Below are 50,790 nucleotides of genomic sequence, written 5' to 3'. Positions count from 1 at the left end.
TGCTGCCCCATCGCTGGCAGCCTGCGGACTGACTCTTCTCTAACCCGCAGCATATTTCGGCAAGCCTGGTCAAGGTGCCATGACGAGCCGCTTACGCGTCGTCTTCATTCTGGGAGGGGATTGACGTGCCCGGCGAAGCGCTTCAATTGCTCATTATTGACAAAATTCCCTTTCCACCCCCAAACGATCCCTTGGCGGAAGCGCGTTCAAAGCTTCTGGAATCCCAAGGGCGCACCGCTTTTACCGATTACTTTCTGCCCGAAGCTGCCGTCGCGCTCAGGCAGGGCGCTGGCCGGTTGATACGCAGGGAAAGCGGTCAAGGCGTTCTGGTGGTTTGTGACAGCCGTCTGGTTTCCATGAATTATGGGCGGCGGTTGATGAATGCGCTACCTCCGATGCACAGGCTGGCATCAGAGCAGGCTTTGATGCAAAGGCTGGAGAATTTTACCAGAATTTGTACCACGGGTTCTCCGCAGACTTGAAACCTTTGCTCATGTATTGGCTTTGCGGATAACTCTTTTCCATGATGCGGCGTGTGTCATCACGCAACTCATTCATTCCCAGCGCATCGTAGGATTTGTAGAGAATGTACGTAGCTTCTTCAAGAGCGGGAACATCCCGATAGTCGGCAATCGCTACCTGAGCCCGATTGATGGCAGCAACGTAAGCGCCGCGCGAATAGTAATAGCGGGCTACATGCACTTCAGATTGCGCCAATGAGTTGACGATGTAGTTCATGCGCAAGCGTGAGTCGGGCGCATAGCGCGACTCCGGGAAACGGCTTACCAGTTCCTTGAAGGCTTCAAACGATTCCTTGGCTGCATTTTGATCGCGCTCCGACAAATCCTGGCGTGAAATAAATCCAAAAATTCCCAAGTTGTCGTTGAAGTTCACCAACCCTTTAAGGTAAAGGGCGTAGTCCATTGCTGGACTCGCCGGATGAAGTTTCATAAACCGGTTCAGGGTAGCGAGAGCTTGGGCTTGTTCGCCCCCTTTATACTGAGCATATGCCTTGTCGAGTTGCGCCTGCTGCGCCAGAGGCGTTCCGGCGGCACGGCCTTCTAGCTTTTCGTAAAGAGGAATTGCCTTGTCGTAGGCGCCCGAACTCGCTTCGTCCTTGGCTTCGGCGTAAATTTTGTTCGGACTCCAGGTGGCCGTTTTATCGGCTGCTGGCGTAGTTGAACAACCAGAAATAACTAAAGCTGCCAATGTGCAAACGACTGCTATAAGCGGCGATGCTTTCGGGGAAACCGATAATTTGGTGGAAAACATAGCAATCGACCTTCTTGATGACTGATTCAGAACTGAGCAAATTGATTATATCGGGCAGCGTTGGCACCGATGCGCTGGCTGACGATGCACAGGACGAGGCTGAAACCACGGCTGAAGTGGAATTGCGGCATGTCAATGTTCCCATCGAAAGTCACGGCAGTCGGCTTGACAAGGCGCTTGCTGCTTGCGTACCCGAATTCTCGCGCAGTTATCTTCAGCAATTGATCGAAGCCGGAGGTGTCCTGGTCAAGGGCCGTGAAGTGCTGAAAACGTCGGCCAAGGTCAAGGCTGGCGACGAACTCACCATCGAATTGCGTCCAACGCCTCAAAGCCAAGCCTTCAAACCTGAAACGATGGTGCTGGACATCGTGTACGAGGACAGCTATCTGCTCGTCATCAACAAGCCCGCGGGGCTGGTCGTGCATCCTGCGCCTGGCAACTGGAGTGGAACTTTACTCAATGGGCTGCTGGCGCATGACCCGCAGGCCTGTTTTTTGCCACGTGCTGGAATCGTGCATCGTCTTGACAAAGACACCAGTGGCTTGATGGTGGTGGCGCGCCAGCGGCAGACAATGGATCAACTCGTCAGCATGATTGCGGCGCGTAGCGTCAGCAGGGAGTACATCGCACTGGCTCATGGCGCTTGGGACGGTGCCAAAACGCGTCAGGTTGAAGCGCCAATTGGCCGTGATCCGCGTAACCGGTTGCGCATGGCTGTGGTTGATCTTGATAAAAACTCGGGCAAGACAGCCTCTACGGTGATCTCGCTGCTGGATAACGCGGAAAAGCATTGCCTTGTAAAGTGCAAGTTGCACACCGGACGCACTCATCAAATTCGGGTTCACATGGCGTTTTTGGGGCACCCTCTGTTATCCGATACGTTGTATGGAGGTGCCATTGGCGGCAGTTTGCAGCGTCAGGGCTTGCATGCCTGCCGGTTGGCGTTTGCGCATCCTGTAACTGGCGCGATGATGGAATTCAAATCTCTGCCGCCTTCTGATCTGCAGGCTGCTATTGCAGGTTTTGGCCTCAGATACAATCCAGCCGTGTAGTTTTCTGCTACCAGCAACATGGCGGCCCCAATCCGGGAATTCCACATGAATGCAACGCGCTGACAAATGCGCATTTCCCGTTTTTTTCGGAACCACCCATAATGAATACGACGGATGCGAAGCGCGTCCTCGAAACAGCCCTTATTTGCGCGCAGCAACCGCTTACATTGCGTGAATTAGGCGTTTTGTTTAACGGGGTACTTGCCGCTGACAGTCTGAAGCTGGTACTTGCGGAGTTGCAACACGACTGGGCGGGTCGTGGCGTGGAATTGGTTCATGTGGCAAGTGGCTGGCGTTTTCAAAGTCGGCCGCACATGCGTGAATACCTTGACCGGCTCCATCCCGAAAAGCCGCCTCGCTACAGCAGGGCGACTCTTGAAACGCTGGCTATTATTGCTTACAGGCAACCCGTAACAAGGGGCGATATGGAAGATATTCGCGGTGTCACTATCAACAGCCTGCTTTTGAAACAACTGGAAGATCGCGGCTGGGTAGAGGTAATTGGCCACCGCGAAACTGTGGGCAGGCCGGCGCTTTATGCGACCACGCGCCAGTTTCTCGATGATCTGGGCGTTGATTGCTTGGCTGATCTGCCTGCAATGAACGATATGCCTGCGCAAGTTGCCAAGCTTGAACAATTTGAATTAAGCATGATTGATGCAGTCAATAGTGAGCCCGCTGCAATGCAGTCAGAGTTGTAAGCTTCAAAAATCCCGAAGGACATGGCGCCCCATGCCGGCAAGAGTCCTGAACATGAATCCCGGTAATCCGTATACCAGCTATCCACACGAACGAATGTAAAAGCATGAACTCTCAAGACACCTCCGCTACAGAAACTCCGGCTGCATCAAATAATGAGGAAAGTAAGCCTCTGGCGCAAGATACACAAGCGGTTTCTGCTCCCGATTTGATAGTGGCTAATAAAGCTGCGGATGTTGTTCGATCCGGTGTCAATCGGGGGGGGGCGAAACCTGCAGAAACCACCCTGCGCTTTGAAGACGTGGTGACCGGCAAGTTTGATGCCGACGAAGAAAATGTCGCGCTGGATCTGCCAAAACGGGTGTTGTCGCCGCAGCCTGAAACCCCCAAACTTCACAAAGTGCTGGCGCAAGCTGGACTGGGTTCCCGGCTTGAAATGGAGCAACTCATTCTGGAAGGGCGTATTTCTGTCAATGCCGAGCCCGCGCATATCGGTCAACGCATCCAGTTCGGCGATACCGTCAAGGTTAACGGCAAGCCCATCCGAGTCCGGATTGATCCGCCACCTCCACGCGTGATTGCCTACCATAAACCGGCCGGAGAGGTTGTTACGCATGATGATCCGCAGAACCGGCCAACAGTGTTCCGTCGCCTGCCCAAGTTATTTCAAGGAAAATGGCAGTCTGTTGGTCGGCTTGATTTGAATACCGAAGGTTTGCTGTTGTTAACGAGTTCTGGCGAGTTGGCCAATAAACTGATGCATCCGCGCTTTGGCCTGGAGCGTGAATATGCCGTGCGGGTGCTGGGCGCGCTGAACAATGAAGAGAAGAAACGCCTGCTCGAAGGGGTGACGCTTGAGGATGGCGTTGCCCAGTTTGGCTCCATAGAAGCCGGTGGTGGCGAAGGCGCTAACTGCTGGTACAAAGTTACGATTTCCGAGGGACGCAACCGCGAAGTCCGCCGCATGTTTGAGGCCGTCGGCCATGCAGTCAGTCGCCTCATTCGCATCCGTTATGGTGCCGTGGTGTTGCCACGGGGACTCAAGCGGGGTGCATTTGTAGAGCTTGACGAGAACGATATCTGGGCGTTGACGAGTGCGGTGAGTCGATCTGAGTCCCGGGCTGCTTCCCGAGACGCGCCTGCAAGTCAAGGGCATCCTGAGGCAGAAGGTGGCGCAGAACAGCGCCGTGGAACTACTCGTAACGATCGCCCTCGCAGTGGCGCCGGACGACCGCGCAATCAAGATTCAGGTCAGCGCGGTATCGCACAGCCTGCAGATGATTCACAACCGCCTGCAAACCGGCCAGCCTCACCCACCAGAGGTAACAGGCGCGACGGCGGTAGCACCGCTGGCGCAAGAGGCCGAAACCAAGGCGGTAACGCCGGTCCGGGGGCGCGTTTTGGGTCGCCTAATGCAGGGGGGGCCCAAGTGCAAAAACGGCGTGATGATCGTGGTCCGCGCGTTGAAAAATCAGCCGGAGGCGCGCAACCTGATCCGATGAAAACTTCGTTTGGATATATTGGCGCAGACACCTTCACGCGGCAGCGGCAAGACCCTGGCCAGGGGCAGCAACGTCGCGGCGGCGGAAGCGGCGGCAATACGGGCGGATTTGGCGGCACTAGCAGCGGCCCGCGCCGCAATGGAGGCAATGCTGGCGGTAATCGCAGCGGTGGCAATCGGGGTGGAAATCGCTAGGCTTCTTATAAGTACGCCATTTCGCAGGGCTGCCATCGAAACGACAAGGCCTGCGGGTTAAACTCATGGGCTTTATTCAACTTTTGAATAATTTAAAACTCCTAATAACGCTAACTTTCAAGGAATATTCATGGCCATCGAACGCACACTCTCCATCATCAAGCCAGACGCAGTTGCCAAAAATGTGATCGGTCAAATCTACGCACGTTTTGAAGCCGCTGGCCTGAAGGTTGTTGCCGCCAAAATGGCTCATCTGTCGCAAGGCGAGGCTGAGGCTTTTTATGCTGTGCACAAAGAGCGTCCTTTCTTCAAGGATCTGGTCTCATTCATGATCTCTGGTCCCGTGATGATCCAGGCACTTGAAGGCGAAGGCGCTGTGCTGAAGAATCGTGATCTGATGGGCGCTACCGACCCTAAGAAGGCCGACGCTGGCACCATTCGCGCCGATTTCGCTGACAGCATCGACGCCAATGCTGTTCATGGCTCTGACGCCGTTGAAACCGCCAAAGAAGAAATCGCTTTCTTCTTTGCGGGCATGAACGTTTACCCACGTTAATGAAGTCCGTCCCCATGCTTTGCTACCCCTTGCCCGGGTCGTCGCTTGTGTGGGGCGACTCCGGCTATCGCAAGCCACGATGACGGCCAACCTTCTTGACTACGACCTGGAGGGCTTGGCTGCTTTTTGCGAGCAGCTTGGCCAAAAGCGCTTTCGTGCGACCCAGTTGTTTCGCTGGATTCACCAGAAAGGTGCGTCAGATTTTGAACAGATGACGGATCTGGCAAAAGCCCTGCGTGAGAAACTTGCGGGTGCTGCCCATATTCAGGGACTCAAGGTGGTGTCTCGCTACGATTCGGCGGACGGCACCATCAAATGGCTGTTTGACGTCGGTGCAGGCGATGTAATCGAAACAGTTTTTATTCCAGAAGCGGATCGCGGAACGCTTTGTATTTCTTCCCAGGCGGGTTGTGCTGTGGGCTGCCGCTTTTGTTCAACCGGTCATCAGGGCTTCAGCCGCAATTTGACAACAGGCGAAATCATTTCGCAGCTGTGGTTTGCCGAGCATTTCCTGCGCAAACACCTGTGCCGTGATGAACGCGTGATCTCCAACGTGGTCATGATGGGCATGGGCGAGCCTCTGCAAAATTATGCGCAACTGTTGCCTGCGCTTAAGGTCATGCTTGATGATCACGGATATGGACTTTCCCGCCGCCGTGTCACGGTATCGACTTCTGGTGTCGTGCCCATGATCGACCGGCTGGCCAGAGATTGTCCTGTGGCGCTTGCCGTTTCATTGCATGCACCTCACGATGCGCTGCGAGACAACTTGGTCCCGTTGAATAAAAAATACCCGATTGCTGAATTGCTGGAAGCCTGCACGCGTTACCAGTCGGCGGCCCCGAGAGATTTCATTACCTTTGAATATTGCATGCTGGCAGGCGTCAATGACCAGCCTGAACATGCACGTCAACTGGTAGCCCTGATGAAAACCCATTCGGCCAACGGCTTATCGTGCAAATTCAATTTGATTCCTTTCAACCCTTTTCCTGCTTCCGGGCTGATTCGCTCAGAAATGCCACAGGTCATGGCATTTGCCAAAATTTTGATGGATGCAGGCATCATCACTACCGTGCGTAAAACCCGGGGAGATGACATTGATGCAGCGTGCGGACAGCTGGCTGGCGATGTGCAGGATCGTACCGGTGTGGATCAGCGCATGGCGGCGCAACGTCAGGGCATGCTGGGTGGAATCAAGGTGGTTGTTGTGAAGGACGTAGCGGTATGAGGGCTATTTCCCGTCTGTTTTGGATGTCTGCCTGTTGGGGTGCTGTGCTGCTCGCAGGCTGCGCCAACCAGCAGAGCCTGACTCAAGCTTCAAGTAACAGATCTGACCTGATCACCGAGTCTGATGAAACCGATCAGCAACGTCGCGCGCGCTTGCGGGTAGAACTCGCAACTGGTTATTTCGAGCAGGGACAGACCAAAGTGGCTCTTGATGAGATCAAGCAAGCATTGGCGACTGACCCGAGTTTTGTAAATGCCTACAACCTGCGCGGGCTGGTTTATATGCGGCTTAACGACATTCCCTTGGCGGAAGACAGTTTTCGCCGCGCACTGGCCTTGAACTCACGTGATGCCAACGTGGCGCACAATTATGGCTGGCTACTTTGTCAACAGGCACGCTACGCTGAGTCATTCAAGCTATTTTCCCAAGCCGCAGCCACTCCCACCTACACAGACAAAGCCAAAACCTTGATGGCCTTGGGTGTGTGTCAGGTACGCGCAGGGCAAACGTCTGAGGCTGAACAAAGCCTGATGCATTCGTATGAGCTTGATGCCGGGAATCCGGTGACATCGTATAACCTTGCCCAGCTACTGTATACGCGCGGTGATCTGACGCGCGCCCAGTTTTATATTCGCCGTTTGAACAACACCGAATTGGCCAATGCGCAAACTCTTTGGCTCGGTATAAAAACCGAGCGAAAACTCAATAATCAAGAAGCTGTGGTGCAACTGGGCGGACAGCTGAAAAAACGATTTGCCCAGTCGCCAGAGGCCGCTGCCTATGAAAAAGGGGCTTTTAATGAGTGATGATGGCATTTTGCGTTCTGAGCAAACGGCGATAGATGGGTTGATGGCTGGTAATGCTACTGACCTCAGCGCGGCAAACCAGCCACCAACCGCCGGAGCCTTGCTTTGTGAAGCCATGCAAGCACAAGGACAGGATATTGTCGGGCGTTTGGCTTGGGCGGCGTCCCCCATAATAATGTCGCTCGATTTGAGGTGAAATAGTGAAAACCTGTATCCCTATTGAGTCTGCTTTTCCGAAAGCGCATCGTTCCATTCAGTCGCAAGTCGTCTGGGGTTCCCGTGTGGTTACTGTGGGCGGTGACGCGCCCGTAAGAATCCAGTCCATGACCAATACGGATACCGTGGATGTCATTGGCACTGCTATTCAGGTCAAGGAGTTGGCTCAAGCAGGCTCCGAGATGGTTCGCATTACCGTCAATACACCCGAGGCCGCAGCTGCCGTTCCGCATGTGCGCGATCAACTTGATCGCATGCGCATTGATGTTCCGCTGATTGGCGACTTTCATTACAACGGCCATCGCTTGCTGACTGATTACCCAGCCTGTGCCCAGGCCTTGTCCAAATACCGCATCAATCCTGGAAATGTGGGAAAAGGCAACAAGCGTGATGTGCAATTCGGCCAGATGATTGAAGCGGCCATGCGCTGGAACAAAGCGGTGCGTATCGGTGTGAACTGGGGAAGTCTTGACCAGGAACTGCTTGCTGGCTTGATGGACGAAAATAATGCACGTGCTACGCCTTGGGATGCGCGGCAGGTTATGTACGAAGCACTGATCACCTCGGCCATTGATTCCGCGCAGCGGGCCGAAGAAATGGGGCTACGCCGTGAACAGATCATCCTGTCTTGCAAGGTGAGTGGCGTTCAGGATCTGGTGTCCGTTTACCGTGAGTTGTCCAGACGGACCGACCATGCACTTCACCTTGGCTTGACTGAAGCCGGTATGGGCACCAAAGGCACGGTGGCTTCAGCTACCGCGCTCTCTATCTTGCTGCAGGAAGGTATTGGCGACACGATTCGTGTGTCTTTGACACCTCAGCCCGGCGAGGCTCGCACGCAGGAAGTAGTCATTGCTTCTGAAATTCTTCAGGCCCTGGGTTTGCGTAATTTTGTTCCTAGTGTGACGGCTTGTCCGGGTTGTGGGCGTACCACCAGCACTACTTTCCAAGAGCTAGCCAAACAAATTGATGATTTCCTGCGCGCGCAAATGCCCGTCTGGCGCGAGCAATACCCCGGTGTGGAAGGGCTTCGTGTTGCTGTCATGGGGTGCATTGTCAACGGGCCGGGTGAAAGCAAGCATGCCGATATTGGCATCAGCTTGCCAGGCTCTGGCGAAGCACCTGCTGCCCCGGTATTTATCGATGGTGAAAAAAGACTGACTTTGCGTGGCGACAACATCGCGCAGGAGTTTCAGGTGATTGTTGAAAACTATATTGAAAAGCGGTTCGGTACCCATGCCGTTACCTAAGCCTTCTGAATAAATGCCTGAAAAAGTGACCGCCGAACGGACGGGAAAATCCGTTTTCCAAAAAGTAGAAAAACTTGTTGCCGTCAAGGGCATGAACGATATTCTTCCGCCAGATTCGGCGCGCTGGGAATGGCTCGAAGACAAGGTTCGGACCCTGATGGGCCGCTACGCTTACCGCAACATCCGAACACCCATACTGGAACATACCCAGCTATTTGTACGCGGTATCGGCGAAGTGACCGATATTGTCGAAAAGGAAATGTATTCCTTCGAAGACCGCTCTGACAAGCATGGCGACCATGACCATCTGACCATGCGACCTGAAAATACGGCCAGCGTGGTTCGAGCCGTTACCGAACACAACCTTTTGTATGACGGTGGAAAACGACTGTATTACATGGGTCCGATGTTCCGCCGTGAGCGGCCGCAACGTGGACGTTATCGTCAGTTTCACCAGATCGGTGCGGAAGCTCTGGGTTTCGCAGGGCCTGAAGTGGATGCAGAGCTGATCCTATTGGCCGCTGCACTGTGGAAAGAGCTCGGCCTGACGGACTGGCGGCTAGAAATCAACAGCCTTGGCCAACCAGAAGAGCGTGCGCAGCATCGGGCCCAGCTCATTGCTCATTTGGAGCTTCATGCTGATACGTTGGATGAAGAGGCAAAAAGACGTTTACACAGTAACCCCCTGCGTATTCTGGACACTAAAAATCCTGCTATGAAGGCAGTGGTTGAAAGTGCGCCGCGTCTTATTGACTTTCTGGGTGCCGAGTCCTTGGCGCATTTTGAAGGGCTCAAAGCTATTTTGGACGCCAACAGCATTCCCTGGACTCTTAATCACCGGCTGGTACGCGGCCTGGATTATTACAACCTCACTGTGTTTGAGTTTGTGACAGATCGATTGGGCGCGCAGGGAACTATTTGCGCTGGCGGCCGCTATGACTACCTGATTGAGCAGATGGGTGGCAAAGCTGCACCAGCCGTTGGGTGGGCATTAGGCGTTGAGCGTGTACTTGAGCTCATTAAGGAGCAGGGCAACAGTGTTCCAAATCCAGAACCGGACGCTTATGCAGTGATTCCCGAAGCGTCTGCTTTGCCAGTTGTGTTGCAAACACTGCAGGCTTTGCGCGCTGCGGGTGTCAGCGTACAAATGCACGCCGGCGCTACGGCGGAGGGCATGGGCAGCATGAAGTCACAGTTCAAGCGCGCAGATGGCAGCGGAGCCCGATTTGCACTGATTTTTGGTGCTGCCGAATTACTTCAAGGTTGTGTAGCCGTGAAACCCTTGCGCGGTGAAAAAACTGCCGCACCTCAGGCACAAACCCTTCAGCCGCTGGATAACGTAGCGGCCTGGGTCGAAATGCTGCGTAGCTAAACGGCGATCTGAGCGCCAGTTGAGGCACTCTACAATCATCCAATTCAATACTCCCCGTGACGGGGTAGCACTACCCGAAATTTATGGCAAAACACCTTGACTTGGAAGAACAGGAACAACTTGACGAACTCAAGCATTTCTGGAAACAGTATGGCAACCTGATTACTTGGTTGCTGATTGTTGTTTTGGGGGCGTTTTCTGCCTGGAATGGCTACCATTACTGGCAGCGTACGCAGGCGGCCCAGGCATCGGTGCTGTATGACGAGATTGAGCGTGCAGTGAAATCAGGCGAAACTGCACGAATAGACCGCTCGCTGGCCGATATGAAGGATCGTTTTGGCGGTACGGCTTATGCACAGCAAGCAGGTCTTCTGGCGGCCAAAGCTTATTACGACAAAGGCAATATCGATGCCGCACGCACCGCCCTGACTTGGGTTGCCAATAAATCGTCCGATCCAGGTTACCAAGCGATTGCGAAATTGCGGCTTGCAGGCATCTTGCTGGAAAAAAAATCCTTTGACGAAGCCTTGCAGCAGCTATCAGGTACTTTTCCAAAAGATTTTTCGGGCCTGGTTGCCGACCGCCGGGGCGATATCTTGATGGCCCAAGGCAAAAAAGTCGAAGCCAAGGCTGAATACGAGAAGGCTTACAAAGATCTTGATACAAGCGTTGAATACCGCCGCATGGTTGAGGTGAAGCTCAATGCGCTCGGTATTGACCCCACTGTCGGACAGGTGAAAACTGCAGCCGCTGAATCCACCGGAGTAAACAAGTGAATAAGCAATCTTTTCGATCACTTGCGCAAGCAATACGGCCACCTATAGCTATCATTACTATAGCGCTCCTTGCGGGCTGCTTTGGTGGACTTAAAAAGCCTCAGCCTGCAGAACTCCAGCCCGTAACGCCATTAGTATCCGCACGCCAAAGCTGGAATAGCCGTATGGGTGCTGTTAATTTCCCTCTGGATGTCTCTGTATCCGGACAAGGTGCCGCTATTGCCAGTGACGACGGCACAGTGGTGCTTCTCGATGCACAAACGGGTCGTGATATCTGGCGTGTGGCACTGAAAGCACCCATTTCTGCGGGTGTTGGTAGCGATGGAAAAGTGCTTGCAGTTGTCACCAAAGCCAATGAAGTTGTTGCGCTTCAGGACGGTCGGGAATTGTGGCGTCAAAAGTTGAATGCCCAGGTTTTTACGGCTCCTTTTGTTGCCGGTGAGCGGGTTTTTGTGCTTGCTGCAGACCGTTCGGTCAATGCCTTTGATGGTCAGACCGGGCGCAAACTATGGGGCCAGCAGCGTTCCAACGAACCTCTGATTTTGCGTCAGTCGGGTGTAATGCTGGCAGTTGGCAATACTTTGGTGGTTGGTTTGTCTGGCCGCTTGGTGGGTCTTGATCCTTCGAATGGAAATATCCAATGGGAGGCCCCAATTGCCACATCACGCGGTATTAATGACATAGAGCGCCTGGTAGATCTGGTGGGGCGTTTCAGCCGGGTCGGTGACACTGTTTGCGTACGGGCATTCCAGACGGGTATCGGATGCGTCAATGCTGCGCGCGGCAGCCTGCTTTGGACTAAACCCGCCAATGGTGTGCAGGGTATTCATGGCGATAACAGCTTGCTGTTCGGCACCGAGGTTGATGGCACTGTCATCGCCTGGAAACGTGCTGACGGCGAGCGTGTCTGGTCAAGCGAAAAGTTGCGTTACAGGGGTCTGAGTGCGCCGCTGGTTGCTGGTCGCTCTGTGGTCATAGGCGATGACACCGGTTTTGTTCATTTGCTGTCCCGCGAAGACGGCTCCTTGCTCAATCGCCTCACGACGGATGGCTCGGCAATTGTTGCGGCCCCGGTGCTTGCAGGCAACACGCTTATCGCAGTCACGCGTAACGGCGGAATTTACGGCTTTCAGCCCGAATAACGGCATTCTTGCCAGAAACTGATTTAATCTTTTGATGAAACCTGTCATTGCGTTAGTTGGACGCCCAAATGTGGGCAAGTCAACACTTTTTAACCGGCTGACCAAGACGCGCGATGCGATCGTGGCCGACTATGCCGGACTGACGCGTGATCGTCATTACGGCAACGGCAAGCTTGGGCCGCATGAATACATCGTCATTGATACCGGTGGATTCGAACCCGATGCCATCACAGGCATTTACAAGGAAATGGCCAAGCAGACACGTCAGGCCGTAGCCGAGTCTGATGTGGTGATTTTTGTAGTTGATGCGCGTGCAGGCATCAGCGCGCAAGACTATGACATTGCAAAGTACTTGCGCAAATTGGGCAAGCCAACCGTGCTTGCAGCCAACAAGGCCGAAGGCCTGCCGGAAGGCACGCAAGTAGCCGAGTTTTTTGAACTGGGTCTGGGTGAAATGCTGGCGGTTTCAGCGTCGCACGGTCAAGGCATGCGGATGCTGGTTGATCTTGCGCTGGCTCCTCTTAATCTGCCCGACCCGGAAACTGACGTCGAGCCGGAAGATCCAGCCGTCATCAAGCTGGCCGTGGCAGGGCGTCCTAATGTTGGTAAATCTACACTGATCAACACCTGGCTTGGCGAAGAGCGGCTGGTAGCTTTCGACTTACCTGGGACGACCCGGGATGCCATTTCTGTGCCCTTCGAGCATGCCGGGCAGAAGTTCGAGTTGATTGATACTGCGGGCCTTCGTCGTAAAGGCAAGGTATTTGAGGCAATCGAGAAATTTTCAGTCGTAAAGACCTTGCAAGCTATTGAAAACGCCCATGTCGTGTTGCTCCTGCTGGATGCCACGCAAGGCGTGACCGACCAGGATGCGCATATTGCTGGCTATATTCTTGAGAGTGGTCGTGCTGTAGTGTTGGCGGTGAATAAGTGGGATGCGGTAGATGCTTATCAGCGAGAGCTGCTGCAACGCTCGATTGAAACCCGCCTGGGTTTTCTGAAATTCGCGTCGATTCACCACATCTCTGCTATCAAACGCCAAGGACTGGGCCCGGTCTGGAAATCCATTGTTCACGCCCATGCGTCGGCTAATCGCAAGATGTCGACGCCTGTGCTGACGCGTCTGCTAATGGAAGCCGTTCAGTTTCAGCAGCCACAGCGATCGGGTGTGTTTCGTCCCAAGCTGCGCTATGCGCATCAGGGTGGCATGAATCCACCGATCGTCATTGTTCACGGCAATTCGCTGGAGCATGTCACTGAATCTTACAAGCGTTATCTTGAAGGGCGCATTCGCAAGGAGTTTGATCTGGTTGGAACTCCTCTGCGAATTCAGTTGAAAAGCTCTGTTAATCCTTTTAAGGATAAGGAATAAGATTTATCCTACTGGTCCACCGAAATCGGTGTGTTATGGTCAAGTTCTATCAACTTTTTTAACACGGAAAATATCGTGAGCAATAATAAAGGTCAACTTTTGCAGGATCCATTTCTCAATACATTACGTCGCGAGCATGTTCCTGTTTCTATTTATCTGGTCAATGGAATCAAGTTGCAAGGGCAGATTGAATCTTTCGATCAGTATGTCGTTCTGCTTCGCAATACCGTAACCCAAATGGTTTACAAGCATGCGATTTCTACCATCGTCCCCGGACGTGCAGTGAATTTTTCAACTGCTGAGTCCGAAGAAGCGCCAGTCAACTGAGCACCCACGACGATCCGGTGAAAACACAAACACTCGCCCTTCTGGTAGGGGTCGATTTAGGCCTCCCCAATTTTGATTCAGATTTGCAGGAACTCGGCTTGCTTGCACAGACTGCAGGCTTGCTGCCTGTAGCGCGAATCACTTGCAAGCGTAAAGCGCCTGACGCGGCGCTGTTCATCGGTTCAGGCAAAGCTGACGAAATAAAGATGATGGCGCTAGAAACTGGCGCTACCGAAATTTTGTTCGATCAGTCATTAAGTCCTGCACAGCAGCGTAATCTTGAGCGTCATCTTGAAATGCCGGTTAACGACAGGACATTGTTGATTCTGGAAATTTTTGCACAGCGTGCCCGGAGTCACGAGGGCAAACTGCAAGTCGAACTGGCCAGGCTGCAATATGTATCAACCCGTCTGGTACGGCGCTGGTCTCACTTGGAGCGGCAAACTGGTGGTGCTGGTGTTCGTGGCGGGCCGGGGGAGAAACAGATTGAACTTGACAAGCGCATGATTGGCGATGCCATCAAGCGTACCAAAGAGCGTCTAAGCAAAGTCAAGAAGCAGCGCCAGACGCAAAGAAAGCAGCGCGACAGGCGCAACTCCTTCGCGATTTCGCTAGTGGGTTATACCAACGCCGGAAAATCGACCTTGTTTAATGCATTGGTCAAAGCCAGTGCGTATACCGCCGATCAGCTTTTTGCAACCCTTGACACGACAACTCGCCAACTCTATCTGGGCGAAGCGGGGCGCTCGGCATCACTGTCTGATACGGTTGGTTTTATCCGGGATTTGCCACACGGATTGATTGATGCATTTGCCGCAACGCTTCAGGAAGCAGCTGATGCCGATTTGCTGTTGCATGTGGTTGATGGTGCTAATCCTGATTATCTCGAGCAGATTGAGCAAGTGCAACGAGTGCTGTCCGAGATTGGCGCCGCTGACGTTCCTCAAATACTGGTATTCAACAAGCTTGACGCTATTGAAAAAAACAGTTTACCCCTGCATCTCAAAGACAAGTTTGAACTTAGGGATGCCTTCGAGGGTTCATGCCGCAGTGTCGAGCGTGTGTTCGTCAGTGCGAAAACAGGCGAAAGTCTTGCCTTGCTTCGCGAGTTGCTGGCTTCACTGGCTGTAAATGTTCCCTCAGACGAAATCCCCCAAGCATCCGATGACCCTGCCTGAGTTGGTAATTTCGTTCGACACAATGTTGGTGTTATAAAAAAGTGAGTTTCATTCCATGAATTTGAATCCCGTGCTGCAGACGTTGACGAACCTTCCGGGTCGGCTCAAACAACGCGCCCAAGGCATGTTCAATCTCAATGATCCGCGTTGGGGTCGAGATGACGACAAGTCCTCGTCTGATGGGGTCAAACCTGAAAATTCGCCCGAAGACAGGCAGCCACCCAAGCAAGTTAACCGTCCTCAAGGCCAGGGTCCAAATTCAGGCCCGCCCGATCTTGACGAACTCTGGCGCGACTTCAATCGCAAGCTGGGAGGCCTGTTTGGCGGTGCCAAAAATGGTGGTAATCGAGGTGGCTTTGGGGGTGGTGACAATAGCAATGGCGGTAATGGGGGTGGATTCAAGCCTGATATGAAAAATGCAGGTATCGGAGTCGGTTTGATTGCTGCCGTGGTTGCACTGATCTGGTTGGGAACCGGCTTTTTTATTGTTCAAGAGGGGCAGCAAGCCGTCATCACCCAATTTGGTAAGTACAACTCAACAGTAGGCGCTGGTTTCAACTGGCGTTTGCCGTATCCGATACAGCGTCACGAAATCGTGGTGGTCACCCAGATTCGCTCGGTCGACGTGGGTCGGGACACGATAATTAAGGCCACTGGACTGCGGGACTCGGCCATGCTGACTGAAGACGAGAACATCGTCGAAATAAAGTTCGCTGTGCAATATCGTTTGAACGATGCCCGCGCTTATCTTTTCGAGAGCAAGGATCCTGCTGCTGCAGTGGTTCAGGCGGCTGAAACTGCGGTGCGCGAAGTGGTTGGAAAGATGAAAATGGACATGGCGTTGGCTGAAGAGCGCGACCAGATCGGCCCCCGCGTTCGGGTGCTGATGCAAACCATTCTGGATCGTTACAAAGTGGGCGTGGAAATCGTTGCCATCAATTTACAGCAAAGCGGCGTGCGCCCACCCGAGCAGGTACAGGCCGCATTTGATGACGTGCTAAAAGCCGGACAGGAGCGTGAACGCGCCAAGAACGAAGCACAGGCTTATGCCAATGACGTGGTTCCACGTGCTGTAGGTTCAGCTTCGCGGCTCAAGGAAGAGGCAGATGCCTACAAGGCGCGCATCATTGCACAGGCTGAAGGTGACGCGCAGCGTTTCAGCTCCGTCCTGACCGAATACCAAAAAGCCCCCCAAGTGACTCGCGACCGGATGTACACCGACGCAATGCAGCAGGTCTACACCAACGTGACTAAAGTGCTGGTGGAGTCGCGCAACGGATCTAATCTGCTGTATTTGCCGATTGACAAAATCATGCAGATGACTTCGCAAAATGGCGCGGCTGCAAGTGCTGACAGTACAGCACTGCCGGGTGGCGGCACAGCGGCTGCCGCAACGCAGCCTCCTGTCACCAGCATCCCTCTTGATTCCCGTGCGCGCGATACTTCCCGCACGCGCGAACGTGAAACCCGCTAAGGAAAACAAAAAGTGAATAGAGTCGGACTTGTCGTTTCTTCGTTGCTGGTGCTTCTGGCGCTGCTCAGTTCTACACTGTTTGTTGTTGACCAGCGCCAGTTTGGCGTGGTCTACGCACTGGGTCAGATCAAGGAGGTGGTTCTGGAGCCGGGCCTCAATTTCAAGCTGCCTCCGCCATTCCAGAATGTTTCTTACATTGACCGGCGCTTGCTGACGCTCGACAGTACCGATTCAGAACCCATGCTCACTGCTGAAAAGCAACGCGTGGTGATTGACTGGTATGTTCGCTGGCGCATCACCAATCCTTCCGAGTACATCCGTAACGTGGGGCTTGACGAAAAGGCGGGTGCCAACCAACTCAATCGAGTGGTTCGTAATGCTTTCCAGGAAGAAATTAATCGCCGCACTGTCAAAGACCTGCTATCGCTCAAACGTGAGGAGTTGATGGCCGACGTTAAGAAAGAAGTGCTGAGCGTCGTGCGGGGTGCCAAGCCTTGGGGCGTTGACGTGGTCGATGTGCGCATTACGCGTGTCGATTATGTTGAAGCCATCACGGAATCGGTTTATCGCCGCATGGAAGCCGAGCGCAAGCGGGTTGCCAACGAGTTGCGTTCGACCGGTGCCGCTGAAGGTGAAAAAATTCGTGCTGATGCAGACAAGCAGCGTGAAATCACGATTGCCAATGCTTACCGCGAAGCACAAAAGATCAAGGGTGAAGGCGACGCTGATGCAGCGCGCACCTTCGCTGAATCGTTTGGCAAGGACGCACAGTTTGCCCAGTTCTATCGCAGTCTTGATGCCTACAAGGCCAGCTTCAATAAGAAAAGCGATGTCATGGTGGTCGATCCTTCGTCCGATTTCTTCAAGGCCATGCGTGGATCAGGCAGTAATACTGCTGCACCAGCAAAAAAATAACCAGTCTTGACCACCAGCATGCTCTGGCAAGCGCTGGCGCTGCTGCTGGTGATGGAAGGGTTGTTGCCTCTTATCTCACCTTCGATATGGCGGCGTATGTTTGAAAAGATTCTTGCCCTGAGCGATGGGCAGATTCGCTTTTTCGGACTCGGCAGTATTGCGATGGGCCTGGTTTGTCTGGCATTGCTGAATTGAATCCAGCGCTCAATATCTGCTGGTTTTTCATCTTGCTGCCTGGTTGCTGACTTCACTATTTAAGCCAGAGTTTCTCGCGCCTGCAGCGGTCTTGGTTAAACCCGTGCTAAGCCCGGTAAAATCCCTTTTTTAACAGCTTACGAAAAATACAATGCCCGCCTGGTCGTCATCTTGGCAATTGCCCGATCAAATTGCCGATGTCTTGCCCTCCGAGGCCCGCCACATCGAAGAGTTGCGCCGTCTATTTCTGGATACAGCGCGCAGCTATGGTTACGAGTTGGTCATGCCGCCGCTGCTGGAACACCTGGAATCGTTGCTGACCGGAACCGGTGAAGCGCTGGATTTGCAGACTTTCAAGCTGGTTGACCAGCTGTCAGGCCGCACTCTGGGTTTGCGTGCCGACACCACACCGCAGGTTGCACGCATTGATGCGCATTTGTTGAACCGCAGCGGCGTAGCGCGTCTTTGCTACTGTGGTCCGGTGCTTCATACCCGCGCCGACAAGCCTCATGCCACCCGTGAGCCTTTGCAGTTTGGTGCGGAAATTTATGGCCATGCCGGCCTAGAAGCCGACCTTGAAGCCCAGCGACTGGCACTGGACTGCCTGCAAGCTGCTGGTGTCGCCGACTTGATGGTTGACATGGCCGATGTACGCATTGTTTCGAGCTTGCTGGAAGGCGCCACGATCAGCGCAGCCAGCTTGTCGCGAATCCATGCGGCGCTGGCAGCGAAGGATGCCAGCGAAATGAGCATTCTTCTGGCTGGGCTGGAAGGCGGTATTTCTGCGCAAGCGCGCGAAGGCATGATGGCGTTGATGCAACTCTACGGCGATGAACAAGTCCTGCTTGAAGCTGAAAAAGTGCTTCCGTCCTTGCCAGGTATCCGCGAGGCGCTACAAAATTTGAAGTGGCTGGCATCCCGTGCCGGTGATGTAAAAGTCAGCATTGACCTGGCCGACCTGCGCGGTTATGCCTATTACAGCGGTACCCGTTTTGCCATTTATGGCCAGGGTGCCGAACTGGCGCGAGGCGGCCGGTATGACGAGGTTGGCGCGGTGTTTGGCCGCAACCGGCCTGCTGCTGGATTCAGCCTTGACTTGAAGGAACTTGTCAGCGTTTTGCCACCCCGACCTCTGAGGGCCGCGGTTTGTGCGCCTTGGCGCGACGATGCCAGTCTTAATGCCGCCATTGGCCGGCTGCGGGCCAGCGGTGAAACCGTGACCTGTGTGCTGCCTGGCCATGAAAATGAAGTCAATGAATTTGATTGCGACCGCGAACTGGCTTTGAAAGCCGGCGAATGGGTCGTCCAGACACGAAATTAAGCCGCATCAAAAAAAGCGGTGCGACAAGCCGGACGACGGGCCAGACTCTTGGCCGGCTTTATCCATTTGATCCTTAACGAGAACTGAAGATGACAAACAAATCAAGCGCCGCCACGGGCCGTAACGTCGTAGTCGTGGGCACCCAGTGGGGTGATGAAGGCAAGGGCAAGCTGGTGGACTGGCTGACCGAAATGGCACAGGGCGTGGTGCGCTTTCAGGGCGGCCACAATGCCGGCCATACGCTGGTCATCAATGGCGTGAAAACGGCTTTGCACCTGATTCCGAGCGGCATCATGCGCCCGGGCGTCAAGTGCTACATCGGCAATGGCGTGGTGCTGTCGGCCGCCAAGCTGTTTGAGGAAATCGAAGGGCTTGAAAAAGCCGGGGTGGAAGTGCGCTCCCGCCTGCGCATCAGCGAAGCCTGCCCGCTGATCTTGCCGTTCCATGCGGCGCTCGACATTGCGCGTGAGAATTTTCGCGAAAAGGGCGGCACCGAGAAGATCGGTACAACCGGTCGCGGCATTGGCCCGGCTTACGAAGACAAGATTGCCCGCCGCGCTTTGCGTGTACAGGACTTGAAGCACCCCGAGCGCTTTGCCGCCAAGCTGCGCGAGTTGCTCGACCTACACAACTTTGTGCTGACCGGCTTCCTGAACGCGCCGGCTGTCGACTTTGACACGGTTTACAACGAAGCCATGAAGCACGCCGAGCTGCTCAAGCCGATGATGGCAGACGTTTCGCGTGAACTCAACGATGCGCACCGTGATGGCGCGAACCTGCTGTTTGAAGGCGCACAGGGCACCTTGCTCGACGTGGACCACGGCACCTACCCGTACGTTACGTCCAGCAATTGCGTGGCCGGCAATGCTTCGGCCGGCGCTGGCGTCGGGCCGGGCATGTTGCATTACATACTGGGTATCACCAAGGCGTATTGCACCCGCGTCGGCGGTGGCCCATTCCCGACCGAACTTGACTGGGAAGTCGAAGGCACGCCGGGCTACCACATGAGCACCGTGGGCTTTGAGAAAGGTGTTACTACTGGGCGTAGTCGCCGCTGCGGCTGGTTTGACGCGGCCCTGCTCAAGCGTTCGGCACAGGTCAACGGCCTGTCGGGCTTGTGCATCACCAAGCTTGATGTGCTTGACGGCATTGAAGAGCTCAAGCTGTGTACCGGCTATACGCTTGACGGCCAGACCATCGACATTTTGCCGATGGGTGCCGATGACATCGCCAGCTGTGTGCCGATTTACGAAACCATGCCCGGCTGGACGCAAAGCACCGTCGGCGTGACCGACTACGACAAGCTGCCAGCGGCAGCGCAGCGTTACCTGCAGCGCATTGAAGAAGTCACCGGCGTGCCGGTTCACATGATCTCGACCAGTCCAGACCGGGATCACACCATCTTGCTACGTAACCCGTACGCCCTCTGAAACCTTAAATATTAGCGAAATAGGCTGCCGGCGCAATCAGTACGGGCGCAGGCGGCTATTAATTCAGGAGTAATTTCATGTTGACCGAAGACGGCAAGCATCTCTATGTCAGCTATGACGAATACCACAACCTGATTGAAAAACTGGCCATCAAGATTCACCAGTCTGGCTGGCAGTTCGACACCATCTTGTGCCTGGCGCGTGGCGGCATGCGGCCAGGCGATATTTTGTCGCGCATTTTTGACAAGCCGCTGGCGATCATGTCCACCAGTTCCTACCGCGCCGATGCGGGGACGGTGCAGGGCAAACTGGACATTGCCCACTACATTACCACTCCCAAAGGTGAGATTGCCGGCAAGGTCTTGCTGGTCGATGATCTGGCCGATTCTGGTCTGACGCTCAATTCGGTCATTCACCAGCTGCGCCACAACTACCAGCCGATCACCGAGCTGCGCAGCGCGGTGATCTGGACCAAAGGGGTTTCGACTTTCCAGGCCGACTATTCGGTAGAAATTCTTCCCACCAATCCGTGGATTCACCAGCCATTCGAAAGCTACGATTCGCTCACGCCTGAGCAGTTGATGGACAAGTGGAAAATATAGCCCTTACGCTCGTTCGCTTCGCGTAACTCCCGGCGGCTCAGAGCCTTCTCCGCCTGCGGGCTGGCGGAGAAGGCTCTACGGGTCTGGGTGACGTAAAGAGGGCTTCGGTTTGCCGCTACCATGACGGCATGAGCGAACTATCCACCACACTGATTCATCACCCCTACACGCCGCCTGCTGGCTTTAAGGCCATTTCCCCGCCGGTTTACAAAGCCTCGACGATCATTTTTCCCAGTATGGCGGCCCTGCGCAGCCGCGACTGGAAGCACAAAACCGGTTACACCTACGGCCTGCACGGCACGCCGACCACTTTCACGCTGGAAGAGCGCATTGCCACGCTCGAAGGCGGTAAATTCTGCACGTTGGTGCCCAGTGGTCTGGCAGCCGTGGTGTTGGTCGATATGGCCTTGCTGAAGGCCGGTGACGAAGTGCTGATCCCGGATAACGCTTACGGCCCCAACAGAACATTTGCCGAAGCCGAACTCGCCTTTTGGGGCATCATCTGCCAGTTTTACGATGCCATGAACCCGGCTGATCTGGCCGCCAAACTGAATCAGAAAAGCCGACTCGTTTGGCTCGAAGCGCCGGGTTCCATCACGCTGGAGTTTCCAGACTTGCCGGCGCTGGTCGCGGTCGTCAAATCGCACAACGCATCGCCGGGGCAGGCGCACCCCGAAGGTGCTGTCACCGCACTCGACAACACTTGGGGCGCGGGTCTGGCGTTCAATGCCTTCACGCTGGGCGCTGATATTTCGGTGCAAGCCCTGACCAAATACCCTAGCGGCGGCGCCGACGTACTGATGGGCTCGGTGGTGACTAACAATGAAGCGTTGCAGCAACTCATCCATTTTTGCCATATGCGCGTGGGGTACGGCGTCAGCGGCAATGACGCTGAACTGGTGCTGCGCGGCCTGAGCAGCATGGCCTTGCGCTATGCCGCCCAGGATGCCGCCACGCGCCAGCTGGCGGCCTGGCTGCAGACCCAGCCGCAAATTGCTGCGGTGCTGCATCCGGCGTTGCCGGACTCGCCGGGGCATACGCAGTGGAAACGCGATTGCAGTGGCGCGGCCTGTCTGTTCAGTGCTGTTTTCAAGCCAGAGATTACGCAATTGCAGATCGACCGGTTTTGCGACAGTTTGCAACTCTTCAAGCTCGGCTACAGCTGGGCCGGCCCCATGAGCCTGTGCGTGACGTATGACATGCCGAAGTTGCGGGTTGTCAAACCTTGGCCCTGGCAAGGCGGTCTGGTGCGGTTTTCGGTCGGTCTGGAGGCCGTCGCCGACCTGCAGGCGGACATTGCCCAAGGCTTGGCGCGCCTCTGATGGGGGCCTGATGGCAATGCATTACAGTAAGGCTTACCTATTCACGAAAGCATGCTGTGGCAACTCCCAACTACTCCTATGAAAAACGCCAGAAGGAGCTGGCCAAAAAAAGAAAAAAAGAAGACAAACTCAAGCGCAAAGGTGAAGGCAAACCCGATGACGGCGACATGACCGAGGGCGGTGTGCCAGATCAGGACAACGTCAGCGAAGCCCAACTGGGCATTCCACCCGCTGGTTCCCCACCCTGAATTGAAGTTTTTCCCTGAATTCAAGCAAAAAAGCCTTCTTCCGCAATAGGGACGTGCGCAAGCAGCTATTTATTTGATAGCTAACCAATTTATTAAACCGACATCGCAGCCCAGGTGATGCCGGTTTTTTTTGTTTAAGCCTCAGCCAAAATCTGCTGTGCCAGTTCCGCCATGGCTTCGACGCTGCGATTGCGCGGTGACAGGCCCCGCGCCGTTTCATGCTGCGTGAAGTTGCGCTGCATGGACTGCAGATAGCCCGGGTCGTAATGATTTTTCAGCAATTCCAGCACCACTGACGCCACGTCGCCGCTGCGGGCACGCGCCTGCCAGTCTTGCACGGTGGCATTGCCGCGCGCTTCGGTCAAGGCGGTCAGGCGGGTACAGAAAAACTCGATGTCTCTGACGAAAAAATCATAGTCTTCGAGCAGCAAGGCAACCCGCTCCTCTTCAGCCAGGTCAATGCGCAAGCACGGGCAGGCCCGCATCGTCGTGATCAGTCCTTCCGGCACGGCTACGTTACCGACTTTTTTGCTTTCGCTTTCAACGTAAACCGGGCGGGTCGGGTCAAAGCTGCGCAGTGCGGCCCAGATGCGGCTGTCGAAGGCTTTCTGGCTGGGCTGCGCCACACCCGGAATCATGCCCAGCACCGAACTGCGGTGGTTCGCCAGCGCTTCCAGATCCAGCACCTGCGCGCCTTGGGCGGCCAGCGCCTGCAGCAAGCGCGTCTTGCCCGAGCCGGTCGGGCCGCAGACGACCCGGTAGTGGTGCTGCGCGGCCAGTTGCGGCAAATCGGCCACCAGTGCGGCCCTGAAGGCTTTATAGCCGCCATCGACCAAGGTGACCTTGAAGCCGATCTGGTCCAGCACCAGCGCCAGCGAGCCGCTGCGTTTGCCGCCGCGCCAGCAATAGACCAGCGGCTGCCATTCGCGGGGTTTGTCGAGCACGTCGCGCTGGATGTGCGCGGCAATGTTTTTGGCGACCAGCGCCGCGCCCAGTTTTTTGGCTTCAAACTGGCTGATCTGCTTGTAGCTGGTGCCGACGATTTTTCGTTCGTCGTCGTGCAGGCTCGGCCAATTCACGGCGCCCGGAAGGTGGTCTTCGGCGTATTCGCCTTCAGAGCGGGCGTCAATGACGGTGGAGAAATCAGCAAGCTGGCTCAGGGCTTGTTCGGCGGAAATACGTTGCAGGCTCACGGGATGATTTTCTTGAGTTCTGGCCACACATTGGCCAGCATTCTGGCTTGCGAGGGTTCGTTGGGGTGGATTCGGTCGGCCTGAAAATTGGCGGCGGCATCTTCGCCGTCGGCGATGCCTTTGAGAAAGAACGGCACCAGCGCGACCTTTTCAGCCTTCGCGACTTTCGCGAAGAGATTTGAAAAGCCGGTACTGTAGGCGCTGCCATAGTTGGGCGGCACCTGCATGCCGATCAGCAGCACCTTGGCACCGGCTTTTTTGGACGCCTGCGTCATGGCGGTCAGGTTTTTTTCAGTCATGTCCAGCGGCAGGCCGCGCAGCGCATCGTTGCCGCCCAACTCAATCACCACCGTGCTGGGCTTGTGCTGCGCCAGCAAGGCTGGCAAGCGCGAGCGTCCGCCCGAGGTGGTGTCGCCGCTGATGCTGGCGTTGATGACCTTGGCGTTGATTTTTTCGCTGACCAATTGTTTGTCCAGCAAGGGCACCCAGCCGGTGCCGCGCTTGAGGCCGTATTCGGCGCTCAGCGAATCGCCGACGATCAACAGCGTGGGCGTAGCGGGTGATGTCTTGGCCTGGGCCTGCGTTTGGGCAAAGCCAGGCGCGCACGCCAACGCACTCAGCAGCAGCGCGCCTATGGGTTTGGTCCAGCGGTTGCGCGCTGCCTGTTCAGGCTTGCTAAAGTCGGCTGCAGTAAATTTAACGTTTTTTGACAAGGCTGACATGTTTAAACCTGTGGTTTCCGGGGAGGGCGATCTGGCTTCAAAGCCGTCCATGCACGCAGGTGCATTGACGGGCGCAAGCACTCCAATTGTTTGCGTTGAACATGTTTTCAAGTCCGTGACCGATTCGAGCGGCACATTAACCATTTTGCGCGATATTGATTTTGTCCTGAACGCACGCGAAACCGCCGCCATTGTCGGTGCATCGGGGTCGGGAAAAAGCACGCTGCTGACCATCATTGCGGGGCTGGACACGCCGACGCAGGGCACGGTGCGGCTGGCGGGCCAGGATATCTTTGCCATCAACGAAGACGACCGCGCGGCGCTGCGCGCGCAAAAACTGGGCTTTGTGTTCCAGAGCTTTCAGCTCATGGCCAATCTGACGGCGCTTGAAAACGTCATGCTGCCGCTCGAACTGGCCAGCGTCAAGCAGGCCAGGGCGCTGGCCACCGACATGCTCAAGCGCGTCGGCCTGGGCCAGCGGCTCAACCACTACCCCAAGGTGATGTCGGGCGGTGAGCAGCAGCGTGTGGCGCTGGCGCGGGCTTTTGTCGTCAAGCCTGCAGTGTTGCTGGCCGACGAACCCACCGGCAGCCTGGACTTTGCGACGGGCGAAACTGTGATGAAGCTGATGTTCGAGCTGAACCAGGAACTGGGCACCACGCTGGTGCTGGTCACGCACGACCCGGCGATTGCCGCGCGCTGCCAGCGGCGCATCACGATTGAGGCCGGGCAGATCGTCGAATCCTGATTTTTTCAGCAAAATAAGGCTTTTGCGCATACTGGACGGGCGCAAGCAGCTATGAATAAAGTAGCAATTGAGGCGCTGATCATTCTGGCTGCCTCCGATGCGCAGGGTAGGGCGCAAAGCCAGCAGCGATAATTGCCCCATGTCTTCTTCCTCCAAAGTTCTTTTCGGTTTTCATGCCGTGGGTGTCCGGCTCAAAACCGCCCCCAAGTCGGTTCTTGAAGTTTTTTATGATGTTTCGCGCCGCGATGCCCGCATGCGCCAGTTCACTGACCGCGTTCGCGAAGCGGGCGTTCGCCTGGTCGAGTGCGACGGCCTGCGCCTGGCCAAGATGTGCGGCAGCCATGGTCATCAGGGCGTGGTGGCGCGTGTCGATGCCGTGGCCCAGGTCACTTCGCTCGATGAGTTGCTGGAGCAGTTGGAGGAAGCGGGCACGGCCCAGCCTTTGCTGCTGGTGCTGGACGGCGTGACCGATCCTCACAACCTCGGCGCGTGCCTGCGCGTGGCCGACGGCGCGGGCGCCCAGGCCGTGATTGCGCCCAAAGACCATGCCGCCGGCATCAATGCTACGGTCGCCAAAGTGGCCAGCGGTGCCGCTGAAACCGTGCCTTATTTCATGGTGACCAACCTGGCCCGCACGCTGGGTGAGCTCAAGGAACGCAACATCTGGATCATCGGCACCAGCGACGACGCTGAAAAGACGATTTACGACGTGGACCTGAAAGGCGCTGTGGCGCTGGTGTTGGGTGCCGAGGGCGAAGGCATGCGCCAGCTCACGCGCAAGACCTGCGACGAACTCGTCCGCATCCCAATGCGCGGCGCGGTTGAAAGCCTGAATGTTTCGGTCGCCAGCGGCGTTTGCTTGTACGAAGCCTTGCGCCAGCGCGGTTGAAAACTGACATTGCGGGTTGCAAGCCCGCGTTTGAGCCATGCTGACCCTCAGCATCGGCTCCTTTCCCGTGCCGGTAAGCCAGCTGACGGTGTTACTGGCCGGCTTGGTCGCGCTGGGCGTGGGCCGGCTTGTGGGACAGCAGCATCCCGCTGCTGAAGCAGGCGCAATCAGCGACGCTGAAGCATCCACCCCAAGCGTAGAAACAACCGAAAAACTCAAAAACCCCGGCATCGGCGCGACCCTGTCGGACATGCTGCTGTCGGCGCTGCTGGCGGCTCGCCTGGTGTTTGTGCTGACTTGGCTGGACAGCTACCGCGATGCGCCTTGGACGCTGCTTGATATTCGCGACGGTGGCTTCACACCGTGGGCGGGCGTGGCGGCGGCCTTGCTGGTGGCGCTGTGGCAAGGCGCACAACAGGTCACGCTGCGCAAACCGCTTATTCTGGGGCTGATGGCGGGCGTGTTGACCTGGGGTGCCTTGCAGGGCGGCTTGCGCCTGATGGCCAGTGCTGAAAACACGTCACGGCCCACCGTGCGACTGACGACGCTGGCAGGCGAGTCGGTTGATCTGGCAACGCTGGCGGCGGGCCAACCGCTGGTGGTCAACCTGTGGGCCAGCTGGTGCCCGCCGTGTCGTCGCGAAATGCCGGTGCTTGCCGCGGCACAGCAGCGCGAAACCGGCGTGCGTTTTGTGTTTGCCAATCAGGGCGAAGACGCTGCGCCCGTCTTGCGTTATCTGGCTGGCAACAGTCTGAAACTCTCGAATGTGGTGTTTGACCCTGCAGCGGCGCTGGGCAGCGCGGTCGGCTCCAAAGCCTTGCCCACCACGCTGTTCTACGACGCCACGGGCCGGCTGGTCGATACCCACTTGGGCGAGTTGTCGGCCGCTTCGCTGGCCAGCAAATTGCAGCGTTTGCGTGCGCTTTCGCCAGCGGCCAGCTTGCCTTGAAAATTCCGCCAAAGCATGGCGTCAGCGCCGCTGAAAGGCCACGCGTCGGCCGCGCAAGCGCTTAGTCAGCTGTGCTGGACAGCAACTTTTTCAGCACCACAGACTGAAATTGCCGCTCGACGCTGATGGCATAAAAATTTTCATAGACCTTCGGCACCACGCAATATTGCTGCAACACGCCACTGTGCAATTCGTCCTGCACGACCACGGCGGGCAGCAACGCCACGCCGCCCGAATCGCGCGCCAGCAAACGCAGCATCGCCATGTCATCGACTTCGGCAAACACCTGGATCTTGATTTGCAGTTGTTCGCAGAGCATGTCGAATTCGGTCCGAATGTCGCTGCTGTGCCCGGGAAGAAGCAGTTTGACCTCTGCCAGATCCTCCGGAAAGCGAAACGGACGCGAAGCAGGGCGCGGCTTGCCGACCAGGCACACCGGCTGGCGCGCAATACGGCGGCATTGCCAAGGCTGTTCGTCATCTGCGCTGACCGGCCGATTGGACAGCACCAGGTCCAGCTTGTGGACTGCCAGGCGGGGCAGCAACTCGTCCAGGCTGCCGGATTCCAGCACCAGCTGCACGTCTTCCATGCCCATGACAGGGCGCAAAAAATTCTCCTGAAAATTGCGCGACACGTTGGCCACGCCGCCTACCTTGAGGCGCTGCAGTTTTTGCCCCCCGCCAGCGGCCACCGCCGCCACCAGTTCGGTGCCCAGCGCAAAAATGCCGTCGGCATAGCCCAACACCACACGGCCCACTTCGGTCAGCTGCAAGCTCCGGCCCTGGCGCAGGAACAGCGCGTGATTCATTTGCGCTTCGAGCTGGCGGATTTGAGACGACAACGCCGATTGGGACACATGCAACTGCTCGGCGACGCGGGTCAGGTGGCCTTCCTTGGCGACCATCCAGAAGTAATAAAGATGACGGTAGTTCAGTCGGGAAAACGGCATGGTTCTGTTTTAAAGAAGAGTTTATAAAAATTTATCTATTTTACTTATTGGCAGCTTGCCGGCAAAGTCCTGTCATCTAATGAACAAGGGGGTCTGGATGAGTGAATTTCATAACGGCACATGGCTTTGGGGCGTGCCGCTGGTCTATGCGCTGGCTTGCCTGCCTATCGCTTGCAGCGCCAAAATTTTGCGCGCATGGGCCATCGCTGAAGGTGCCGCACTGGTGGCGCTGGGGGTAGCGCTGGCGGGTGTTGTGCAGCAAGCCTTCAGCCACTTAAACGCCGACCGGCTGGGGCTGGTCATGCTGGTGCTGGTCAGCTTGCTGGGTTGGGTCGTGATCCGTTATTCGAGGCGCTATCTGAACGGTGAGGCGGGGCAAAAGCGCTACATGCTGGCCATGCTGCTGACTTTGGCATCGATTGGCGTGGTGGTGGTCACGCACAACCTGGGCGTACTGGTGCTGGCCTGGATCGCCAGCAGTGTGGCGCTGCACTATTTGCTGACTTTTTACCGCGACCGTCCTGCGGCGCTGGTGGTGGCGCATAAAAAATTCATTGTCAGCCGCCTGGCCGAGGTGTGCCTGCTGGTGGCGTTGGTGCTGATTTACCGGGCAACCGGCACGCTCGGATTTCAAGGCATCGCTGAGCAGGTGTTGGTGGCCCCGGCGCTGTCTGTGGCCCTCAATACCGCCATGGTCTTGATGGTGCTGGCGGTCATTCTCAAATCAGCCCAGTTGCCGGTGCATGGCTGGCTGATTCAGGTCATGGAAGCGCCCACGCCGGTGTCGGCTCTGCTGCATGCGGGCATTGTCAATCTGGGCGGCTTTTTGCTGATCCGCCTGGCTGTGTTGCTTTCGGCTTCCCCGACCGCACAAGCCGTACTGGTCGTGGTGGGCAGCCTGAGTGCGGTGCTGGCCGGTCTGGTGATGATGACGCGCATCAGCATCAAGGTGCGCCTAGCGTGGTCTACCTGCGCGCAAATGGGCTTCATGCTGGTGGAATGCGGCCTGGGTCTGTATGAACTGGCGTTTTTGCATCTGGTGGCGCATTCGCTTTACAAGGCGTATGCCTTTCTGTCTGCCGGCGAAGCCGTGCTGGAAACCCGCCGGAATGCGTTTTTCCCGCCCGAAGTCAAATGCACTTCTGCAATGGGTGTGCTGGTGCGTCTGCTTTGCGTGCCACTCGCCATCGCGCTGCTGATGGGGAGCGTTGCCGTGTGGCAAACAGGCTTGCCTGGCTTGGCCATTGCGCCTGTGGCGCTGTTTATCGTGGGGCTGGGTCTGGCGCCCTTGTTGTGGCGCATTGATGGCGGACTCATGGGTACGGTGCGCGGCGTGATGGCTATTTTGGTGCTGGCGCAGCTCTACATTGCAGGCCACTTGGTTTTTGGCGCTTTGGTGCCCGCTGCGGTAATGCCTGCAGCGTTGCCGTTGACGCTCTGGGCCGGGTTTTGCCTGGCCGCGCTGTATGCCATGCAAGTGGGGTTGCTGGCTTTTCCGGGCAGCAAGTTCGCCCAGGCTTTTTATCCCTGGGCCTACGCCGGGTTTTACCTGGACGAGCGTTTTACCCGGCTGACGTTCCGGCTCTGGCCGGTGTCCTTGCCCGCAGTTTCACCTCGGGCGCTTCATTCAACTTCTGTTTTGCTGGGCGAAAAATCATGAACGCTGTCTCTTCCACGCTCTTGCCTGTCGACGCATCGGTTGAAGTGGCGGTAGAGGCGGCCTGCCGCCTGATTGCACCCACCTGGCCTTTGGACCGCTTTATTGCCGTCAATCCTTATTGGGGCTGGGTTGACCGCCCGATAGAAGAGGCGGCCGAGCAGCTGGCGCACCTTGGCGGCAGCCAGATGCACATGCCGCATGCGTTCTACCGCGACGCCTTTAAAAATCAGGCTTTCCAGACGGCGCATTTGGCGCAGGCCATGCAGGAAGCGGGCGTGCCGGGCAATGCGCAGGACGTGGTCAATGCGCTCGACCACGAAGCGCCGGTGTCCCCTGCGTTGCCGTTGCTGTCCGACTTGCTGGATGCCCAGCGCCAGTTAACGCGCGAACCTGCCTGGCGCGTCACCATCACGCACCAGATCAGCCAGTTTTGCGCCGCTTATTTTGATGCAGAGCAGGCAGACTGGCATCCGGCGCAAAACCATGGTCTCTATGGCGGCTGGCACCACGCCATTGCGCACGACCACGGCATTGCGCTGCTGATGCGCGCACCTGGCGTGTTGCCACGTGCGCACGCACTGCCGGCTGATGCGCGCGAGGCCATCGTGTTTGTGCTGGATCAATTGGCCGTGCCTGTGGACGGACTGGAAAATTTCCTGTGCGCTGTGTTGCAGCGCATCAACGGCTGGGCTTCGTGGTGCGCCTACCTGCGCTGGCAGGCGCGCCTGGAAGGCGGTGACGACAGCCAGATTGTGGAATTGCTGGCGATCCGGCTGTGCTGGGAATATTTGCTCGACGATGGCTTGCGCGGCGAGTCATCGCTCTGGCTGCGTTGGCAAAACGCGCTGGGCCAATCCGCCCTGGCCGCTGACAACCACGCCGGCAGCGCACCAGACACCCACGCCTTGCTGCAGCGCGCACTCGAAATCGCCTACCAGCAGCCGCTGGCCGCAGCCCTGGCGCAGCAGCCTGCTGCTTCAGCTGCGCCCGCCTTGGCTGTGCAGGCGGTGTTTTGTATCGATGTGCGGTCAGAAATTTTTCGCCGCGCATTTGAAAGTGTTTCGCCCGACGTGCAGACCCTGGGGTTCGCCGGTTTCTTTGGCTTGCCTATTTCCTATACCCCGCTGGGCACGACCGCTACGCGCCCACAACTGCCGGGCTTGTTGGTCCCCACGATGTGCGTGACTGAAGCCTGCGCCAGCCCAGCGCAGGACGCGGCGCTGGTCAAGGAACGGCAGGCCGGTTTTGCCGCCAAACAAGCCTGGCAGCCGTTTCAGCGCCTGCCAGGCTCGGCCTTTACGCTGGTGGAATCGATGGGGTTGGGTTACCTGGGCAAGCTCGTCAAGCGCAGCCTGCCCTCCAGTAGCGCTGCGCCGCCTGCCGACCACGACGGCCTGGGCGCGCGCAACGAAGCGCGGCCTGCGCTGGTGGCACGCGCTGGAGAAACGCTTGCGCAGCGCGTGTCTCTGGCCGAAGGCGTGCTCAAGGCGATGGGTCTGCGCACAGGTTTTGCGCGCATCGTGCTGCTCGCCGGCCACGGCAGCCAAAGCGCCAACAACCCGCATGCGGCGGGCCTGGACTGCGGCGCGTGTTGCGGCCAGACGGGCGAAGTCAATGCCCGCGCTTTGGCGGCGCTGCTCAACGACACGACGGTGCGCCAGGCACTGGCTGCGCGCCAGCTGGTGGTTCCCGCTACCACCCATTTTCTGGCCGGGTTGCACAACACCACCACCGATGAAATGCAGATTTTTGACACCGATCTGGTTCCTGCCAGCCATGCAGACGACCTGGCGCGCCTGCGCCAGACGCTGCTGGCGGCCGGTGCAAAAACACGTGCCGAGCGCGCGCCTTTGCTGGGCTTGGTTGATCTGTGCGGCCAGCCGGATGCCTTGCTCCAGAGTGTGAAAAAAAGGGCCAACGACTGGGCCCAGACGCGGCCCGAGTGGGGGCTGACCAATAACGCCGCCTTCATCGTGGCGCCGCGCGCCCGTTCCCAAGGGGTCAATTTGGCGGGCCGGTCTTTTCTGCACGACTACAACTGGCAAAACGACACCGACGGCAGCCTTCTTGAACTCATCATGACCGCGCCGATGGTGGTGACGCACTGGATCAACATGCAGTACTTTGCGTCCACCGTCGACAACGCGCGTTACGGCAGTGGCAACAAGCTGCTGCATAACGTGGTGGGCGGCCATATTGGCGTGTTTGAAGGCAACGGGGGCGACTTGCGCATTGGCCTGCCGCTGCAGTCTCTGCATGACGGCCAGAAATGGATGCACACGCCGCTGCGCCTGTCGGTTTTCATTGAAGCACCGCGCGACAGCATTGAGGCTGTCATGCAAAAGCATGCCACCGTGCGCCAGCTGGTAGACCACCACTGGCTGTATCTGTTTCGCATCGACCCGCACACCAGCGCCGTCGAAGCCTGGCTTGAAAACCGCTGGCAAATCTGGGCAGAAGCCGGTTCAGCGTCCACGTTGTGAAAGAAAACCCCGTGCATCCATTTATAGAAGCGCGCAGCCTGTACCAGGGCCGGCAGGCCGTGCTGCTGACCCAGCATGGCAAGGAAGCCATCATCGGGCCTGTTTTTCAGGCCGCCACAGGCTGCGATGTGGTGCGCGTCAGTGGCTTTGACACCGACCAGCTTGGCACGTTCACGCGCGATATTCCCCGCCTTGGCTCGCAGCTGGAAACCGCACTGAAAAAAGCGCGTACCGGCATGCAACTGACCGGCGCGCGGCTCGGTCTGGCCAGCGAAGGCGCTTTCGTGGCCGACCCCTACACCGGCATGATTCCGTGGAATGTCGAGCTGGTGGTGTTCATTGACGACGACAAGGGGCTGGAGCTGGCCGGTATGGCGCAGGGGTCGGCACAAAGCGACCACCGCATCGTCAGCAGCTGGCGCGAAGTGGCCGCTTTTGCCGAAGAGGCGCAATTTCCGTCGCACCATCTGGTCGTCATGCTGGATGACAAAAACGGTGCACGCAGTTGCAAAGGCCTGCGTGACTGGACGGCGTTGCAAACGGCCTATGACCAAGCCGCCCGTCTGTCGCCCGATGGTCGTGTGGTGGTTGAAAACGACCTGCGTGCGTTTTGCAACCCGACGCGCCAGAAAATAATTGCCGCCGCAACCGAAAATCTGGTGCAAAAGCTCTGTTCATTGTGTCCGGTATGCGCTGCGTCCGGCTACTGGATGACCCGCATGATCAGCGGCTTGCCATGCGCTGCCTGCGCAAGTCCCACGCGCCAGCCTCGGGCTGATATCTGGTCTTGCTGGCAGTGCCGCCACAGCGAAGAAAAACCCCGGCCTGGCGCGGTGCTGGCCGATCCTGCACGCTGCGACCGCTGCAATCCTTGAGGAAGGTCGCCGGGCTGGCGCTCAAATCCAGCCATACCCGCCCAGCAAAGCGCCCGCACCCAGCAGCCACAGCAAGTGGATTTTGGTGCGCCACACCATCACGGCGGTGACGGCTGTCACCAGCCACACCGGCCAGTCTTTCCATGAACTGCCGTTGGCGCTGGCCAGAATCCAGCCGGTGGCGATGAGCAGGGCGACGACGATGGGTGCCATGCCTTGCTTGAAGGCGCGCACCGCCGGCAAGTCGCGGTTGCGGTAGCCCCATTGGGCGGCGGCGTAAGTCAGCACCGTGCTGGGAATCAGGATGCCCGTCAGCGCCAGCACCACGCCAAGCAGACCGGTCAGCATGCCGCCGGCATTCAGGCCGACATTCCAGCCGAGCAGGGCGACGAACAACACGTTCGGGCCGGGCGCGGCTTGCGCAATAGCAATCGAGGCATTGAACTGTGCGTCGGTCAGCCAGTGCTGCTGATCGACCAGAAAGCGGTGCATGTCGGGCGCCGTGGTAATCGCCCCGCCTATCGACAGCAAAGAAAGCGTCAGGTAATGCAGAAACAGGTTGACCCAGTCGTGCAGACCGAACACCAGCGTGAGCGGCTCATTCATGGCTTGATCTTTTGGTAGGCCGTGGTGCAGGCCACGCTGCCCAGGCCAAGCAGCACATAAATCAAAGGCCAGCGCAGCAGCGCAATGGCGACAAAGCACGCCACGCCAAAAGCGATGCATAAGCGCAGGCCCAGCACATTGTTCAGCAGCGCGCCAAACAGTTTCAGGCCGGTGGCCGCAATCAGTCCGGCCGCTACCGCGCCCATGCCGCGCAGCGCGCCCGCTACGCCGGGGTGGTCAGCAAACTGGGCATAGACCAGCGCCAGCAGCAACACCAGGATCAGCGGCACGGTCAGCATGCCCGCCAGCGCCGCCAGCGCGCCCTTCAGGCCAAAGTAACGCCCGCCAATCATCAATGAAAGATTCACGACATTCGGCCCCGGCATGATTTGCGCCACCGCCCAGTCCTCAATGAATTCGTCGCGCGTCATCCAGCGCTTTTTCTCGACCAGTTCGCGTTGCACGATGGCCAGCACGCCGCCAAAACCCTGCAGCGCCAGCAGCGTGAAGGAAACGAACAGGTCGCTCAAGGACTGGGGTTGCGGGTGATCTTGTTGCGGCAGCAAAGGCATGCGCAAATTATCGCTGCTGGCGTGAAAAATGAAGACGCAAGAATGCCGAAAACGGCGCTGGGCGTATCAAAAATAATAGCTGCTTGCGCCCGTGCAGCCTGCGCCAGAGGCCTAAAACACTTAAAAACCAGCGCAAAGAGAAACGCAGCGCTTGCCGGGCACGCCATTCACGATCTCTGCCATCGTGTATTGCGGCTGGCAGGCACTTAGCCAGTGCCGCCAACCGTGGCGTCAGCCTTGGCGCATCAAACCGTCATGCCGCCCGACACCTCAATCACTGCGCCATTGATATAGCTGGCTTCGTCGCTCGCCAAAAATGCGTAAACGTTGGCGATTTCTTCCGGCTTGCCGAGTCGTTTGAGCGGCACGCGGGTTTCCATTTCCTTCAGCACGTCTTGTGGAATCGTGTCCAGAATCGGCGTGGCCACAAAGCCAGGTGCCACAGCGTTGACGCGGATTCCTTTGGGGCCGAGTTCGCGGCTCCAGGTTTTGGTAAAACCGATGACGCCGAATTTGGTAGCGGCGTAGTTGGTCTGGCCGAAGTTCCCGTAAATGCCGACCACCGAACTGGCATTCAAAATTACGCCCTGGCCCTGCGCAATCATGGTGTCTGCTACCGCTTGCGCGCAATGGAAAACGCCGCGCAGGTTGACATCAATCACCCGGTCAAACTGCTCCAGCGTCATCTTGACCAGCCGCGCATCCTGCGTGATGCCGGCGTTGTTGACCAATACGTCGATGCGGCCAAATTCGGCTTTGACCTTGGCAACCACCTCATCGACTAGGGCGCGCTGCGTCACGTCCATCACATGCCCCACGGCTTGCGCGCCCAGCGCCTTGCATTGGCTGACGGCCTCGTCAATGGCCGCGGGATGAATGTCGCAGACGATGACGATGGCGCCTTCTTTGGCAAATTTGAGAGCCGTGGCCAGGCCGATGCCCTGCGCTGCGCCGGTGATGAGGCTTACCTTGTTCTGGAGTCTGGTCATGGAGGTGTCTTTTTAGAGGTGAAGAAAACAGGAAATCAATAAACCGGCTGATGCTGGCGTATGGTTTCTTTCACCGCATCGCTCAGCGCAAAGCCGGTGCCAAATTTTGCCGCCAGTGCCTCACAGCGCGTGCTGAACGCCTCCAGACCCATGCCGTAGATGAACTGCATCGCGCCGCCCGTCCAGGCCGGAAAACCAATGCCGAAGATCGAGCCAATATTGGCTTCCGCCACGCTGCCGAGCACGCCTTCATTTAAACAGCGCGCGGTTTCAACGGCCTGACGGTAGAGCAGGCGGTCTTTCAGCTCGGTGATGTTCCAAAGGGTTTGCGGCTGTTCAAACAGCGGCTTGAGTTGAGGCCAGAGGGATTTTTTGCCGCCTTTTTCAAGCGGATAGTCATAAAACCCGCCGCCTGCCGCGCGGCCGCTGCGCCTGAATTCTTTCACCATGCGCTCGACCAGCAATTCGCCCGGCGTGGCGGGGTAGGTCTTGCCTTCTGCGGCAAAGTCAGCCCGCGTCTGGTTCAGCACATGCACGCTGAGGGACAGCGCGGTTTCATCGAGCACCGCCAGCGGCCCGACCGGCATGCCCGCCTGGATGCCGGCGTTTTCGATGGCGGCAGCCGGAATGCCTTCGCCCAGCATGGCCGCGCCTTCCATGACAAACGTGCCAAAGGTGCGGCTGGTGTAAAAACCGCGCGCATCATTGACCAAAATCGGGATTTTTCCGAGCGCCTGTACATAGTCATAAGCGCGCGCCACGGTTTCATCATCGGTTTGCGGGCCGCGAATGATCTCGACCAGCTTCATCTTGTGAACCGGACTGAAGAAATGAATACCGATGAACTTCTCGGGCCGGGCGCTGGCCGTGGCCAGGCTGCTGATGGGCAGGGTGGATGTGTTGGTGGCAAAAAAGCCGCCAGGTGTTAGAAAAGGTTCGGTTTCCTGCGTGACCTGCGCTTTGAGCGCGCGGCTTTCAAACACGGCTTCGATGATGAGGTCGCAATCGGCCAAATCTGCCGGCTGCACCGACGCCGTGATGCGCGCCAGCAAGGCGGTCTGCTCGTCCAGTGTCATCACACCTTTGTCAACGCGCTGCTGGCTGATTTTGGCGCTCATGGCCTTGCCTGCGTCAGCCTTGTCCTGGCTTACATCCTTGAGCACGGTCGTAATTCCTTTGCTGGCCTGCGCGTAGGCAATTCCTGCGCCCATCATGCCCGCGCCCAGAATGCCGACCTTTTGCGGCCTGTAACGCGCAATGTTCGGCGGGCGCGACTGCCCGGACTTGAGGGCGTTCAGGTTGAAAAAGAAGGTGTTGACCATGGCCTTGGCAACCGGCGTCAGCGCCACTTGGGCCATGTAGCGGCTTTCAATGCGCAGCGCGGTGTCGAAGTCCACCTGCGCGCCTTCGACCATCGCCGCCAGCGCGGCCTCCGGGGCCGGGTACAGGCCGCGCGTGGTTTTTTTCAGCACGGCGGGCGCGACGCTCAGCGCGCCTGCCAGTTTGGGGTCGTTGGGTGTGCCGCCGGGCATGCGGTAGTTTTTGCCGTCCCACGGGTGATGGGCCGGCGCGGCTGAACTGTCATGGGTGGCAATCCAGGCCAGCGCGGCAGGGCGCAGGCCCTGCGCATCGGGCACCAGCGCCTGCACCAGCCCCAGGCTCAGCGCCTCGCGCGGGTCAAACAGCCGGCCTTCCAGAATGTAGGGCTGTGCGCCCAGCAGGCCCAGCAAACGCGTCATTTTGGTGATGCCCGAGGCAGCGGGAATCAGGCCCAGCGTGACTTCGGGCAGACCGAAACGGATTTTCGGGTCATCCACGGCCACGCGGTAATGGCCCACCAGCGCCACTTCCCAGCCGCCGCCCAGCGCTGCGCCATTGAGGCAGCTGACCACCGGCTTGCCCAGCGTTTCCAGCGTGCGGAAGTTCTTTTTCATCCGCTCGATATCGGCAAACAGCCTGGGCCCATCAGAGGGTTGGCTGCGCATCAGCGCCTTGAGGTTGGCACCGGCAAAAAAAGTGCTTTTGGCCGACGCCAGAATAATGCCGCGAATGGCGTCTTTTTGCTGGACGATGCGCGCCGTGACTTCGTCCAGATCGTCCTGCCACTGCTGGCTCATGGTGTTGACAGGGGCGTCGGGCGCGTCAAAGGTGACGGTAGCAATGCCGTCCTGCAATGCGTACTGGATGGTTTTCATGCTTCAGATTCTTTCCACAATAGTTGCAATGCCCATGCCGCCGCCCACACACAGTGTGGCCATGCCGTAGCGCAGCTGACGCCGGTGCAGCTCGTCAATCAGCGTGCCCAGAATCATGGCGCCGGTGGCGCCCAGCGGATGGCCCATGGCAATCGCGCCGCCGTTCACATTCACCTTGTCATGCGGCACTTTCATTTCCTTCATGAAACGCATCACCACGGCGGCAAAGGCTTCGTTGACTTCAAACAGGTCGATCTGGTCAATGCTCAAACCGGCCTTGGCCAGTGCCTTGCGGGCCGCCGGCATGGGGCCGGTGAGCATGATGGTCGGGTCGGCGCCGCTCAGGGCTGCGGCCACAATGCGGGCCCGGGGCGTCAGCCGGTGCGCCTTGCCAGCGGCTTCCGAGCCCACCAGCACCGCTGCTGCGCCATCGACAATGCCCGACGAGTTGCCGGCATGGTGCACATGGTGAATGCGCTCGACCTGCGGGTAGCGCTGCAGGGCCACGCTGTCAAAGCCCATCGCGCCCAACGGCGCGAATGCGGGTTTGAGCGATGCCAGGCCTTCGAGCGTGGTGTGGGGCTTGATGAATTCGTCATGGTCCAGAATCGTCTGGCCGATCTGGTCTGTGACCGGAACCAGCGAGCCGGAAAAATACCCGGCCGCCTGCGCAGCCGCAGCGCGGCGCTGGCTTTCCAGCGCATAGGCATCCACATCGGCGCGGCTGAAGCCTTCCAGTGTGGCAATCAGGTCAGCGCCTATGCCCTGCGGCACAAACAGCGTCGCGTTGCTGGTTTCCGGGTCTTGCGCCCACGCCCCGCCGTCAGCGCCCAGCGGCACCCGGCTCATGCTTTCCACGCCGCCGGCCACCACCAGGTCTTCCCAGCCGGAGCGCACTTTTTGCGCCGCCATGTTGACGGCTTCCAGACCAGAGGCACAAAAACGGTTGATCTGCACGCCCGACGCGCGAAAGTCCCAGCCGGCTTTGAGTGCTGCCACTTTCGCAATCACTGCGCCCTGGTCGCCCACTGGCGACACCACGCCCATCACCACATCATCGACCGCCGCCGTGTCAAAGCCGTTGCGGCGCTGCAGTTCGGTGAGTACACCGGCCAGCAGGTTGACGGGCTTGACCTCGTACAGGCTGCCGTCTTTTTTGCCTTTGCCACGGGGCGTGCGAATGGCGTCGTAGATGAATGCTTCGGTCATGCGGGCTTTCCTCAAAAAATATCGGGAACGAAAAAACAGGGCTGTGGCAGTATATTCATTTCACCAAGCAGCTGATTTTTATAAATAGCTGCAGCCACTTCCCAACTTCAAGGTAACACCATGATCGAACGCAGCCTTTTTACGCCAGAGCATGACGCCTTTCGCGACGCCTTTCGCCGTTTCATGGACAAGGAAATCGCTCCGTTTCACGCCGCCTGGGAAGATCAAGGCTATGTCGACCGCGCCGTCTGGCGCAAAGCCGGCGACAACGGCTTTTTGTGCATGACGATGCCCGAAGCCTATGGCGGCGCAGGCGCGGACAAGCTGTATTCGGTGGTGCAGATGGAGGAACTGGCGCGCGGCGGATTTACCGGCCTGGGGTACGGGCTGCACAGCGAAATCGTCGCGCCTTATATCCTGCACTACGGCACCGAAGCGCAAAAACAAAATTACCTGCCCCGCCTCGCCAGCGGCGAAATGATTGGTGCCATTGCCATGAGCGAGCCTGCGGCGGGCTCTGATTTGCAAGGCATCAAGGCGACAGCCCTTCAGCAACCTGACGGCAGTTATTTGCTCAACGGCAGCAAGACCTTCATCACCAATGGCTGGCATGCCGACCTGGTCATCGTGGTGGCCAAGACCCACCCCGCTGCCGGCGCCAAAGGCACCAGCCTGTTGCTGGTGGAGCGCGGCATGGCGGGTTTTGAAGTTGGCAAGCGGCTCAAAAAGCTGGGGCTGAAGGCGCAGGACACGTCCGAGCTGTTTTTCAACGATGTACATGTGCCTGCGGCTCATCTGCTGGGCGGTGCGGCCCAGGAAAACAAAGGCTTTGTCTGTCTGATGGAGCAATTGCCGTGGGAGCGCCTGCAAATCGCCATCACCGCTGTCGCTTCGGCGCAGGCTGCGATTGACTGGACGCTGGCGTATGTCAAGGATCGCCAGGTGTTTGGCCAGCCGGTGGCCAGTTTCCAGAACACGCGCTACACATTGGCCGCTTTGCAGACCGAAGTGCAGGTGGCGCGCGTGTTTGTGGATAAATGCATTGAGCTGGTCATCGGCGGGCAACTCGACACCGCCACGGCCAGCATGGCGAAATACTGGTGCAGCGACCTGCAATGCAAGGTGATGGATGAATGCGTGCAGCTTTTTGGCGGCTACGGCTATATGTGGGACTACCCGATCACCCGCGCCTATGCCGATGCCCGCGTGCAGCGCATTTATGGCGGCACCAACGAAATCATGAAAGAGGTGATCTCGCGGGCGATGGGGCTGACAGGCAAGTAGCACCCGATTCAGTCATCCGCATACGCTTGCCTGACTCCGGCGCTTCTACTCCTTGCTGACAGTATTGAGGTGCGTCAATTGGCTGAAATTGGCCTTGCCCGTTTTTTGAATAAGCACCCCCAACACAGCCGACATCCAGGCAAGTGCCGGGCATTGACTTGCACTTGAATACTGGCGGCACAAACACAAAGTAGCTTTTCTCCATCAACCCAACCACTCGCGTGGCAACCTACCTTCAAGCACCATGACCCCCTCACTCAAGATTGATTTTGTTTCTGATATTTCCTGCCCCTGGTGCGTCATCGGCCTCAAGTCGCTGGAGCAGGCGCTGGAGCGCGTGGCTGGCGACATGACGGCTACGCTGCATTTCCAGCCTTTTGAACTCAATCCGCAAATGCCCCTCGAAGGCCAGGAAATTACCGAGCACATCACTGAAAAGTACGGCATCACGCCCGCCCAAGCCGATGCCAACCGCGAAAACATTCGCCTGCGCGGTGAAAGTGTCGGTTTTACCTTTAGCAAGGCGGACCAGCGCGGTGGTGGCCGCAGCCGCATCTACAACACCTTTGATGCGCACCGCCTGCTGCACTGGGCGGGGCTTGAGGGCGCAGAGCAACAAAAGGCGCTGAAAGAGGCGCTGTTCAAGGCCTATTTCACCGAGGGGCAAAGTCCGGCTTCCCATGAGGTGCTGGCGCGCGTGGCCGGTGAAGTCGGCCTGGATGCAGCGCAGGCCCGTGAGGTTCTGGCATCAGACGATTACGCCGACGAAGTGCGCGAGCGTGAAGCGTTCTACCAGAGTCAGGGAATTCATTCCGTGCCCGCCGTCGTCATCAATGACCGTCACCTGATCTCCGGTGGCCAGCCCGCCGAGGTGTTTGAGCAAGCGCTGCGCCAGATCGCGGCGGCGGGCTGATGAGCGGGGACAGCGTTCGGAAAAATAGTTTTCTGAGGCACTGCCAGCTTCATAAGCGCTACAAAATAAATAGCTGCTTGCACCCGTACTGATTGCGCAAGAGGCCTATTTCATTAAATTTTTGTAAGTAATTTCCGGCTGTACGCCTTGGGTGTTCAAGCCGGCTTTGTCTGGAGTGGCTGCGCGATTTTCTCCTACAGCGCTGCCTGTGCTTGCCTGACCGTGCGGGGGTGAGATTCAGGCGACCATGAGGCTGCGCGCTGAGCACAAAGGCTGTCAAAGGCTCCTTGTCATTCCAGCAACGCAACTTTGCGCTTCAGCATCCAAGCAGCATTCAACTTAAAGGAACTTCCCATGTCCGAAGAAAAATCATTGAATCTTGACCCTATTACTGATGCGCCTGGCGCGCATCCGGTCGGTACGGGGCTGGGTGCCGCCATGGGTGGCGCTGCAGCCGGTGCTGCCGCCGGGGCTTTGGGCGGCCCCGTTGGCGCATTGGCCGGTGCCGTGGTGGGCGCCGTAGCGGGCGGCTTGGGTGGCAAGGCCGTCGCCGAGTCTGTCAACCCGACTGCCGAAGAAGCTTACTGGCGCGAAAACTACGAAAGCGAGCCGTATTACGAAGCGGGCCGCACCTATGACGACTACGCACCGGCGTACCGCTTGGGCCTGCATGGCCGCACCCGTTACGAAGGCGAGTTTGACGAGGTCGAAAGCCGCCTGGCTTCCGACTGGGAAAGCGGCCGCGAAAGTTCAACGCTGCCTTGGCAAAAAGCCCGCTCCGCCAGCCGCGCAGCCTGGGATCGCGTGGCGCACCAGACCGGCAGCTATGGCGGAATGCAGGGCACATCAGCCAACACCCTGAGCCAGAGCAACAACATGACTGCCGACAACGACGAGGTGATTGACATCCTCAACGAACTGCTCGAATCGTGCCGCGACGGCGAATATGGCTTCATGACGTCAGCCGAACATGCCACCTCGGCAGACCTGAAAGCGACGCTGCTGCGCCACTCCGACGAATGCCGTACGTCAGGTCTGGAGCTGCAAACGCTGATCCGTCAGCTGGGCGGTGAGCCCGATGAAGGCGGCTCAGTGAGCGGCGCGCTGCACCGGGGCTGGGTGTCCGTTCGTGGCACCCTGAGCGGCTACAGCGACGAAGCCATGCTTGATGAATGCGAACGCGGCGAAGACAGCGCAGTCGCCCGCTACCGCAAGGCCCTGAAAGAAAACCTGCCATCCGCCATTCGCGGTGTGGTGGAGCGTCAGTCGCAAGGCGCGCAGCGCAACCATGACCAGGTCAAAGCCATGCGTGACGCGCTGAAAATGAACCGCTAAGCGCTGTATTGAGTTGAGTTGAGTTTTTTGCGGGCTCCCTTTGGGAGTGCCGCAAGCCGGGGACAGTAGTCAATACTGTCCCTTTTTTTTGCCGCTGGTTAATTGGGCAGTTTGCTGCCGCAGTCGACCTGCGCATCAAACTGCCGGCCTTGCCCGGAGTAATCGCTGTCGGTGACCTTGCAGCCTGAAGCTTGTTCTACGGCCATCCGCAAGGCCGCTGTACTGGCGGGCGTGGACGCCAAGGGTTTGCTGCTTGCGCTGCGGGCCGTCCAGGTGCTATCGGTGATTTGCGTGAGCAGGTGGGTTTCACCATTGACGCTGACTTTGTGCGTGACCGCCTGATTAGGCAAGGGCATCAGTGCGCAAGCGCCCAAGCTGGCGCTGGCAACGATCAGCAAGAATTTCAAACCGTGATTCATGCAAAATTTTCTGAATTGGTGCGGCCAGCAAGCGGGCTGAAAGCCAGCATTACGGGAACAGGCTGGCTGGCCGTTTTTTCGGCTTTGGGCTCGGGTGCTTTAGGGCGCGGCGAGGGCAGTTTGGCATCCGAACAACCCGACAGGAGTGCGGCTGCAAGTAAAAGCGGCGTGACCAGATAAGGCAGTTTCATGAAGCTCTCCTGTCGCAGACCTACTGCGCAGGCAAATCATAGAGGCGATTTGCCGCCACGCCAGCGCTTGCCATCCAGTCGCGGTCAAGGCCTACAAGCCGCCCGCTCCGTCAATGTCTTGGGTTTGTAGGAGAAAAGCGCAACTTCAGCGCCTGGCTGGCGCAACGCACACCAATGCGGCTTAACCGGTTTATCCTGTCTGTGCGCGGCCCTGTAGCGCTTTGTCGGGTTCATGTTGCCCAAAGCGGCATAGGCCAAAGAAGAGGTTTGTTGATGATTTTTAAACCCAAATTAAAGGTCGTCAAAACCGCTGCCAAGCCACCCTTGCGGTTACTGGCAGCCTGTGCTTTTTCAAACACGACAGACTCATCAGGGCCGGAACGCTTTTTCAACTTACCAGGAGAGTTTCATGACAACACGTCGCCAAGCCACCCGCTATTCACTCACAGCCCTTGCCCTGGTGGCTGCAGCCGCTTTTTCCGGTTGCTCCATGATGAAACCAGATTCGTCTGCCAATATGGTCGCCTTTTCCACGCAGCTGCGCGGTGCCAATGAAGTTCCCGCCAATACCAGCGGCGGTCTAGGCACGGTTGATGCCGTGTTGAACAAGAACACCAATTTGCTGCGCTGGAAGGTCAACTACAGCGGCTTGACCGGCCCGGCCACGATGGCGCACTTTCATGGCCCGGCCGCGATGGGCGCCAATGCAGGCGTTGTTGTGCCCTGGTCCTCTCCTGTCATGAGCCCGATGGAAGGCAGCGCGACGCTGACCGCCGCGCAGATGGCCGATCTGATGGCCGGTCGCTGGTATGCCAACATTCACACCGCAGCCCATCCCGGCGGCGAAGTGCGCGGGCAAATGATCATGCGCAACTGAGCTTCTCACTGACGGGCAAGGTGCTACAAATTAAATAGCTGCTGACGCCCGTCAGCCGTGCGCAAGCGCCGGTTTTTGCTGTAAATCCTGCTTCGGTTGCATGACTTTCGCTCGTGGGCTGGTACAAAACTCCAGCGCCCGGACTGGGACAGCACCGAGACAAACCCTTGAAAAGCCGGCATACACACATGACCGGTGTGGGGCTGGCGACAAGCACTATTGCCTGCCCACCCGCCATCGGTTTTCTGTGCCCTTAACACCATGGCACAAACCACGCCTTTCAAAAAAATCCAGTCGGCTCAAGAACTGACGCCTCAGGCACGCGTGCGCCAGCAATAGGCCACTTGGCCAATCTGCTGGCTTGACGACCACGGCCATCTTCAACACGGCAGCCTGAAAATTTTAGCGAGTAGAGTTCTGCCATGAACACCACCACTTTGGCTTACCAATCAGGCTTTGGCAATGAATTTGCCAGCGAAGCCGTTGCCGGCGCTTTGCCCCAGGGGCGCAACAGTCCCCAGCGAGCGCCGCATGCGCTCTACACCGAACTGCTGTCGGGCACCGCCTTCACTGCGCCGCGCGCGGACAACCGCCGCGTCTGGATGTACCGGCGCCAGCCGTCCGCCGTGGCCGGCCACTACCATCCTTACGCCCAGCCTTTATGGACTACCGGCGCGGCAGGCGGCGTGGTCGCGCCGCCAAACCCGTTGCGCTGGAATCCGTTCGAGATTCCGGACGAGCCACTCGATTTTGTCGATGGCTTGCGTACCTTGGTAGCCAATGGCAACGCCGATGCGCAAACCGGCATGGCCACGCATGTCTATCTGGCCACGCAGTCGATGCACCAGTGCGCCCTAGTCAATGCCGACGGCGAAATGCTGCTGGTGCCGCAGCAGGGACGGCTGGTGTTGACGACCGAACTCGGCATCTTGACGCTCAGCCCCGGCGAAGTGGCCGTGGTGCCGCGCGGCATGGCTTTCAGCGTGGCACTGCTGGACGGCCCGTCGCGCGGCTATGTTTGCGAAAACTACGGCGCGCATTTCCGGCTGCCCGAACTCGGGCCGATTGGCTCCAACGGCCTGGCTAATGCGCGCGATTTCCGTGTGCCCACGGCTGCTTTTGATGACGCACCCGCGCCCGGCACGGGCTACGACATCATCAAGAAATATGGCGGGCAATTGTGGGTGGCCCGCCAAGCCTTCAGCCCGTTCAATGTGGTCGCCTGGCATGGCAATCTGGTGCCGTACAAATACGACACCGCCGACTTTATGACCATCGGCTCCATCAGTTACGACCATCCTGACCCGTCGATTTTCACGGTGCTGACTTCGCCATCCGACACGCCCGGCACAGCCAACTGCGATTTCGTGATTTTTCCGCCGCGCTGGCTGGTGGCTGAAAACACGTTTCGTCCGCCCTGGTATCACCGCAACCTCATGAGCGAGTTCATGGGGCTGGTGTACGGCGAATACGACGCCAAGCCCGAAGGCTTCAAGCCCGGCGGCGCGTCGCTGCACAATTCCATGGTGCCGCACGGGCCGGACGCAGAAGTCTTTGAAAAAGCCAGCAATGCCCAACTGGCGCCGCAAAAGCTCGACAACACACTCGCCTTCATGTTTGAAAGCCGTTATCGCTTTGTGCCCACCGCCTTTGCCCTGCAAGGCGGAGCACTCGACAGCGCTTACGCCCATTGCTGGCAAGGCCTGAAAGACAATTTCACAGGAAAACAAGCATGAGCGCTGCCACTTTGCCCACAGATACGCTGGATTTCACCCACGACGCCACGCTGCGCGCGTGGCTGGCGTCTGCCAACACGCTAGAGACTGATTTCCCCATCCAGAATTTGCCGCTGGGAATGTTCCGCCGCGCTGGCAGCCAGGAAAATTTTCGGCCCGGCGTGGCGATTGGCGACCAGATTGTTGACCTGCTGGCGGCCTGCGACGCGGGCGCGCTGCCGCTCGCCGTGGCAGTGTCGCTGGCCGGCTGCGCGCACGGCGAACTTAACGCCTTCATGGCGCAGGGCCGCGCCGCCCGTGTTGCGTTGCGCCACGCCTTGTCGCACAGCCTGCGCGAAGGCAGCGACCATCAAGCGGCCCTGCAGCCCGCGTTGGTGGCGCAAGCCGAAGCCGAATACGCCGTGCCGTGCCGCATTGGCGACTACACCGATTTCTACACCGGCATTCACCATGCCACCACCGTCGGCAAGCTGTTCCGGCCCGACAACCCGCTGTTGCCCAACTACAAATGGGTGCCGATTGGCTACCACGGCCGGGCCTCGTCGATAGGCGTGAGCGGCCAGCAGTTTGTGCGCCCACGCGGCCAGACCAAAGGGCCCAACGACGACGTGCCGGTGTTGCACCCCACGCAGCGGCTCGATTACGAACTTGAACTGGGCGTGTTCGTGGGGCAGGGCAATGCGCTGGGCGACCCGATTCCGATGGCGCAGGCCGAAGACCACGCCTTTGGCCTGGTGCTGCTGAACGACTGGTCGGCGCGCGACTTCCAAGCCTGGGAATACCAGCCGCTCGGGCCGTTTCTGGCCAAAAACTTCGCCAGTACGATTTCGCCATGGATCGTGACGATGGAGGCGCTGGCCCCGTTTCGCGCCCCGTTTATGCGCGAAGCCGGCGATCCGTCACCGCTGCCGTATCTGGATTCGGACAGCAACCGCCAGCAAGGCGGTCTGGATATTGGCCTCGAAGTGCTGATCCAGACCCAGGCCATGCGCGCGGCGGGTTTGCCGCCAGAGCGCCTGTCGCAGTCCAGCTACCGCGATGCCTACTGGACTGTGGCCCAGATGATCACGCACCATACGGTCAACGGATGTAATCTACAAGCTGGTGATTTGCTGGGTTCCGGCACCCAGTCGGGCAAAAAGCCGGAGCAAGCCGGCTCGCTGCTGGAACTGTCAGCCGGCGGAAAAATCCCGCTGACTCTGGCCAATGGCGAAACGCGCACCTTTGTGCAAGACGGCGATTCCATCATCTTGCGCGCCCACTGCCAGCGCAGCGGTTTCAGAAGCATTGGTTTTGGTGACTGCCAGGGTCAGGTGCTTGAAGCCAAAGCTTGAGAATAGGTGGCCTTGGTCAAGGCGGTACAAGGTCACCTACGGATTTGCCGAATTTTTGCGTTGGCGCCGTCCAGGCGGCCAGCAACATCCGGCATCCTCCGTTAATATCACCGGCTTCGCCGCACCCAGTCTTGACGACAGGGTGAGTGGCTAATACTATTTTTGGAATTACAGGCATGTCAGCACAGGAATTGGACCAGCAACTGGCGCAGTTCAGATCGTCTTTTGAGGTCGGTGGACTTCATGGCGCCCTCGGTTTTCTGAATTCGCGGACTTGTTACCGCTACACCGCGATTTACCGGCTGGACGGCCAGATGATGCGCAATATTCATTTGTACGACCGGCTTGGCGAAAACCCCACCCATCTTTCTGAAATTCCCCTGGGTGACAGCTTTTGTCAGTTTGTCATGAAAGACAGCGGCTTTCACACGGCCAACTCCGGGGAAGATAAACGGCTTTTTGACCATGCTTACCGCGGCATCGTGAATTCCTATTTCGGCCTGCCGCTGTCACGCAAGCCAGGCACGATTTATGGCACTTTGTGCCATTTTGATTTTGAGCCGATGGCTATTTCAGAGGACGAAATTCCACTGCTCGAAGCCGTAAGCGCCGAGTTGATGGCGCACTTGGACTGACTTGGCAGGCAAAGGTCAGGCAAGGGCGCGCTGATGCGTCTGATGCGCCCTGACCTGAAATACTACTTTTTTAATAGCAGCTGGCGCATGCCGTACGTGCGCCAGCGGCCTGTTTGGCTCATAAACGGGTGTTCAGTGCCTTGCCGGGGCATCTCAAGCGTCTTCCGAACTGGAAATACCCATGAAAACCCAAGCGCAAGTTTGCGCTCGGGTGCCGCGATGGCGTTAAAACCTTAAAATCGCGGGTTAACCCAAAATCGCAGACGTCGCCATTCGGCCGTTTTTGCGGTTTCATCAAGATCGCCTCCATGAACGCCCCCCTCGACGTCTCCTTTTTCGCACGCGCCGCCAAGCCGTTGAACAGTTACCGCAAATACTGGGCCGCCCGCTTTGGCACGGCCAAATTTTTGCCCACCAGTCGCGCTGAAATGGATGCACTCGGCTGGGACAGCTGCGATATCGTGCTGGTGACGGGCGACGCGTATGTCGATCACCCGAGTTTCGGCATGGCGGTAATTGGCCGGGTGCTGGAAGCGCAGGGTTTTCGCGTCGGCATCATTGCCCAGCCCGACTGGCAGAGCGCCGAACCCTTCAAGGCGCTGGGCAAGCCCAACCTGTTCTGGGGCGTGACTGCCGGCAACATGGACTCGATGATCAACCGCTACACAGCGGACCGAAAAATCCGCAGCGACGACGCCTACACGCCGGGCGACATCGGCGGCAAGCGCCCTGACCGCGCCGCCATTGTCTATAGCCAGCGCTGCCGCGAAGCCTATAAAGACGTGCCCATCGTGCTGGGCGGCATCGAAGGCAGCCTGCGCCGCATTGCGCACTACGACTACTGGAGCGACAAAGTGCGCCGCTCCATCGTCGTCGATGCCAAGAGCGACTTGCTGCTCTACGGCAACGCCGAACGCGCGCTGGTCGAAATTGCCCACCGCCTGGCCGCCAAAGAGCCGGTTCAGCACATCACCGACGTGCGCGGCACGGCTTTTGTGCGCCGTCAAGACGACGAGACGGGCAAAGGCTGGTTCGAGATTGATTCCACGCAGGTGGACGAGCCGGGCCGGGTCGAGGCGCACATCAACCCCTACATGACCACCAGCGAACAGGCGGCCGGGCAGGGCGCCACTTGCGCGAAAGAAGATGGCGAGAAATCTGCTACGGATAACGTAGCTGAAAACGCCCTGCCAGCAAGCGCCACAGGTCAATCAGGCTTGAAAAAAGAGGCCAATCCGTCCATCAAGCCGCTGACCTTTATGCCCAACCCCGCGCTCTATGGCCGGGGTAATCTGAAGGTGCCACCGCGCGATCGCACCGTGATTCGTCTGCCCAGTTATGAGCAGATCAAGGCCGATCCGGTTCTCTACGCCCACGCCAACCGCGTGCTGCATCTGGAAACCAATCCCGGCAACGCGCGCGCGCTGGTGCAGGCGCATGGCGAAGGCGTCACCGCCCGCGATGTCTGGATCACACCGCCGCCGATCCCGCTGACCACGGCCGAAATGGACTATGTGTTCGACCTGCCGTATGCACGCGGCCCGCACCCGAGCTACGCCGACGACAAAGGCCGTCACGACGGCGCGACCAAAATCCCGGCCTGGGAAATGATCCGGTTTTCGATCAACATCATGCGCGGCTGCTTTGGGGGTTGCACTTTTTGCTCCATCACCGAGCATGAAGGCCGCATCATCCAGAGCCGCTCCGAAGACTCGGTGATCCGCGAGATTGAAGACATTCGCGACAAGGTGGATGGCTTCACCGGCACGATTTCCGACCTGGGTGGCCCGACCGCCAATATGTACCGGCTGGGTTGCAAAAGCCCGGAAATCGAAGCCGCCTGCCGCAAGCCGAGCTGCGTCTATCCCGGCATTTGCCAGAACCTGACGACCGACCACGCGCCGCTCATCAAAATCTACAAACGCGGCCGCGCGCTCAAAGGCGTCAAGAAAATCCTGATCAGCTCGGGCCTGCGTTACGACCTGGCCGTGCAAAGCCCCGAGTACGTCAAGGAACTGGTGCAGCACCACGTCGGCGGCTACCTGAAAATTGCCCCCGAACACACCGAAGCCGGCCCGCTCACCAAGATGATGAAGCCCGGCATCGGCAACTATGACAAGTTCAAGACGCTGTTTGAAAAGTTCAGCCTGGAAGCCGGCAAAAAGCAGTTTTTGATCCCGTACTTCATCGCCGCCCATCCAGGCACCAGCGACGAAGACATGATGAACCTGGCGATCTGGCTGAAGAAAAACGGTTTTCGCGCCGACCAGGTGCAAACCTTCTACCCCAGCCCGATGGCGACAGCCACGGCGATGTACCACAGCAACAAGAACCCGCTGCGCCGCATCACCCGCGACAGCGAAACCGTGGACATCGTGCGCGGCGACAAGCGCCGCCGCCTGCACAAGGCGTTTTTGCGCTACCACGACGCCAACAACTGGCCGCTGCTGCGCGAGGCACTGAAAACGATGGGCCGCGCCGACCTGATCGGCAACGGCAAGCACCACCTGATTCCGACCTTCCAGCCGATGACCGACGGCACCTACACCAGCGCGCGCCGGAAAAACTCGACGGCTTCTGTGACCCCGGCTGCGCCTGTCAAGGGCCGCATGCTGACGCAGCACACCGGCTTGCCGCCGCGCGACAACGGTTCGGGAAAGATATCGGGCAAACTGCTGCGCAAACCGCGCTGATTGAGCGGTTGCGCTGTGGCGCGGCGGCCCGGAAGGGCCGAGGTGCCAATTGGGCATGGTTTTTTGGGGGCGTAGTGTGTCTGGCTTGAAACCGTCATGGTTTAAAGTGCTCGGCTTGCGGTATTTACTACGACAACTACAAGAAGCAAGCCCATGCCAGATTCCGTCATGACTCCAAAGCAGCAACAGGCCTACGACAAGGCTTTAGAGAAAATCAACGCCTGCATTCGAGAAAAAGGCACGAATCTTAAATTAGATAAGCTTGGGTTGACACGTCTGCCGCCAGAGATTGGCCAGCTCACAGCGCTGACCGCGCTTAACGTCAGTGAAAACCAATTGAGCAGCCTGCCGCCAGAGATTAGCCAACTCACGGCGCTGACTTTGCTTGATATCAGCGACAACCAATTGAGCAGCCTGCCGCCAGAGATTAGCCAGCTCACGGCGCTGACTTTGCTTGATATCAGCGACAACCAACTGAGCAGCCTGCAGCCAGAGATTGGCCAGCTCACAGCACTGAAATTTCTTGATCTCAGTGGAAACCAACTGAGCAGCCTGCAGCCAGAGATTGGCCAGCTTACGGCACTGACTTTGCTTAGTGTCAGCAGAAACCAACTGAGTAGTCTGCCGCCAGAGATTGACCAGCTCAGGGCACTGAAAAAGCTTTACGTTAACGGAAACCAATTGAGAATTCTGCCGCCAGAGATTGGTCAGCTCGCTGCACTGACTGAACCGCCCCGAGTTTCGTAGAGGCCCGTTGGGTTAAGTCAGACCGATATAAAGGCCTGACTAGCTAGTTGCCGATAGTAATTTTCTTCAGCTTCGGCAGGGGGAATGTATCCGATGGGCTCCAGCAGCCGGTGGTGGTTAAACCATGACACCCATTCC

At 58.0% G+C, this 50,790-nt stretch carries 49 protein-coding genes and 1 pseudogene; 38 read left to right on the top strand and 12 right to left on the bottom strand.

Translation table 11 applies throughout. The annotated features are described in order from the left end of the window. Positions 1-95 precede the first annotated feature (95 nt). Positions 96-482: pseudogene (locus RCH06_RS15165) on the top strand (helicase C-terminal domain-containing protein); the annotation flags it as partial. Here the strand turns inward: RCH06_RS15165 and RCH06_RS15160 are convergent. Further along, positions 445-1,272, bottom strand: a complete 828-nt coding sequence (locus RCH06_RS15160; protein WP_327082298.1) for an outer membrane protein assembly factor BamD — start codon at positions 1,270-1,272, stop codon at positions 445-447. The pseudogene RCH06_RS15165 and the gene RCH06_RS15160 overlap by 38 nt on opposite strands. A 17-nt stretch (positions 1,273-1,289) precedes the next feature. On the opposite strand from RCH06_RS15160, the gene RCH06_RS15155 reads away from it, so the two are divergent. The 22 genes from RCH06_RS15155 (at position 1,290) to RCH06_RS15050 (ending at position 22,449) form a co-directional block, all read left to right on the top strand. Next, on the top strand, positions 1,290-2,324 hold the full coding sequence (locus tag RCH06_RS15155) for an RluA family pseudouridine synthase (protein ID WP_327082297.1): 1,035 nt from the start codon (positions 1,290-1,292) through the stop codon (positions 2,322-2,324). Between the two features lie 101 nt (positions 2,325-2,425). Next, on the top strand, positions 2,426-3,025 hold the full coding sequence (gene scpB, locus RCH06_RS15150; RefSeq protein WP_442799704.1) for an SMC-Scp complex subunit ScpB: 600 nt from the start codon (positions 2,426-2,428) through the stop codon (positions 3,023-3,025). A gap of 104 nt (positions 3,026-3,129) precedes the next feature. Next, a complete protein-coding gene (locus tag RCH06_RS15145) occupies positions 3,130-4,719 on the top strand; it encodes a pseudouridine synthase (protein ID WP_327082296.1) in 1,590 nt (529 codons plus the stop codon). A gap of 130 nt (positions 4,720-4,849) precedes the next feature. Beyond that, entirely contained in the window at positions 4,850-5,275 is a 426-nt protein-coding gene (ndk, locus tag RCH06_RS15140) for a nucleoside-diphosphate kinase (protein ID WP_327082295.1), read from the top strand. A 79-nt stretch (positions 5,276-5,354) separates the two neighbouring features. Next, the gene (rlmN, locus tag RCH06_RS15135; RefSeq protein WP_327082294.1) at positions 5,355-6,503 is read left to right on the top strand and encodes a 23S rRNA (adenine(2503)-C(2))-methyltransferase RlmN; all 1,149 of its coding nucleotides are present in this window, start codon (positions 5,355-5,357) and stop codon (positions 6,501-6,503) included. Continuing rightward, a complete protein-coding gene (pilW, locus tag RCH06_RS15130; protein ID WP_327082293.1) occupies positions 6,500-7,309 on the top strand; it encodes a type IV pilus biogenesis/stability protein PilW in 810 nt (269 codons plus the stop codon). The genes rlmN and pilW overlap by 4 nt, the downstream gene beginning before the upstream one ends. Next, positions 7,284-7,505 (top strand): hypothetical protein, encoded by a 222-nt coding sequence (locus RCH06_RS15125; protein ID WP_327082301.1) that lies wholly within the window; start codon positions 7,284-7,286, stop codon positions 7,503-7,505. The genes pilW and RCH06_RS15125 overlap by 26 nt, the downstream gene beginning before the upstream one ends. A 4-nt stretch (positions 7,506-7,509) precedes the next feature. Beyond that, entirely contained in the window at positions 7,510-8,775 is a 1,266-nt protein-coding gene (gene ispG, locus RCH06_RS15120; RefSeq protein ID WP_327082292.1) for a flavodoxin-dependent (E)-4-hydroxy-3-methylbut-2-enyl-diphosphate synthase, read from the top strand. A 13-nt stretch (positions 8,776-8,788) separates the two neighbouring features. Next, positions 8,789-10,147, top strand: a complete 1,359-nt coding sequence (hisS, locus tag RCH06_RS15115; protein WP_327082291.1) for a histidine--tRNA ligase — start codon at positions 8,789-8,791, stop codon at positions 10,145-10,147. A gap of 83 nt (positions 10,148-10,230) precedes the next feature. Next, complete coding sequence (locus RCH06_RS15110) at positions 10,231-10,923, top strand: YfgM family protein (RefSeq protein WP_327082290.1); 693 nt, start codon at positions 10,231-10,233, stop codon at positions 10,921-10,923. Continuing rightward, on the top strand, positions 10,920-12,065 hold the full coding sequence (gene bamB / locus RCH06_RS15105) for an outer membrane protein assembly factor BamB (protein WP_442799703.1): 1,146 nt from the start codon (positions 10,920-10,922) through the stop codon (positions 12,063-12,065). Before RCH06_RS15110 ends, bamB begins: the two co-directional genes overlap by 4 nt. Positions 12,066-12,099: 34 nt before the next feature. Further along, a complete protein-coding gene (gene der / locus RCH06_RS15100; protein ID WP_327082289.1) occupies positions 12,100-13,437 on the top strand; it encodes a ribosome biogenesis GTPase Der in 1,338 nt (445 codons plus the stop codon). 75 nt (positions 13,438-13,512) lie between these two features. After that, positions 13,513-13,764, top strand: coding sequence for an RNA chaperone Hfq (gene hfq / locus RCH06_RS15095; protein ID WP_327082288.1), 252 nt, complete (start codon positions 13,513-13,515; stop codon positions 13,762-13,764). 17 nt (positions 13,765-13,781) lie between these two features. Continuing rightward, positions 13,782-14,942 carry a GTPase HflX gene (hflX, locus tag RCH06_RS15090; protein ID WP_327082287.1) on the top strand — a complete coding sequence of 387 codons (1,161 nt, stop codon included), beginning with the start codon at positions 13,782-13,784 and terminating at the stop codon, positions 14,940-14,942. A gap of 55 nt (positions 14,943-14,997) precedes the next feature. Then, positions 14,998-16,416 (top strand): FtsH protease activity modulator HflK, encoded by a 1,419-nt coding sequence (gene hflK / locus RCH06_RS15085; protein WP_327082286.1) that lies wholly within the window; start codon positions 14,998-15,000, stop codon positions 16,414-16,416. A 12-nt stretch (positions 16,417-16,428) separates the two neighbouring features. After that, a complete protein-coding gene (hflC, locus tag RCH06_RS15080) occupies positions 16,429-17,331 on the top strand; it encodes a protease modulator HflC (RefSeq protein WP_327082285.1) in 903 nt (300 codons plus the stop codon). A 6-nt stretch (positions 17,332-17,337) separates the two neighbouring features. Further along, on the top strand, positions 17,338-17,526 hold the full coding sequence (locus RCH06_RS15075) for a DUF2065 domain-containing protein (protein WP_327082284.1): 189 nt from the start codon (positions 17,338-17,340) through the stop codon (positions 17,524-17,526). Positions 17,527-17,677: 151 nt separating this feature from the next. Further along, the gene (locus RCH06_RS15070; protein ID WP_327082283.1) at positions 17,678-18,847 is read left to right on the top strand and encodes an ATP phosphoribosyltransferase regulatory subunit; all 1,170 of its coding nucleotides are present in this window, start codon (positions 17,678-17,680) and stop codon (positions 18,845-18,847) included. Positions 18,848-18,936: 89 nt separating this feature from the next. Then, complete coding sequence (locus RCH06_RS15065; RefSeq protein ID WP_327082282.1) at positions 18,937-20,277, top strand: adenylosuccinate synthase; 1,341 nt, start codon at positions 18,937-18,939, stop codon at positions 20,275-20,277. Between the two features lie 77 nt (positions 20,278-20,354). After that, a complete protein-coding gene (locus RCH06_RS15060; protein WP_327082281.1) occupies positions 20,355-20,879 on the top strand; it encodes a phosphoribosyltransferase in 525 nt (174 codons plus the stop codon). Between the two features lie 128 nt (positions 20,880-21,007). Beyond that, positions 21,008-22,201: a PLP-dependent transferase gene (locus RCH06_RS15055; protein WP_327082280.1), complete on the top strand. Its 1,194-nt coding sequence runs from the start codon at positions 21,008-21,010 to the stop codon at positions 22,199-22,201. A 56-nt stretch (positions 22,202-22,257) separates the two neighbouring features. Beyond that, positions 22,258-22,449 (top strand): hypothetical protein, encoded by a 192-nt coding sequence (locus RCH06_RS15050; RefSeq protein WP_327082279.1) that lies wholly within the window; start codon positions 22,258-22,260, stop codon positions 22,447-22,449. 134 nt (positions 22,450-22,583) lie between these two features. Here RCH06_RS15050 and mnmH read toward each other — a convergent pair whose 3' ends face one another. Both mnmH and RCH06_RS15040 read right to left on the bottom strand, forming a co-directional pair. Then, a complete protein-coding gene (gene mnmH, locus RCH06_RS15045; protein ID WP_327082278.1) occupies positions 22,584-23,642 on the bottom strand; it encodes a tRNA 2-selenouridine(34) synthase MnmH in 1,059 nt (352 codons plus the stop codon). Further along, positions 23,639-24,364, bottom strand: a complete 726-nt coding sequence (locus RCH06_RS15040) for an arylesterase (protein ID WP_327082277.1) — start codon at positions 24,362-24,364, stop codon at positions 23,639-23,641. The genes mnmH and RCH06_RS15040 overlap by 4 nt, the downstream gene beginning before the upstream one ends. Before the next feature lie 49 nt (positions 24,365-24,413). Between RCH06_RS15040 and RCH06_RS15035 the strand changes: the two genes are divergently transcribed. From RCH06_RS15035 to RCH06_RS15025, 3 genes are all read left to right on the top strand, one after another. Continuing rightward, positions 24,414-25,112 (top strand): ABC transporter ATP-binding protein, encoded by a 699-nt coding sequence (locus RCH06_RS15035; RefSeq protein WP_327082299.1) that lies wholly within the window; start codon positions 24,414-24,416, stop codon positions 25,110-25,112. A gap of 139 nt (positions 25,113-25,251) precedes the next feature. After that, positions 25,252-26,001 (top strand): 23S rRNA (guanosine(2251)-2'-O)-methyltransferase RlmB, encoded by a 750-nt coding sequence (gene rlmB / locus RCH06_RS15030; protein WP_327082276.1) that lies wholly within the window; start codon positions 25,252-25,254, stop codon positions 25,999-26,001. Positions 26,002-26,038: 37 nt separating this feature from the next. After that, on the top strand, positions 26,039-26,950 hold the full coding sequence (locus RCH06_RS15025) for a TlpA family protein disulfide reductase (protein ID WP_327082275.1): 912 nt from the start codon (positions 26,039-26,041) through the stop codon (positions 26,948-26,950). Between the two features lie 61 nt (positions 26,951-27,011). On the opposite strand, the gene RCH06_RS15020 is transcribed toward RCH06_RS15025, so the two are convergent. Next, positions 27,012-27,899 carry a LysR family transcriptional regulator gene (locus RCH06_RS15020; protein ID WP_327082274.1) on the bottom strand — a complete coding sequence of 296 codons (888 nt, stop codon included), beginning with the start codon at positions 27,897-27,899 and terminating at the stop codon, positions 27,012-27,014. Between the two features lie 97 nt (positions 27,900-27,996). Here RCH06_RS15020 and RCH06_RS15015 point away from each other — a divergent pair, with 97 nt between their 5' ends. The 3 genes from RCH06_RS15015 to RCH06_RS15005 are packed head-to-tail and all read left to right on the top strand — an operon-like array spanning position 27,997 to position 32,917. Then, positions 27,997-29,559, top strand: a complete 1,563-nt coding sequence (locus tag RCH06_RS15015; protein ID WP_327082273.1) for an NADH-quinone oxidoreductase subunit L — start codon at positions 27,997-27,999, stop codon at positions 29,557-29,559. Next, positions 29,556-32,042 carry a YbcC family protein gene (locus RCH06_RS15010; RefSeq protein WP_327082272.1) on the top strand — a complete coding sequence of 829 codons (2,487 nt, stop codon included), beginning with the start codon at positions 29,556-29,558 and terminating at the stop codon, positions 32,040-32,042. Before RCH06_RS15015 ends, RCH06_RS15010 begins: the two co-directional genes overlap by 4 nt. Continuing rightward, complete coding sequence (locus tag RCH06_RS15005; protein WP_327082271.1) at positions 32,039-32,917, top strand: DUF6671 family protein; 879 nt, start codon at positions 32,039-32,041, stop codon at positions 32,915-32,917. The genes RCH06_RS15010 and RCH06_RS15005 overlap by 4 nt, the downstream gene beginning before the upstream one ends. 21 nt (positions 32,918-32,938) lie before the next feature. Here RCH06_RS15005 and RCH06_RS15000 read toward each other — a convergent pair whose 3' ends face one another. The 5 genes from RCH06_RS15000 to RCH06_RS14980 all read right to left on the bottom strand — a co-directional run bounded on the left by RCH06_RS15000 (position 32,939) and on the right by RCH06_RS14980 (position 38,488). Then, positions 32,939-33,523, bottom strand: coding sequence for a chromate transporter (locus RCH06_RS15000; protein WP_327082270.1), 585 nt, complete (start codon positions 33,521-33,523; stop codon positions 32,939-32,941). Beyond that, positions 33,520-34,095: a chromate transporter gene (locus RCH06_RS14995; RefSeq protein WP_327082269.1), complete on the bottom strand. Its 576-nt coding sequence runs from the start codon at positions 34,093-34,095 to the stop codon at positions 33,520-33,522. Before RCH06_RS14995 ends, RCH06_RS15000 begins: the two co-directional genes overlap by 4 nt. Positions 34,096-34,340: 245 nt before the next feature. Then, positions 34,341-35,084: a 3-oxoacyl-[acyl-carrier-protein] reductase gene (gene fabG / locus RCH06_RS14990; RefSeq protein WP_327082268.1), complete on the bottom strand. Its 744-nt coding sequence runs from the start codon at positions 35,082-35,084 to the stop codon at positions 34,341-34,343. Positions 35,085-35,119: 35 nt separating this feature from the next. After that, the gene (locus tag RCH06_RS14985; RefSeq protein WP_327082267.1) at positions 35,120-37,279 is read right to left on the bottom strand and encodes a 3-hydroxyacyl-CoA dehydrogenase NAD-binding domain-containing protein; all 2,160 of its coding nucleotides are present in this window, start codon (positions 37,277-37,279) and stop codon (positions 35,120-35,122) included. 3 nt (positions 37,280-37,282) lie between these two features. Beyond that, the gene (locus RCH06_RS14980; RefSeq protein ID WP_327082266.1) at positions 37,283-38,488 is read right to left on the bottom strand and encodes an acetyl-CoA C-acetyltransferase; all 1,206 of its coding nucleotides are present in this window, start codon (positions 38,486-38,488) and stop codon (positions 37,283-37,285) included. Positions 38,489-38,608: 120 nt separating this feature from the next. On the opposite strand from RCH06_RS14980, the gene RCH06_RS14975 reads away from it, so the two are divergent. The 3 genes from RCH06_RS14975 to RCH06_RS14965 all read left to right on the top strand — a co-directional run bounded on the left by RCH06_RS14975 (position 38,609) and on the right by RCH06_RS14965 (position 42,020). Beyond that, positions 38,609-39,772 (top strand): acyl-CoA dehydrogenase family protein, encoded by a 1,164-nt coding sequence (locus RCH06_RS14975; RefSeq protein WP_327082265.1) that lies wholly within the window; start codon positions 38,609-38,611, stop codon positions 39,770-39,772. 244 nt (positions 39,773-40,016) lie between these two features. Beyond that, positions 40,017-40,685 carry a DsbA family oxidoreductase gene (locus RCH06_RS14970; RefSeq protein ID WP_327082264.1) on the top strand — a complete coding sequence of 223 codons (669 nt, stop codon included), beginning with the start codon at positions 40,017-40,019 and terminating at the stop codon, positions 40,683-40,685. 354 nt (positions 40,686-41,039) lie between these two features. Then, positions 41,040-42,020, top strand: coding sequence for a ferritin-like domain-containing protein (locus RCH06_RS14965; RefSeq protein ID WP_327082263.1), 981 nt, complete (start codon positions 41,040-41,042; stop codon positions 42,018-42,020). Positions 42,021-42,118: 98 nt separating this feature from the next. Here the strand turns inward: RCH06_RS14965 and RCH06_RS14960 are convergent, their stop codons facing one another. The 3 genes from RCH06_RS14960 to RCH06_RS14950 all read right to left on the bottom strand — a co-directional run bounded on the left by RCH06_RS14960 (position 42,119) and on the right by RCH06_RS14950 (position 42,989). Then, entirely contained in the window at positions 42,119-42,439 is a 321-nt protein-coding gene (locus RCH06_RS14960; RefSeq protein ID WP_327082262.1) for a hypothetical protein, read from the bottom strand. After that, entirely contained in the window at positions 42,436-42,630 is a 195-nt protein-coding gene (locus tag RCH06_RS14955) for a hypothetical protein (RefSeq protein WP_327082261.1), read from the bottom strand. Before RCH06_RS14955 ends, RCH06_RS14960 begins: the two co-directional genes overlap by 4 nt. Before the next feature lie 230 nt (positions 42,631-42,860). Then, positions 42,861-42,989: a hypothetical protein gene (locus RCH06_RS14950; protein WP_327082260.1), complete on the bottom strand. Its 129-nt coding sequence runs from the start codon at positions 42,987-42,989 to the stop codon at positions 42,861-42,863. A 50-nt stretch (positions 42,990-43,039) separates the two neighbouring features. Between RCH06_RS14950 and RCH06_RS14945 the strand changes: the two genes are divergently transcribed. The 6 genes from RCH06_RS14945 to RCH06_RS14920 all read left to right on the top strand — a co-directional run bounded on the left by RCH06_RS14945 (position 43,040) and on the right by RCH06_RS14920 (position 50,652). Further along, positions 43,040-43,507, top strand: coding sequence for a CHRD domain-containing protein (locus RCH06_RS14945; protein ID WP_327082259.1), 468 nt, complete (start codon positions 43,040-43,042; stop codon positions 43,505-43,507). Positions 43,508-43,929: 422 nt separating this feature from the next. Then, the gene (hmgA, locus tag RCH06_RS14940; RefSeq protein WP_327082258.1) at positions 43,930-45,243 is read left to right on the top strand and encodes a homogentisate 1,2-dioxygenase; all 1,314 of its coding nucleotides are present in this window, start codon (positions 43,930-43,932) and stop codon (positions 45,241-45,243) included. Further along, positions 45,240-46,577: a fumarylacetoacetase gene (fahA, locus tag RCH06_RS14935; RefSeq protein WP_327082257.1), complete on the top strand. Its 1,338-nt coding sequence runs from the start codon at positions 45,240-45,242 to the stop codon at positions 46,575-46,577. The genes hmgA and fahA overlap by 4 nt, the downstream gene beginning before the upstream one ends. A gap of 176 nt (positions 46,578-46,753) precedes the next feature. Beyond that, a complete protein-coding gene (locus tag RCH06_RS14930) occupies positions 46,754-47,212 on the top strand; it encodes a GAF domain-containing protein (RefSeq protein WP_327082256.1) in 459 nt (152 codons plus the stop codon). Between the two features lie 308 nt (positions 47,213-47,520). Further along, positions 47,521-49,905 (top strand): YgiQ family radical SAM protein, encoded by a 2,385-nt coding sequence (locus RCH06_RS14925; protein WP_327082255.1) that lies wholly within the window; start codon positions 47,521-47,523, stop codon positions 49,903-49,905. A 153-nt stretch (positions 49,906-50,058) separates the two neighbouring features. Beyond that, positions 50,059-50,652: a leucine-rich repeat domain-containing protein gene (locus RCH06_RS14920; RefSeq protein ID WP_327082254.1), complete on the top strand. Its 594-nt coding sequence runs from the start codon at positions 50,059-50,061 to the stop codon at positions 50,650-50,652. Positions 50,653-50,790 lie beyond the last annotated feature (138 nt).

Origin of the sequence: Polaromonas sp. CG_9.5, from assembly GCF_035984465.1 — a bacterium.
Taxonomy (GTDB): Bacteria; Pseudomonadota; Gammaproteobacteria; order Burkholderiales; family Burkholderiaceae_C; genus Polaromonas.
Note: the sequence above shows the minus strand (reverse complement) of the source record. Positions and strands in the feature narration are given on the sequence as shown.

Excerpts from the sequence above, each read along its gene's own strand:
- pilW (WP_327082293.1), top strand. The coding sequence starts at position 6,500 with ATGAGGGCTATTTCCCGTCTGTTTTGGATGTCTGCCTGTTGGGGTGCT.
- RCH06_RS15070 (WP_327082283.1), top strand. The coding sequence starts at position 17,678 with ATGCCCGCCTGGTCGTCATCTTGGCAATTGCCCGATCAAATTGCCGAT.
- RCH06_RS14920 (WP_327082254.1), top strand. The coding sequence starts at position 50,059 with ATGCCAGATTCCGTCATGACTCCAAAGCAGCAACAGGCCTACGACAAG.
- RCH06_RS15065 (WP_327082282.1), top strand. The coding sequence starts at position 18,937 with ATGACAAACAAATCAAGCGCCGCCACGGGCCGTAACGTCGTAGTCGTG.
- RCH06_RS14980 (WP_327082266.1), bottom strand. The coding sequence starts at position 38,488 with ATGACCGAAGCATTCATCTACGACGCCATTCGCACGCCCCGTGGCAAA.
- scpB (WP_442799704.1), top strand. The coding sequence starts at position 2,426 with ATGAATACGACGGATGCGAAGCGCGTCCTCGAAACAGCCCTTATTTGC.
- RCH06_RS14930 (WP_327082256.1), top strand. The coding sequence starts at position 46,754 with ATGTCAGCACAGGAATTGGACCAGCAACTGGCGCAGTTCAGATCGTCT.
- ndk (WP_327082295.1), top strand. The coding sequence starts at position 4,850 with ATGGCCATCGAACGCACACTCTCCATCATCAAGCCAGACGCAGTTGCC.
- RCH06_RS14955 (WP_327082261.1), bottom strand. The coding sequence starts at position 42,630 with ATGAAACTGCCTTATCTGGTCACGCCGCTTTTACTTGCAGCCGCACTC.
- RCH06_RS15110 (WP_327082290.1), top strand. The coding sequence starts at position 10,231 with ATGGCAAAACACCTTGACTTGGAAGAACAGGAACAACTTGACGAACTC.
- RCH06_RS15155 (WP_327082297.1), top strand. The coding sequence starts at position 1,290 with ATGACTGATTCAGAACTGAGCAAATTGATTATATCGGGCAGCGTTGGC.
- RCH06_RS14970 (WP_327082264.1), top strand. The coding sequence starts at position 40,017 with ATGACCCCCTCACTCAAGATTGATTTTGTTTCTGATATTTCCTGCCCC.
- RCH06_RS15000 (WP_327082270.1), bottom strand. The coding sequence starts at position 33,523 with ATGAATGAGCCGCTCACGCTGGTGTTCGGTCTGCACGACTGGGTCAAC.
- RCH06_RS14960 (WP_327082262.1), bottom strand. The coding sequence starts at position 42,439 with ATGAATCACGGTTTGAAATTCTTGCTGATCGTTGCCAGCGCCAGCTTG.
- RCH06_RS15040 (WP_327082277.1), bottom strand. The coding sequence starts at position 24,364 with ATGTCAGCCTTGTCAAAAAACGTTAAATTTACTGCAGCCGACTTTAGC.
- RCH06_RS14975 (WP_327082265.1), top strand. The coding sequence starts at position 38,609 with ATGATCGAACGCAGCCTTTTTACGCCAGAGCATGACGCCTTTCGCGAC.
- RCH06_RS15060 (WP_327082281.1), top strand. The coding sequence starts at position 20,355 with ATGTTGACCGAAGACGGCAAGCATCTCTATGTCAGCTATGACGAATAC.
- fahA (WP_327082257.1), top strand. The coding sequence starts at position 45,240 with ATGAGCGCTGCCACTTTGCCCACAGATACGCTGGATTTCACCCACGAC.
- hisS (WP_327082291.1), top strand. The coding sequence starts at position 8,789 with ATGCCTGAAAAAGTGACCGCCGAACGGACGGGAAAATCCGTTTTCCAA.
- RCH06_RS14995 (WP_327082269.1), bottom strand. The coding sequence starts at position 34,095 with ATGCCTTTGCTGCCGCAACAAGATCACCCGCAACCCCAGTCCTTGAGC.
- der (WP_327082289.1), top strand. The coding sequence starts at position 12,100 with ATGAAACCTGTCATTGCGTTAGTTGGACGCCCAAATGTGGGCAAGTCA.
- RCH06_RS15055 (WP_327082280.1), top strand. The coding sequence starts at position 21,008 with ATGAGCGAACTATCCACCACACTGATTCATCACCCCTACACGCCGCCT.
- fabG (WP_327082268.1), bottom strand. The coding sequence starts at position 35,084 with ATGACCAGACTCCAGAACAAGGTAAGCCTCATCACCGGCGCAGCGCAG.
- RCH06_RS14945 (WP_327082259.1), top strand. The coding sequence starts at position 43,040 with ATGACAACACGTCGCCAAGCCACCCGCTATTCACTCACAGCCCTTGCC.
- RCH06_RS14985 (WP_327082267.1), bottom strand. The coding sequence starts at position 37,279 with ATGAAAACCATCCAGTACGCATTGCAGGACGGCATTGCTACCGTCACC.
- rlmB (WP_327082276.1), top strand. The coding sequence starts at position 25,252 with ATGTCTTCTTCCTCCAAAGTTCTTTTCGGTTTTCATGCCGTGGGTGTC.
- hmgA (WP_327082258.1), top strand. The coding sequence starts at position 43,930 with ATGAACACCACCACTTTGGCTTACCAATCAGGCTTTGGCAATGAATTT.
- RCH06_RS15025 (WP_327082275.1), top strand. The coding sequence starts at position 26,039 with ATGCTGACCCTCAGCATCGGCTCCTTTCCCGTGCCGGTAAGCCAGCTG.
- RCH06_RS15015 (WP_327082273.1), top strand. The coding sequence starts at position 27,997 with ATGAGTGAATTTCATAACGGCACATGGCTTTGGGGCGTGCCGCTGGTC.
- RCH06_RS15145 (WP_327082296.1), top strand. The coding sequence starts at position 3,130 with ATGAACTCTCAAGACACCTCCGCTACAGAAACTCCGGCTGCATCAAAT.
- RCH06_RS15125 (WP_327082301.1), top strand. The coding sequence starts at position 7,284 with ATGAAAAAGGGGCTTTTAATGAGTGATGATGGCATTTTGCGTTCTGAG.
- rlmN (WP_327082294.1), top strand. The coding sequence starts at position 5,355 with ATGACGGCCAACCTTCTTGACTACGACCTGGAGGGCTTGGCTGCTTTT.
- RCH06_RS15020 (WP_327082274.1), bottom strand. The coding sequence starts at position 27,899 with ATGCCGTTTTCCCGACTGAACTACCGTCATCTTTATTACTTCTGGATG.
- RCH06_RS15010 (WP_327082272.1), top strand. The coding sequence starts at position 29,556 with ATGAACGCTGTCTCTTCCACGCTCTTGCCTGTCGACGCATCGGTTGAA.
- RCH06_RS14925 (WP_327082255.1), top strand. The coding sequence starts at position 47,521 with ATGAACGCCCCCCTCGACGTCTCCTTTTTCGCACGCGCCGCCAAGCCG.
- RCH06_RS15160 (WP_327082298.1), bottom strand. The coding sequence starts at position 1,272 with ATGTTTTCCACCAAATTATCGGTTTCCCCGAAAGCATCGCCGCTTATA.
- RCH06_RS14965 (WP_327082263.1), top strand. The coding sequence starts at position 41,040 with ATGTCCGAAGAAAAATCATTGAATCTTGACCCTATTACTGATGCGCCT.
- hflK (WP_327082286.1), top strand. The coding sequence starts at position 14,998 with ATGAATTTGAATCCCGTGCTGCAGACGTTGACGAACCTTCCGGGTCGG.
- RCH06_RS15035 (WP_327082299.1), top strand. The coding sequence starts at position 24,414 with ATGCACGCAGGTGCATTGACGGGCGCAAGCACTCCAATTGTTTGCGTT.